The organism is Aeromonas sp. S19(2024), from assembly GCF_041402625.1.
Classification (GTDB): domain Bacteria; phylum Pseudomonadota; class Gammaproteobacteria; order Enterobacterales; family Aeromonadaceae; genus Aeromonas; species Aeromonas caviae.
In genome coordinates this window covers 56,200-112,795 of the sequence record NZ_JBGLQU010000010.1, presented here as the reverse complement: position 1 = coordinate 112,795, position 56,596 = coordinate 56,200, and the positions used below count along the sequence as shown (strand labels likewise).

The window sequence follows — 56,596 nt, the reverse complement described above, 5'->3', positions numbered from 1 at the left end:
CAACCGCATCGGCGGCGCCCGCCTTGAGCGGGAAGGCCAGTGCTGGACGCTGGACGCCAACCAGGGGGCCAACTGCCTGCACGGCGGGCACGACGGGTTCCATCGCCGCACCTGGCAGATCAAGGAGCAGGAGGCGGACAGGGTCAAGCTGGCGCTCCTCTCCCGGGCGGGGGATCAGGGCTTTCCCGGCAATCTGAGGGTGAGCCTGGAGTATCGGCTGGAGCAGTGCGATCTGGTGGTCGACTTCTGCGCCAGCACGGACGCCCCCAGTCCGGTTAGCCTCACCAGCCACGCCTACTTCAACCTGGATGGCGGTGGCGACATCCGCCACCACACCATCAGCCTCGACGCCGACCGCTACCTGCCCACGGATGACCAGAGCCTGCCGCTGGCCATCGCCCCGGTGGAAGGCCCCTTCGATCTGCGCGTCCCCCGCCCCATCGGCCAGGCGTGGCTGGACCACCCCCAGCAGCAGTTGGCCAAGGGGTACGATCACGCATTTCTGCTCAACAACAGCGATTTTGAGCCTTCTGATGAGCCGTTTGATGGGTCCAACCAGCCATGGGCCGCCCGGGTGATCTCGGGGGATGGCAAGCTGGCCATGGCGGTCTACACCAACCAGCCCTCCCTGCAGTTCTACAGCGGCAACTGGCTGACCGGCACACCGGATCGTCAGGGCCGACCCTACCGGGATTACGACGGCTTCTGCCTGGAGGCCCAGCAATTGCCCGACAGCCCGAACCGGCCCGCCCTCGGCGATCCCTGGTTGCTGCCGGGGCAGCGTTATCGCCACCAGACCCGTTATCGCTTTATTCCTGCCCCCTGACAGCCCCGCTCGGGCAGACGAAGGGGCCCGGGCGCGCCGCCACGTCATGGCAGCCCCGGCCCCGATGGCACCACCGAATCAGCCGGGGTGATGCCCGCCGCAGGGCCCGTCGCTCCTCATTGCACACCAGCCCAAGGAACAGCACCGTGATGGATGACAACTACCTCGCCGCCCCCGACCGCTACCAGCGCCAGCCCTACCGACCGGCGGGCCGCCACGGCCTGCGCCTGCCCGGCATCGGCCTCGGGCTTTGGCACAACTTCGGCGCCGGGAGCGATCCCGCCACCGCGAAGGCCATGGTGCACCAGGCGTTCGATCTGGGGATCACCCACTTCGATCTCGCCAACAACTACGGGCCCCCACCGGGATCTGCCGAACTGACCTTCGGCACGCTGCTCAAGAGGAGCCTGGCTCCCTATCGGGACGAGCTCATCATCGCCAGCAAGGCGGGCTACGTGATGTGGGACGGCCCCTACGGCGATGGCGGCAGCGCCAAGTACCTCTTCGCCAGCCTGCACCAGAGTCTGCGCCGTCTGGGCCTCGACTACGTGGACATTTTCTATCACCACAGGCCGGATCCCCGCACCCCGCTCGAGGAGACCTGCCAGGCCCTGGCCCTGATGGTGCGCCAGGGCAAGGCGCTCTACATCGGCCTCTCCAACTACCCGGCCCCGCTCGCGGCCAAGGCTGCCGCCCGGCTGGCGGAGCTCGGCACCCCCTGCCTGGTCAACCAGCTCAAATACTCCCTGTTCCAGCGCGATGTTGAGCCCGACACCCTGCCGGCCTGCCGGGAGCACGGCATGGGGGTGGTCGCCTTCTCGCCCCTGGCGGGGGGGCTGCTGAGCGATCGCTACCTGGCGGGCATCCCCGCGGATTCCCGCGCCGCCAGTGCCAGCCCCTTCCTCACGGCGGACCAGATCACCGAAGAGAAGCTCGCCACCGTCCGCGCCCTGCATGCACTGGCCCTGCAACGGGGTCAGTCCCTGTCGCAACTCGCACTGCAATGGGTGCTGCGCGACCCCGTGGTGAGCTGCGCCCTGATCGGCGCCAGCCATCCCCAACAGATAACGAGCGCCGTCGAGGCCCTGGGGCAGCCCCCCCTGGACGATGATCTTCAACAGAAAATCCTGTCCATACTGGCCTGACAGCACAAAGAGATCATAAAACAGAGGTCAACTGGCGTGACTGACCTGTCAGAACGTGACGGGGCCGTCATGGCTTCTGACAGCATGTGGCAAGCCGCGCCCTGCATGGTCCGCCAGTGCCCTTTTCCGGCCGGAACAGGGCGCTGAAATCCCCAATATTCACTGGTTGCCCGCGTGATTTTCCGCCATCATTGGCCGCCCCGACCCGTTCGGGGTTGATTTTATCCAGACCCCATAACCAAGAGATCTGCACCATGACCGAATCCTACGCCCTGTTCGTCGCCTTTGTGCTGGGCATAGTGGAAGGCCTGACCGAGTTCCTCCCCGTCTCCTCCACCGGCCACATGATCATCGTCGGCCACCTCCTCGGGTTTGAAGGACCCAAGGCCGCCACCTTCGAGGTGGTGATCCAGCTCGGCTCCATCCTGGCAGTGGTCGTCATGTTCTGGCGCCGCCTGTTCGGACTCATCGGCATTCACTTCGGTCAGAAACCCACCCCGGGCCACGCGACCCTCTCCCTGGTGCACGTCATCCTCGGCATGCTGCCTGCCGTGGTCGTCGGGCTGGCTATCCACAGCTGGATCAAGGCCAATCTGTTCGGGCCGGAAACCGTGATGTATGCCCTGGTGGCTGGTGGCATCCTGCTCATCATCGCCGAAAAGTTCCGCCCCGCCGTGACCGCGGAGACCCTGGACGACATCAGCTACAAGCAGGCCTTCGGCATCGGCCTGTTCCAGTGCCTGGCACTCTGGCCCGGTTTCTCCCGCTCCGGTGCCACCATCAGCGGCGGCATGCTGATGGGCATCAGCCGCCACGCGGCAGCAGAATTCTCCTTCATCATGGCGGTGCCCATGATGATCGCGGCCAGCGGCCTGGATCTCTACAAGAGCCGCGATTTCCTCTCCATGGCGGACTTCCCCATGTTTGCGGTGGGCTTCGTCACCGCCTTCGTGGTGGCCATGGTCGCCATCAAGACCTTCCTGGCGCTGATCCGTCGTCTCGACTTCATCCCGTTCGCCATCTACCGCTTCCTGCTGGCCTTCGTCGTCTACCTGGTCTTCGTGGCCTGATGGGCTTCGCCGCCAAGCAACACAAAAGGGACCCGAGGGTCCCTTTTTTCATGCCGTGATACCGCCTCAGTCGCGCGGCAGCCCGCGATCACCGGGCAGCCGTGAGCCCAACTCAATAGAGGTGCTGACTGATGCCGTTGAGCAGCCGTGACAGCCCCTTGGTGAACTGCACGGGGGCATCCTGCACCGTGTAGCAGAGGCAGCCGTCCGGGGTACGGGGGCTGTGGGCGTGGCTGGCGTCGCGCCAGATGAAATCCCCCGCCTGATAGCGGGTGTCGCCATCCTCGATGGTGCCCGCCAGCAGCAGGGTCAGCTCATATCCCTTGTGGGTGTGCTCCGGGATCCGGCCCCCCGCCTCGATGTGGAGCAGGTTGGCCCGCGCCCCCATCTCGTCCAGGGGCAGGCTGACCTGACGGATGGCCCCGAGATGACGCCACCTGGGGGCATGATGCCGTGCCAATGCCCGCGGCAGCCGGTAACTGTGACCCGCCACCCTGAGCTCTGGCCTCGGGCTCTCGGGAAGGGCGAGCGCCGCCTCCGTCGCCACCGGCTGTTGCAGTATGCCCGCCAGCATGGCATCGAATCCGGCGGGCAGCGCCTCGTCCGGCGCATCAGGGGCGAGATGCTGGCACGCCAGCGCCTCTTCAAATTCCTTCACCCGGGCGGCGCACTCGGGGCAGAACTCGCAATGGGCGGAGACACCGACGGCCAGCGGCAGAGGCAGCTCGTCGGCGGCGAAGGCGCGCAGCATGGGTTCAGTCGGATGGGTCTTAATCATGGCCTTGCTCCACTTGTTCCTTCAGTTTCTGTAGTGCCAGCCGCAGCCGGGACTTGATGGTGCCAAGGGGCACGCCGAGCCGGTCGGCCAGCTCCTGCTGGGAGAGCTCCTGCAGGTAGATGCCGCGCACCACCTGCTGCTGCGGCTCCGGCAGCGTGGCGACATAGTGGGCCATCTGGCGGGTCAGCACCGCGTCTTCACCGCCGCTCAGGTGCTCCTCTTCGGCCCGGAATTCCAGCAACGGCCAGATCTCCTCGGCGCAGAGCTCCTCCTTGCTGGCGCGGCGGCGGCGCAGCATGTCAAAGCTCTGGTTGCGCATCACTGTGTAGATCCAGGTGGTGGCGGCGCCCTTGTCGGGGTGATAGAGCCGTGCCTTCTGCCAGACCAGCAGCATGGTCTCCTGCACCAGTTCCATGGCGTTGGCTTCGCTGCCGAGGTGGCGCAGCCCGTAGCTGCGGATGCGCGGCGCGAAGTGGTGGAACAGGGTGGCGAAGGCAGCCTTGTCGGCACGCTCGGCCACCCGGACCAGCAAAGATGTGAGGTCGCCGTCTGGGTTATCCATGGGGGGCGATGTCCTGCGTGGAGCCGATTGTGGTTGGCCAGTATATGCCATTGCGCCATCCCTCGCGTGTGGTGTTCACCCCCAATACGGTGAGCGAGGAAAAAGGATCACCGGGAAGAGGAATTCAATGGCTCGCGACCAGCAGACCGCTCAGCAGGGAGAGGGTGGGCTGGTTGTCCTTGGCCGCCACCAGCCACTGTTTTTGCTCCACCGGGATGGGCAGCACCTCCAGCCAGCGCTGGGCGACCCAGCTCGCATCCTCCCAGTCCGGCTCCGGATAGAGGGCCGCGTACTCCGGATAGTCGTTGAACACATCCTGCAACGCCTTGGCCAGGGAGTGCTGATCCGCCTGGAGCCTGCCGCTCTGCCAGGGGGGCAGGGGCTCCACCTCGCCGACCCGCAGACCGTCCTCTTCCTGCCAGAGATCCGTGATACGCACCCGCTCCACCCCGAGCACCGTGATGCCGAGCAAACCATCGGGCAGCAGATCGAAATCGATGATGCGCACCCGAGTGGCGATGGGGTACATGTTGCGCAGCGCGTCGGGCTGGCGGGGGTCCAGCATGCAGAGCGCGAACTCCCGCTCCCGGGACTCGGCGATCATGCGCTGGTATCTGGGCTCGAAGATGCGCAGCGGCATGATGCCGCCCGGCAGCAGGTGAGCGGAGAGTGGAAACAGTACCAGTGTCATGGGAATCATCCTCCAACGGCGTCCTCAAAGGATACGACCGCCACGGGAAGCGGGATCATTCAGATCGAATCGGTATAAATAACCCTGTCATATTCAGGGGGAAATAGCCTGGACAAGCCGTTTCGTTATGCAGTAGAAATGGATAACCACCACTTACCCAAATCAATATCCTGCAATGTGGTGGAAAACGCAGTGAAATATCCGCCACGCCCACGGGTGCGGGCCGTTCCTATAGTTTTCTCGGCCCGATGCGGGTAAAATTCACGCCCTTATCCAGTCAGTCACTTTTCGACGCGCAACCTCGGTGGTCAGTTATGAAAGAGCATATTCATCATCTACTTGAACAAACGGTAGCCAATCTCAAGTCCGCAGGCGTCCTGCCCGCCGACCTGGAAGCCCGCGTGCAAGTAGACCGATGCAAGGAGAAGGCTCACGGCGACCTGGCCACCAACCTGGCCATGCTGCTGGCCAAACCGGCCCGCAAGAACCCCCGCGAGCTGGCCGCTGCCATCATCGAGCACCTGCCCGCCTCCGATCTGATCGCCAAGGTCGAGATCGCCGGCCCCGGCTTCATCAACTTCTTCTTCGACCCGAGCTGGCTGGCCGGTCAGGTGGAAGCCATGGTGACCTCCGACAACGCCAACGTGAAACTGCCAGCGCCGCAGACCGTGGTGGTGGACTACTCCGCCCCCAACGTGGCCAAGGAGATGGCGGTGCACCACATCCGCTCCACCGTGCTCGGTGACGTGGCCGCCCGCGCCCTCGAATTCCTGGGCCACAAGGTGGTGCGTGCCAACCACATCGGCGACTGGGGCACCCAGTTCGGCATGCTGATCGCCTATCTGGAGAAGATGGCCAACGAGCACGCCTCCGACATGGAACTCAAGGACCTGGAAGCCTTCTACACCCAGGCCAAGCGTCACTACGACGAAGACGAAGCCTTCGCCGAGCGCGCCCGCAACTACGTGGTGAAACTGCAAGGTGGCGATGAGTACTGCCGCACCATGTGGAAGAAGCTGGTCGACATGACCATGGAGCAGAACCAGCGCAACTACGACCGCCTGAACATCTCCCTGTCCAACAAGGACATCATGGGCGAGTCCATGTACAACGACATGCTGCCGCAGATCGTTGCCGACCTGAAAGCCAAGGGGCTGGCAGTCGAGAGCGAAGGGGCCACCGTGGTCTTCCTGGACGAGTTCAAGAACAAGGATGGCGAGCCCATGGGCGTCATCATCCAGAAGAGCGACGGCGGTTTCCTCTACACCACCACCGACATCGCCTGCGCCAAATACCGTTACGAGAACCTGGGCGCCGACCGGGTCATGTACTTCATCGACTCCCGTCAGCACCAGCACCTGATGCAGGCCTGGACCATCACCCGCAAGGCGGGCTATGTGCCGGAATCCGTGCCCCTCGAGCACCACGCCTTCGGCATGATGCTGGGCAAGGACGGCCGTCCCTACAAGACCCGCTCCGGCGGCACCGTCAAGCTGGTCGACCTGCTGAACGAAGCGGAAGAGCGCGCCAGCGCCCTGCTGGAGAGCCGCAACAGCGACCTCTCTGCCGAAGAGAAGGCCCAGGTGGTGCACGCCATCGCCATGGGCGCGGTCAAGTATGCGGATCTCTCCAAGAACCGCACCACCGACTACATCTTCGACTGGGATCTGATGCTGTCGTTTGAAGGCAACACCGCCCCCTACCTGCAATACGCCTACACCCGTATCCAGTCCATCTTCCGCAAGGCCGGCGTCGATGCCGACACCCTGAGCGGCAAGGTGGTCCTGAGCGAAGACGCCGAAGAGACCCTGGCCCAGAAGCTGATCCAGTTCTCCGACGCGGTCAACGGCGTGGCGGACAAGGGGATGCCGCACCTGCTCTGTACCTATCTGTATGAGCTCTCCGGCAACTTCATGACCTTCTACGAAGCCTGCCCGATCAACAAGGACGGCGTGGACGAAGCGACCCGCCAGAGCCGTCTGCTGCTGTGCGCCGCCACCGCCAAGGTGCTCAAGCTGGGCCTGGGCGTGCTGGGCATCCACACCCTGGAGCGCATGTAATAGATGGCGACCCGGGATTACGTCGGCAACAGCCCGAGACGACGGGCGGGTGGCCGTAACATCAAGAAAGCGGCCCCTCGCCGCTTTCCTGTTATCCCGGCACTGCTGGCCGGGGCCCTGGTCGTCGGTTTCGGCGCCTTCCTCTACCTCATCAACGGCAAGGGCGCCGATGCCCCCACCATCGAAGAGCAGGTGAAGGCCAACAAACCCAAGGCACAGGGCAATACCCTGCCCCAAGAGAAGTGGAGCTACATCGAGCGGCTGGAGAACAAGCAGGTGGACATCATAGAGCCGCCGCCCCAGCCGGGCGTGCTGCCGCCCCCGCCCGCCGAGACCATGACCCTGCAACCGGAGGCACTGCCCAAGCCGGTCGCGACCGACATTCCCCAGCCGGGAACCCCCATCGGTCAGGTGAAGCCCTATCAGCCGCAACCGGTGCAACCGGCCAAGCCGGCCACCGGTGCCCCGGTCGCCAGCGCCCGGGAGCAGGTGATCGACCAGAAGGCCGAGCGTGAGCGGATGGAGCGGGAGATCCGCGCCGAACTGGAGCGGGAGCGTGCCGAGGCCGCCAGGGCCAAGGCGGCGACCCAGACTGCACAGACCGCAGCCGCCGACGGCGGTCGCTACATGATGCAGTGTGCCGCCCTGCGCTCCCAGGATTCCGCGGAATCCCTCAAGGCGCGCATCGCCTTCACCGCCGGGCTCTCCTCCAGTCTACAGGTGGTGAACGGGGCCGGTGGCGCCGTCTACAAGGTGATGGTGGGCCCCTTCAACGGCAAGGCGGCGGCCGATGCGGCCAACCGCAAGCTGCAGGGCTCGGGCATCAGCGGCTGCATCCCCAAGAAGGGGTGATCGCCGCGTCCATGCACAGGGCCGGGTGGCAACACCCGGCCCTGTTTCTTTTGGCGCCATCCCGCGCCCACCCGATCCCTCCCCCGCGATCCGTGCTCGACACAGGCTTGAAAAGCCGTTTTGCCATCCCCATCTTTTCCTCCATGCACAGTCAGGCCGTCATTCGGCTCAAGCGAGGTAAGTAAAGTGACTACCATAGTTTCAGTTCGCCGCAACGGTCAGGTCGTCATCGGTGGCGATGGCCAGGTTTCTCTTGGCAACACCGTCATGAAGGGCAACGCCCGCAAGGTTCATCGCCTCTACAACGGCAAGGTACTGGCTGGTTTCGCCGGCGGCACCGCCGACGCCTTCACCCTGCTCGAGCGCTTCGAAGCCAAACTGCAGGCCCATCAGGGCAACCTGGAGCGCGCCGCCGTGGCGCTGGCCAAGGACTGGCGCACCGATCGCGCCCTGCGCCGCCTCGAGGCGCTGCTGGCCGTCGCCGACGAGCACAAATCCTTCATCATCACCGGCAACGGTGACGTGGTGCAGCCGGAGCACGATCTCATCGCCATCGGCAGCGGCGGCAACTTTGCCCAGTCCGCCGCCATCGCCCTGCTGGAGAACACCGAGCTCGACGCCAAGAGCATTGTCGAGAAGTCCCTCAAGATTGCGGGCGACATCTGTGTGTTCACCAACGGCAACCACACCATCGAAGTGCTGGATTATTCAGCTAAATAAGTCGGCGAAATAGGGCCGCCAAATAAGGCCGCCAGCCAAACCCCATTTTCCAAGGGGTGGGCCCTGCCCGCCCCGGATACAGGAACGCCATCATGTCCGAGATGACCCCGAGAGAAATCGTCCACGAGCTGGACAGACACATCATTGGTCAGGCCGACGCCAAGCGCGCGGTCGCCGTCGCCCTGCGCAACCGCTGGCGCCGGATGCAGCTCTCCGAGGAGATGCGCCATGAGGTGACCCCGAAGAACATCCTGATGATCGGCCCGACCGGCGTCGGCAAGACCGAGATCGCCCGTCGCCTGGCCAAGCTGGCCAACGCCCCCTTCATCAAGGTGGAAGCGACCAAGTTCACCGAAGTGGGCTATGTGGGCAAGGAAGTGGACAGCATCATCCGCGATCTGACCGATGTCGCCATCAAGCTGGTGCGCGAGACCGAGATGGAGAAGATGAAATACCGCGCCGAGGAAGCCGCCGAAGAGCGCATCCTCGACGCCCTGCTGCCCAACCCGCGCAACAGCTGGGGTGAGGAAGAGAAAGCCGACAACTCCAACACCCGCCAGATCTTCCGCAAAAAACTGCGGGAAGGTCAGCTGGATGACAAGGAGATCGAGCTGGATCTGGCCGCCTCCCCCATGGGTGTCGAAATCATGACCCCGCCGGGCATGGAAGAGATGGCCAACCAGTTGCAGGGGCTGTTCCAGAACCTGGGCCAGAACCAGAAGAAGAAGCGCAAGATCAAGGTCAAAGAGGCCATGAAGGCGCTGATCGAAGAGGAAGCAGCCCGCCTGGTCAACCCGGAAGAGCTGAAGCAGAAGGCCATCGCCTCCGTCGAGAACAACGGCATCGTCTTCCTCGACGAGATCGACAAGATCTGCAAGCGCGGCGAGAGCTCGGGCCCGGACGTTTCCCGTGAAGGGGTTCAGCGCGACCTGCTGCCGCTGGTCGAGGGCTGCACCGTCAACACCAAGCACGGCATGGTCAAGACCGATCACATCCTGTTTGTCGCCTCCGGTGCCTTCCAGATCGCCAAGCCATCCGACCTCATCCCCGAGCTGCAGGGCCGTCTGCCGATCCGGGTCGAGCTGACCGCCCTGACCACCGAAGACTTCGAGCGCATCCTGACCGAGCCGAACGCCTCCCTGACCGATCAGTACAAGGCGCTGATGGCCACCGAAGGGGTCAACATCGAGTTCACCCAGGATGGTATCCGCCGTCTGGCCGAAGCGGCCTGGCAGGTCAACGAGCGCACCGAGAACATCGGCGCCCGTCGTCTGCACACCGTGATGGAGCGGCTGATGGAAGACATCTCCTATGACGCCTCCGAGAAGTCAGGCGAGACCTTCGTCATCAACACCGACTACGTCAACGCCCACCTCGGTAAGCTGATTGAAGACGAGGATCTGAGCCGCTTCATTCTGTAACAGGTTGATCGATAACGAGGAGCTGAGCGGTTTACTATCCTGCTCAACCCCATAGCAAGACGCCTCCCCTGTGGAGGCGTCTTCGTTTTCAGCGTTCTCCCGACTCGCAGCCGTCCCGGGCCACATCACCCTGCACGGCACGCTCCCCCCTTCCCGCCAGCCAGAGCGCACTCATCAGCAGCAAGGCCGTCAGGGCGAAGGTGACCCGGGTGGCAAACGCCAGCTCGTCCGCCGTCGCGAGGGCGAGATCGGGCCGCCCCGCCAGGGCGGCGAACAGGCCCCCCAGCCCCGCCGCCCCCGTCAGCTGGCCCAGGTTGCGCGACAGGGTCAGCAGCCCGGCCACGGCGCCACGGCTCGCCCCCTCCGCCTCCCCCACCACGGCGCTGTTGTTGGCGGTCTGGAACAGGGCATAACCGGCGGTGAGCAGCAGGATGGGCAGCAGGTAGCCGAGGGGCCCGAGCGCCCTGTCCAGCAGGGCCAGCAAGACGGCGGCCACCACCATGAGTCCCAGGCCGAGGCGCACCACAGGGGTCGCCCCCACCCTGTCCACCAGCCAGCCGGCGGGCATGCCGGACAGCGCCGCCAGCAGCGGGCCCATGGAGATCATCAGCCCCACCGTCCCCATGTCGAGGGCAAAGGCGCCGTGCAGGTAGAAAGGACCGATCAGCAGAGTCGCCACCATGACGCTGGCCACCAGCGCACTGGCGATGATCCCGCCTCTTCGCCTGGACGCCCCCAGCAACGCCAGGGGCAGCAGGGGGCGACGGGCGCCCGAGTCGGCACGTACGAAGAGCGCCATGGCGACGAGCGCCCCTATCCCCGGCCAGGCTCCGAGCGGGCTGCCCCGGGTCAGTGCCAGCCCGTAGCAGAGCAGCGCCGTCACCAGCAGCAACAGACTGGTGAGCGGGAGGCTTCCCTCGGCAGAGCCCGCCTCATCCCGGGGCAGATCATGCCAGGCACACCCCAGCGCCAGCAACGCCAGGGGGAGCAGCAGCAGGAAGGGAGCCTGCCAGCCAAATCCGCCGATCAACAGGCCGCCAAAGGAGGGGCCGAGCGCCGTGCCGCAGGCCGATAGGGTGCCGAGCAATCCCATGCTCCAGCCCCGTCGGGCTGGCGGCACCAGCTCTCCTGCCATGGCCAGCGAGAGCACCAGCATGCAGGCCGCACCCGCTCCTTGCAGGGTGCGAGCGGCAATGAGCCAGCCAATTGAAGGGGCCAGGGCGCACAGCAGGGAAGCCAGCGCAAAGACCCCGGTCCCCCAGAGCAGCAGGCGACGCCGCCCCAGACGATCCCCGAGCCGACCCGCCACCACCGTCAGACTGGTGATCCCAAGCAGGTAGGCCACCAGCACCCATTGCAGGCTGGCGAAGGGCACGCCGAAGTCCTGCCCCAGGGCAGGCAGCACCAGGTTGGCCATGCTGCCCGCCAGCATGGGTAGCAGGGTGGCGAGCCCGAGCCCCGCGAGACCAAGACGGCGCGTCACGGGAGGGGAAACAAGAAGTGGTGTGGACATGGCAGTCTCTCCGGCAAGTGATGATGCACCCAGGCTAGCGGGGGGGATGACAAGGCGGAAGACGCACGGATTGCAGCTTATAGTTGCACCAGACGCCATATGATGAGACGGCAACTCGCGTATCATGAAGGGGTCGGCCCGTCAGGCGCCGCCTGCGAGGAGACGACCATGACCCCGGATTTCAACCTGCTGATCACCCTGGATGCCCTGCTGGAAGAGGGCAGTGTGGCGGGCGCCGCCAGACGGCTAGGCCTGAGTGCTTCCGCCATGAGCCGGGCCCTGGCAAGGCTGCGGGAGACCACGGGGGATCCGCTGCTGGTGCGGGCGGGACGCGGCCTGATCCCCACCCCCCGGGCGCAGATCCTGCGGGATGAGGTCGCCCGCCTGGTTCAGGAGACCCGGGCCGTGCTGCGCCCCCATCAGGAAGTAGACCCGGCGAGCCTGGAGCGCACCTTCCGCCTGCGATCCAGCGACGGCTTCGTGGAGGCGGTAGGCCCCGCCCTGCTGGCGCGCCTCGCCGTCGAGGCCCCCGGGGTGCGGCTGCACTTTCTGGCCAAACCCGACAAGGAGAGCGGCCCCCTGCGCCGTGGCGAGCTGGACTTCGAGACCGGGGTCATCGGCACCACCACGGCCCCTGAGCTGCGCACCCAGGCCCTGTTCCAGGACCACTTCGTCGCCGTGGTGCACCCGGACCACCCCCTCTGCGACGGCACCCTGACCGTGGCGCGCTATGCCGCCGCGCGCCACGTGCTGGTCTCCCGCCGGGGCCAGCCTCACAGCCCCATCGACGAAATTCTCGCAGGCCAGGGGAGGCGGCGCACCATCACCACCCTGGTTCCCGGGTTTGCGACGGCGCTGGCCCTGGTCAGGGAGAGCAATCTGGTGGCGACGGTGCCGCACCTGCACTGCGCCAGCCTGCTCGGCGATCTGGTCACCCTGCCCCTGCCCTTCGCTCTGCCAGGGATCCGGGTCGCCCTGCTCTGGCACCCCAGTCAGGATGCCGATCCGGGCCACCGCTGGCTGCGCGCCCTGATACGGGACACCTGCGCCCGGCCCCCCTATCACACCGGGGCCACCGACACCCCCTGATCCGGGTCAGGCTTCTCCCGACTCCATCACAGGTCCCTTGTGGCCCGGGCGCCCGTACCCGGGGCCTGAAGCGCCTGTCACCACCCCATCACACCGACATGCCTGTGGCTTGGGCACAAGCGGTGGATCCTTCCCCCTGCCGGACGGGGATCACGGCCCCTCAGAGCGGGGCGGATCACATTGCGGGCAAAAAGATCCTGTCGCCCGCTTCCGCATTTTTTATACGGTCGTATAATTGCGTACAAAATGCATACACCAGGAGCACCAGCCAGATGCACCCCACCCGTCAGAAACTGCTCGATACCGGCCTCGCCATCGCCACCGACAAGGGGCTGCGCGGCCTGACGGTGCGCGAGCTGGCGGCAGCGGCCGAGGTGAACCTCGGCTCCTTCGTCTACCACTTCGGCAACCGCGACGCCTTTATCGACGAGCTGGTGGAGCTCTGGTACGCCCCCCTCTATGACGAGCTCAAGGCGGTGGCAGCCAAAGGCTCCTACCCCTCCGCCATCGCCATGTTCGAGGCGACCATGGAGGCGCTGATCGGGCTGGTGGCGCGCCAGCGCGGCTTTATCAACCACCTGTTTGGCGATGCCCTGGCGGGGGAAGGGGCGGCCCAGCGCTTTCTGCTCAGCCTGCCGCGCCGTCACCCCCTGCTGCTGATCGAACAGGTACGGATGGCACAGGCGGAAGGGTCGCTGGTCGCGGGTCACCCGCTCCAGCTGATGATCTTCATCATGGGGTCGGTCGGCCTGCCGCTGGTCATCGCAGGCAGCGGTCGTCAGCTCGGCTGGCTGCCCGAAGAGGCCGCCCCCTTTCTCAGCCAGATAGACAACCCAGAGGCCGCCAGACAACGGCTGGTATGGGCCCTGCGCGGCCTGCGCCCCACCGATATGAAAGAAGGAGAAGCGGCATGAAACAACGCATTGCAATCCTGGCCCTGCTGCTAACCGTTATCGGTGGCTACCTCTGGTGGCAGGGGCGCCCCGCCGACGGATCCATCCTCTACGGCAACGTCGATATTCGCGACGTCAATCTGGCCTTTCGGGTCGGTGGCCGCGTCGATCAGGTACTGGTAGACGAGGGGGATAGGGTAAAAGCCGGTCAACTGCTGGCCCGCCTCGATCCGGCTCCCCTCACCCACAGCCGCGACAGCGCCCGCGCCAATCTGGCGGCGCTCACTGCTGCCAACGCCCTGATCCACAAAGGCTATCGCAGCGAAGAGACCGACCGCGCCCGGGCCGCACTGGCCGCCGCCGAAGCCGCTGCGCTGGAAGCCGACCAGCAGTGGCGCCGCCAGAGCGCATTGGCCGCCACCGGCGCCATCTCCCGCGGTCAGCTCGATACCGCCCGCTCCCAGCGGGATCAGACCCAGGCGCAGGTACGCTCCGCCCGCGAACAGCTCGCCCAGCTCGAAACCGGCTACCGCCCGGAGGAAATCGCCCAGTCCGATGCCCAGCTGGAAGGGGCCAAAGCGGCGCTCGCCAGTGCCGAGCTGGCGCTGGCGGATGCCAGCCTGACCGCCCCCAGCGACGGCATCATCATCAGCCGCGCCATCGAAAATGGCAGCATGGTTCAGAGCGGAGCGACCGCCTTCAACCTCTCCCTGACCGCGCCGGTCTGGGTGCGCGCCTATGTGGAGGAGCCCTGGCTCGGCCACTTCCCGAGCGGCGCCAAGGTGACCCTCACCACCGACTCGCGGCCGGACAAGCCCTATCACGGAGTAGTGGGATTTGTCTCGCCCACCGCCGAGTTCACTCCGAAATCGGTGGAAACGCCGGATCTTCGCACCCACCTCGTCTACCGGCTGCGCATCGTGGTGCAGGATCCCGACCCGGCCCTGCGACAGGGGATGCCGGTCACTGTCAGGCTGGCTCCATGAACAGCGCTATCTCCCTTGAAGGGCTCACCAAACGCTTTGGCGAGCGGGTCGCCCTCAACGCCATCTCGGCCACCATTCCGGCTGGCGGCATCACCGGGCTGGTCGGACCCGACGGCGCGGGCAAGAGCACCCTGCTGCGCCTGCTGGCCGGTCTGCTGATCCCCGACGCGGGCACCATCCGGGTGCTGGGGCTGGATCCGGTGAACGAGGGGGATCTGCTGCGCCAGCGCCTCGGTTACATGCCCCAGCAGTTCGGCCTCTACGAGGATCTCAGCGTGCTGGAGAACCTCACCCTCTACGCTGACTTGCGCGGCGTACTGGAGCCCGAACGCACGCCCACCTTCGCGCGGCTGCTCGCCTTCACCGATCTCGCCCGCTTCACCGCAAGGCCGGCAGGCAAGCTCTCTGGCGGGATGAAGCAGAAACTCGGGCTGGCCTGCGCCCTGCTCGGCACCCCGGATGTGCTGCTGCTCGACGAACCCGGGGTCGGGGTCGATCCCATCTCTCGCCGCGCCCTCTGGCAGATGGTGCGCGAGCTGGCCAAGGGGGGGATGACGGTGCTCTGGAGCACCGCCTATCTCGACGAGGCGGAGCTGTGCGACCACGTGCTGCTGATGGCGGATGGCGAGGTGCGCACCAGTGGCACGCCAGCCGCTCTGATGGGGGCCATGGCCAGCCGCTGCTGGCTGCTGGAGGCGGGGCAACTGGATGGCCGCGAGCGGCGCGCCCTGCTGCGCCGGGCACTGGCTCATCCGGCGGTGATGGATGGCGCGGTGGCGGGGGAGCGGGTTCGTCTGCTGCTGCACCCGGGCATGACGCCTCCGCCGCTGGCGGAGCTGCAGCTGGCCAACGGCGCCTTTCAACCGGCCCAGCCCCGGCTGGAGGATGCCTTTATCGACCTGCTCGGCGGCGGCCCCGGCGGGGAGTCGAGTCTGGCGGCGGGGATGCGCGAAGCCGAACTGCCGCAGGGGGTCTCCCCCGAGGCGGTAATCGAGGCGCGCCACCTCACCAAGCGCTTCGGCGATTTCGCCGCCACCGATGATGTCAGCTTTGCGGTGCGCCGCGGCGAGATCTTCGGCCTGCTCGGCCCCAACGGGGCGGGCAAGTCCACCACCTTCAAGATGGAGTGCGGCCTGCTGCGCCCGAGCGAGGGACAGGCGCTGGTGACCGGCATCGATCTGGCTCACAGCCCCTCGGCGGCACGCCAGCGCCTCGGTTACATGGCGCAGAAGTTCTCCCTCTACAAGCAGCTCACCGTGGCCCAGAACCTCTCCTTCTTCGCCGGTATCTACGGCCTGTTCGGCCGCCACCAGCAGACGCGGATCGATGCCATGGTGACCGCTTTTGCCCTCGCCCCCTGGCTCGATCAGAAGGCGGAATCCCTGCCGCTCGGTCTGCGCCAGCGCTTGTCGCTGGCCTGCGCCCTGCTGCACGAGCCGCCGCTGCTGTTCCTCGACGAGCCCACCTCCGGGGTCGATCCGGTGACCCGGCGCGAGTTCTGGTCGCACATCAACGCGCTGGCCGACCACGGCGTTACCGTGCTGGTCACCACCCACTTTATGGATGAGGCGGAGTATTGCGACCGCATCGCCCTCATCTATCGCGGCAAGCTGCTGGCGCTCGGCACCCCGGACGATCTCAAGGGGCTGGCCGCCAAAGAGGCGGCGACTTCTCTGCCAACCGGCTCCTTGCCGACCATGGAAGAGGCCTTTATCACCCTGGTCGAGCGGGCCAGCGAGGAGGAAGCATGAGCATCAACCGTCGGCGACTGCTGGCCCTCTGCCGCAAGGAGACGCTGCAAATCGTCCGCGATCCGAGCAGCATCCTCATCGCCTTCATCATGCCGGTGGTGCTGCTGGTGGTGATGGGTTACGCCATCAATCTGGATGTGGACCATCTGCGTCTCGGCATCTGGCGAGCCGACAGCGGCGCCCCGGCGGTGCGGCTGGAGCAGGCCCTGCGCGGCTCTACCGCACTGGAGATCCACAGCGGCCCGAGCAAGGAGTCCCTGCTCGCCAGTCTGGCCCGTGGCGAGATCCGCGGCCTGCTGGTGATCGACGACGGCTTCTCCCGCGCGCTGGCCGGTCAGGGCAATGGCACGCCGCAGGCGCTGCTGCTGACCGACGGCTCCGAGCCCAACACCGCCAACTTCGTCACCAACTATGTGCAGGGGATCTGGCAGGGGTGGCTCGCTGGCGAGGGGGTCGCCATGCCGGTGTCGATAGAGAGCCGCGCCTGGTTCAACCCGGCACTGGTGAGCCGCAACTTTCTGGTGCCGGGCTCCATTGCGGTGGTGATGACCATCATAGGGGCCCTGCTCACCTCGCTGGTGGTGGCGCGGGAGTGGGAGCGCGGCACCATGGAGGCGCTGCTCGCCACCCCGGTCACCAAGGGGGAGCTGCTGCTCTCCAAGCTGCTGCCCTACTACGGCCTTGGCATCATCGCCATGCTGCTCTGCCTGCTCTTCTCGGTGGCGGTGATGGGCGTGCCGTGGCGCGGCTCCCTGCTGCTGCTCTTTCTGGTCACCAGCGTCTTTCTCGGCAGCGCCCTCGGGCTCGGGCTGTTCCTCTCCACCGTGATGCGCAGCCAGTTCAACGCCGCGCAGGCAGCGCTGATCGCCGCCTTTCTGCCCGCGGTGATGCTGTCGGGCTTCGTGTTCGAGATCGCCAGCATGCCGCCGCTGCTGCGAGCCATCACCCACCTCATTCCGGCCCGCTACTTCGCCAGCTCCCTGCAGACCCTCTATCAGGCGGGCAGCGTCTTCTCGATCCTGCTGGTCAACGGTTTCTGTCTGCTGCTGCTGGCCGGTTTCTGGCTGGCCCTGACCGCCCGCAAGACGCGGCGCACTCTGGAGTAACCCATGCTGATCCGACTCTGGTGGCTGATCCGAAAAGAGCTGCAGGCCCTGATGGGCAATACTCAGGGGCGCTTTCTGCTCATCATGCCGGTGCTGCTGCAAACCGCCCTCTTCCCGTTCGCCGCCACTCTGGAGGTGACCGGCAACACGCTGGCCATCTACAACCAGGATGGCGGCGCCCAGAGCCGCGAGCTGCTGGAGCGCCTCACCCATATGCCCGCCTTCACCACCATCATTCCGGTGCAGGGCGAGGCGGGCATGACCGAGGCCATCACCGGGCAGCAGGCGCTGCTCGGGCTGATTATTCCGGGGGATTTCTCGCGTCGGCTGGCGCGGGGCGAACCGGCCAAGGTGCAGCTGATCATCGACGGCCGTCGCTCCAACGGTGGTCAGGTGGCGGCGGGCTACATCAGTCAGGTGATCGCCCGCTGGCAAAGTGAGGGCAAGGGGCAACCCGAGCTGGCGGTACGCAACCTCTACAACCCCAACGTCGAGTTCCACTGGCATATCCTGCCGGCCCTGGTGGCCATCATCACCACCACGGGGTGTCTTATCGTCACCGCCCTCTCGGTCGCGCGGGAGCGGGAAGAGGGCACCTTCGATCAGCTGCTGGTCTCCCCCCTCACCGCAGGCTGGATCATGGCGGGCAAGGCGGTGCCCGGCATCATGGTGGCGGTGGGACAAGGGTGCATAGTCGCGCTGGCCGCCCGTTTTGTCTTTCACCTCCCCTTTGCCGGCAGCCTCAGCCTGCTGATGGCGGGCATGGTCTGCTACGGGCTGGCACTGGCCGGGATCGGGCTCTTCATCTCGTCGTTCTGCTCGACCCAGCAGCAGGCCTTTCTCGGGGTCTTCTCCTTCACCGTCCCGGCGGTGATCCTCTCGGGCTATATCTCGCCGGTGGAGAACATGCCCCAGGTGTTCCAGTGGCTGGCGGCCATCGACCCCCTCACCCACTTCATCGTGCTGCTCAAGGGGGTCTTCCTCAAGGGGTTCGACTGGTCGGCCGCCTGGCCCCTGCTCTGGCCGCTGCTCGCCATCGCCGGCGTCACCCTGTCGCTGGCGCTCGCCATGTTCCGCCGCCATATTGCCTGACGCGCCACCTTGTTCAGCTGATGCCGGTCTCGCCCAGTGCGAGACCGGCCTTTTTCCGACATAAGTTTTCACTCCCCGGCAGTTGGTAAACCGGGCTTACCCTCCACCATCCCTCACCCCGAGCTAACGCAGAAATCATCAACTGGTATACCTATTTTTGTATAGTACTGAATTTTCTCGAATTACCCCTGAGGAGATATATAAATAGACACTTGATTTGCATCAATCGCCCACCCCTGCCGACTGGGTAGCCTAGCCCCAGAATGATGTTTTATTACTCCAAACTTGAGGCAACTATGAGCAAAGTCAGACTGGTCGTTGTGGGCAACGGCATGGTGGGGCACCGCTTCATCGAAGAGCTGATCGAGCGGGCCGATCCGGGCCGCTACGAGATCACCGTCTTCGGTGCAGAACCCCGTCCCGCCTACGATCGCGTCCATCTCTCCTCCTACTTCTCCCATCACACCAGCGAAGATCTCTCCCTCGTCAAACCCGGTTTCTACGACAAGCACGGCATCCGCCTGCTGCTCGGCGAAGCGGTGAAAAAAATCGACAGGGCCAACCGCGAAGTGCATTCCAACAAGGGCACAGTGGTCGAGTACGACAAGCTGGTGCTGGCCACCGGCTCCTACCCCTGGGTGCCGCCCATTGCGGGCAGTCAGCACCACGAGTGCTTCGTCTATCGCACCATCGAGGATCTGAAAGCCATCCGCAGCGCCGCCAGGAGCGGCAAGAGCGGGGTGGTGATCGGGGGCGGTCTGCTTGGCCTCGAAGCCGCCGGCGCCCTCAAGGCGCTGGGTCTCGAAACCCACGTGGTGGAGTTTGCTCCTGTGCTGATGGCCGAGCAGCTCGACGGTCAGGGCGGCCAGCTGCTGCGCCGCAAGATTGAATCCATGGGCGTGCAGGTACACACCAGCAAGAGCACCAGCGAGATCCTGATGCATGGCGGCGAGCAGGCGAAACACCGCCTCGCCTTTGCCGACGGCAGCCAGCTGGAAGTGGATGTGGTGGTCTTCTCCACCGGCATTCGCCCGCAAGATACCCTGGGCCGTTACGGTGATCTCGCCATCGCCGACCGTGGCGGCATCGTCATCGACGATCACTGCCTCACCTCCGACCCCGACATCTATGCCATCGGCGAGTGCGCCGCCTGGCAGGGCCGCTTCTTCGGGCTGGTGGCACCGGGCTACAAGATGGCCCAGATCACCGTCGACCATCTGCTCGGCGGCGACAGCCGTTTTGAGGGGGCAGACATGAGCGCCAAGCTCAAGCTGCTCGGCGTCTCCGTCGGCTCCATCGGTGATGCCCACGGCCGCACCCCGGGCAGCCACAGCTATGTGTTTCAGGACGATCAGGCTGGCATCTACAAGAAGATCGTGGTGAGCGAGGACAACAGCCGCCTGCTCGGCGCCGTGCTGGTGGGTGACGTGGAAGATTACGGCAACCTGCTGCAGATGATGCTCAACACCCTGCCGCTACCGAGCCACCCGGACACCCTGATCCTGCCCGCCTACGCCGGTGCCAAACCGACCCTGGGGGTGGATGCCCTGCCGGAGAGCGCCCAGATCTGCTCCTGCTTCGACGTCTCCAAGGGCGACATCGCCAAGGCGGTGGCCGAGGGCCACACCACCCTGGCAGCCATCAAGCAGCAGACCAAGGCCGGTACCGGCTGCGGCGGCTGCGTGCCGCTCATCAGTCAGGTGCTCAACGCCGAACTGGTGAAGCAGGGCATCGAGGTCAACAACCACCTCTGCGCCCACTTCCCCCACTCCCGTCAGGAGCTGTTCCATCTGGTCAAGGTGGAGGGGATCAAGAGCTTCGACGAGCTGCTGGCCAAACATGGCCAGGGCCATGGCTGCGAGGTGTGCAAACCGACCGTCGGTTCCATCCTCGCCTCCTGCTGGAACGAGCATGTGCTGAGCCCGCGCAATATCCCGCTGCAGGACACCAACGATATCTTCCTCGGCAACATGCAGAAGGACGGCAGCTACTCCGTCATCCCGCGCATGGCCGGCGGCGAAGTGACCCCGGAAGGCTTGCTGGCGGTGGCCGAAGTGGCCCGCGACTACAAGCTCTACACCAAGATCACCGGCGCCCAGCGCATCGGCCTGTTCGGGGCCCAGAAGGACGATCTGCCCGCCATCTGGCGCAAGCTGCTGGCGGCGGGTTTCGAGACCGGTCAGGCCTACGCCAAGGCACTGCGCATGGCCAAAACCTGCGTCGGCAGCACCTGGTGCCGCTTCGGCGTGCAGGACAGCGTCGGCCTCGGGGTCTTCCTCGAGAACCGCTACAAGGGCATTCGCACCCCGCACAAGATGAAGTTCGGCGTCTCCGGCTGTACCCGCGAATGTGCGGAAGCCCAGGGCAAGGACGTCGGCATCATCGCCACCGACGCGGGCTGGAACCTCTATGTGGGCGGCAACGGCGGCATGAAACCGCGCCACGCCGACCTGCTGGCTTCTGACCTCGACCGCGAGACCCTCATCCAGCTGATTGACCGCTTTATGATGTTCTACGTCACCAGCGCCGACAAACTGCAGCGCACCTCGGTCTGGCTCGGCAACCTGGAAGGGGGCGTCGACTACCTGCGCGAGGTGATCGTCGATGACAAGCTGGGGCTGGCCGAGACGCTGGAGCGCGATATCCAGACCCTCATCGACAGCTACGAGTGCGAATGGTCGCGCACCCTCAACGAAGAGGAAGCGTTGCAGCGCTTCAGCCACTTCATCAACAGCGACAAGCGCGATCCGGACGTCCAGTTCGTCGCCGAGCGCGACCAGCACAGACCCGCCACTCCGGCCGAGCGCATCCCCGTCTACCAGATCGAGGTGGAAACCAAATGATGAAACTTGCCTGCCAACTCAACGGCATCCTGATGGGCTGCATGGACGTTTGCGCCCTGCTCGATAGCCAGTCCATCCAACTCGAGGTGGAGATTAAGCGATGAAACTTGCCTGCCAACTCAACGACATCCTGCCGGGAACCGGTGTCTGCGCACTCATTGAAGGTCGCCAGATCGCCCTGTTCCGCCCGAGCGCGGCCGCCGAGGTGTTCGCCATCGACAACCGGGACCCCTTCTTCGCCGCCAACGTGCTGTCGCGGGGCCTGATCTGCGAACACGACGGCGAGCTCTGGGTCGCCAGCCCCCTCAAAAAGCAGCGCTTTCGCCTGAGCGACGGCCACTGTTTCGACAACCCTGCGATGTCGGTGCAGAGCTACCCCGTTGAAGTGCGCGACCAGCAGGTCTGGGTCGCCGTCTAACACCAGACCCCACCCCGGCCCTCCCCTTCACAGGGGAGGGAGCAAAAAGCCCCTCCCCCTTGACAAGGGGGAGGCAGGGAGGGGGTTAAAAAACAGTCAGGGCTGCCCGCGGGCGGCCCTCTTGAAGGAAACAAAGATGTATACCGAAACCATCAACAAGTGCGCCGCCAACGCGGCCCGCATCAATCGCTTCGAGCGCAGCGACAAGCTCGGCTTCTGGCTCAGCTCCGCCATGGCGGGGGCCTATGTGGGCCTCGGCATCATCCTCATCTTCACCCTCGGCAATCTGGTGGACCCCGCCATCCGGCCGCTGGTGATGGGGGCCACCTTTGGCATCGCCCTGACGCTGGTGATCATCGCCGGCTCCGAGCTGTTTACCGGCCACACCATGTTCCTCACCTTCGGGGTGAAAACGGGCAAGATCACCATAGCCGACCTGCTGCGCATCCTGCCGCAGACCTGGGCGGGCAACCTGATTGGCTCCATTGTGGTGGCGCTCATCTACTCCTACGGCGGCAGCCTGCTGCCGGACGCAGGCAGTCTGGCCCACAAGGTGGCGCTGGCCAAGACCCAGGCACCGGCGCTGACCCTGTTTATGAAGGGGATCCTCTGCAACTGGCTGGTCTGCCTCGCCATCTGGATGGCGCTGCGCACCGAGGGTGCCGCCCGCTTCATCGCCATCTGGTGGTGCCTGCTCGCCTTCATCGCCTCCGGCTACGAGCACTCGGTCGCCAACATGACCCTGTTCGCCCTCTCCTGGTTTGGCGCCCACTCGGAGGCCTACACCCTGAGCGGCATCGGCCACAACCTGCTGTGGGTGACCCTGGGCAACACCGTCTCCGGTGCCCTCTTCATGGGCCTCGGCTACTGGTATTCCACTCCCAAGGCTGAGCGCCCGGTCGCGGTGAGCGAGACCACCAGCACCGCCAGCCAGACCCGAACCGCCTGATCAGGAGGCCCCATGGACTACTTGCCCATCTTTTGCCGACTCGACAACAAACCCGTCCTGCTGGTCGGCGGCGGCGAGGTGGCGGAGCGCAAGGCGCGCCTGCTGCTGGATGCCGGTGCCCAGCTCACCGTGGTCGCGCCCGATCTCGACCCAGAGCTGGCGGAGCTGGCTGCCAACGGGAGCATCGAGTGGCTGGCCGGTGAATTCGCGCCGCAGCAACTGGCGGGCAAGTGGCTGGTGGTGGCCGCCACCGATCGGCGCGAGGTGAATGCCCTAGTCTACCAGAGCGCCAATCAGGCGCGGATCTTTGCCAACGTGGTGGACGATCCGAAACGCTCCAGCTTCATCATGCCGTCGATCATCGACCGCTCGCCGCTGATGGTGGCCATCTCCTCTGGCGGCAAGGCCCCGGTGCTGGCCCGCTTGCTGCGGGAAAAACTGGAAGCCCTGCTGCCTCAGCATCTGGGTGCCGTCGCGGCCTTCGCCGGCAGCCTGCGGGAGCGGGTCAAGGCCCGCTTCGCCAACATGGGGGAGCGGCGCCGCTTCTGGGAACGGCTGCTCGGGGCGGATCGGCTCGGTCAGGCGCTGGCACGGGGCGATAGCGCCTCTGCCAATCAGCTGGCCGACAACCTGTTTGCCGACGAGAGCCAGACCGGTGGCGAGGTGATGCTGGTGGGAGCCGGCCCTGGCGATCCGGGTCTGCTCACCCTGCACGCCCTGCGCCAGATGCAGCAGGCGGACGTGGTGGTCTATGACCGGCTGGTCTCGGACGAGGTGATGGCGCTGGTGCGCCGCGACGCCAAACGCATCTTCGTCGGCAAGCAGGCGGGCAACCACTGCGTGCCGCAGGAGGGGATCAACCAGCTCTTGCTGGAAGAGGCGAAGAAGGGCCAGCGGGTGGTGCGGCTGAAGGGGGGCGACCCCTTCATCTTCGGCCGTGGCGGCGAGGAGCTGGAGACGCTGGTGGGCAGCGGCATCGGCTTTCAGGTGGTGCCGGGGATCACTGCGGCCAGCGGCTGTGCGGCCTACGCCGGCATTCCGCTGACCCACCGGGATCACGCCCAGAGCGTGCGCTTCGTCACCGCCCATGGCAAGGGGGGCGCCCAGGATCTCGACTGGCCGCTGCTGGCCAAGGACAAGCAGACCCTGGTGTTCTACATGGGGCTCTCCTCCTGCGCCACCATCCGCGAGCAGCTACTGACCCACGGCAAGGCGGGCGACACCCCGGTGGCGCTGATTGAGCGCGGCACCCAGCCAAGCCAGCGGGTCATTCGCGGCACCCTCGATCAGTTGCCCGAACTGGCGCTGGGGGTCGAGAGCCCGGCCCTCATCATGGTGGGTTCGGTGGTGACCCTGGCGGACCAGCTTGCCTGGTTCGGGCAAGGATGCGCCGCAGACGCGGCCCTGGCCTCGGCCTGATCGCTGCATCCATTCCAACGCCACCCTCGGGTGGCGTTTCTTTTTCTGCATCTACTGTCATAACCTCTTGTTTTGAGTCTGGTATCCTATGGGCTGTGTCAGCCGGACCACCGAATTCAGGAATTCTGCTTCATGTCCCTCCCCCCCAAGAACCGCGCCAAACAGCGTGAACACGACAGAGCCCGCATCCTCACGCTGCTGCTGGCCGATGACGCCCTCACCGAGAGCCTGCTCGACCCGCAAGGGGAGCAGGACGCAGCGCTTCGGGATCAGACCAGCGAGCTGACCCGGCTGGTCAACAGCCTGCCCGCCGCCGATATCGCCGATGCGCTGGAGTCCCTGCCGCCGGACGAGCGCCACGTGCTGTGGCAGCAGGTGGATGCAGACAAGCACGGCCAGATCCTGGTGGAAGCGTCGGAGACGGTGTGGGACAGCCTCATCAGCGGCATGAGCGACAAGGAGCTGCTGCACGCCCTGAGCACCCTCGACATCGACGACCAGATCTACCTGGGTCAGCACCTGCCCCGCAACCTGATGGGGCGGCTGCTCACCTCCATGGCGCCGGTGGACAGGGACAAGGTGCGGGAGGTGATCCGCTACGGCAAGCACACGGTCGGCGCCATGATGGACTTCGAGCTCATCACGGTGCGGCCCGACGTGACCCTGGCCACCGTCCAGCGCTATCTGCGCCTGCGCGGCCAGATCCCCGAGAACACCGACAAGCTGTTTGTCACCGATCGGCGCAACCGGCTGCAGGGGGAGCTGCCCCTCACCGCCGTGCTGCTGCACAAGCCCGAAACCCTGGTGAGCGACGCGATGGAGAAGGATCCGGTCACCTTCGATCCGGAAGACAACGACGAGGCCGCCGCCCGCACCTTCGAGCGGGACGACCTGGTCTCCGCCGCCGTGGTGGATGCCAGGGGCAAGCTGATGGGCCGGCTCACCGTCGCCGAGGTGGTGGACCTGGTCTATGAGGAGAGCGACACCGACCTGCGCCGGATGGGGGGGATCAGCGAGGAAGAAGACGTGTTCGCCCCCGTCTCCAAGGCGGTCAAGACCCGCTGGGCCTGGCTCGCCATCAACCTCTGCACCGCCTTCGTGGCATCGCGGGTGATCGGCCTGTTCGAGCACACCATCTCCCAGCTGGTGGCGCTGGCGGCCCTGATGCCCATCGTCGCCGGCATCGGCGGCAACACCGGCAACCAGACCATCACCATGATAGTGCGGGCGCTGGCGCTGCAGCATATCCAGACCGGCAACGTCTCCTTCCTGCTGTGGCGCGAGCTGGGGGTGGCCCTGATCAACGGCCTGGTGTGGGGCGGCATCATGGGCATCGCCACCTTCCTGCTCTATCAGGATGCGGCGCTGGGGGGCGTGATGACGCTCGCCATGATCCTCAACCTGCTGGTGGCGGCCCTGATGGGGGTCATCATCCCCATGACCATGAGTCGGCTGGGGCGCGACCCGGCGGTGGGTGCCAGCGTGATGATCACCGCCATCACCGACACCGGCGGCTTCTTCATCTTCCTGGGGCTGGCGACCCTGTTCCTGCTCTAGGGCCCGAGGCTGACCGTCTGCGGCTCCTGCCATGACGCGGGGCCGCTTTCGCGCAAAAACGGCATTTCCCGCCACAGGGCAAGGAATAGTCGTTGAAATGCCAACCCCACTCCTTATACTGGATCCACCTGTTTCCAGCGGTGGATCTGACACAATGGAATACAACACTTCAGAACTGTGCGACATCTATCAGGACATGGTGGATGTACTCGAACCCATGCTCTGCTCCTTCGGCGGCCGCGCCTCTTTCGGCGGCGTCATCACCACGGTCAAGTGCTTCGAATCGAACGGTCTTATCCGTGAACTGGTCAAGGAGAACGGCGTTGGTCGCGTGCTGTTGATCGACGGTGGCGGCTCCATGCGTCGTGCCCTGATCGACAGCGAGATCGCCACCACGGCGGCGGAAAATGAATGGGAAGGGATCGTCTGCTACGGTTGCGTCCGTGAGGTCGATATCCTGGAAGATCTCGACATCGGCATTCAGGCTCTGGCGGCCATTCCGGTGGGCGCCGACAGCAAGGATATCGGGGAAACCGATCTGCCTGTCAACTTCGGCGGCGTCACCTTCCTGCCGGATGACCACCTCTATGCCGATACCACAGGGGTGATCCTCTCCCCCGATGCCCTCGACATCGAGTAAACAGCGCTGAGTGAAAATGGGAGCCCTGGCTCCCATTTTTTATGCCCGCTGATGGCGGAAAAGACGCAAAAAAGAGGGCCAGTAAACTACTGGCCCCTTAACTGGAAGCAATGTGAGCAATGTCGTGCCTTCACAAGAAGTCCATCACGTTGGAACAAATGAAGTCTTTCCCGGAAAACAAGGTAACAATAATCATTCTCATTTAACTGTGCAAGCCTTATTTGCGAAGATCGCAAAAAAATTGACCACCCATGGGGGTGGTCAATCTCGTCAGGCTTGTCGCGTAGCAGCTTGCAGGCCAGCCAATCCGGCCTCCCCCACCAGCTTGCGGCTGAGATAGCGCAGCAGCACACCGTAAAGCGGCACAAACAACCCCAGACTTATCAGCAACTTGAATACGTAATCTACGGTCGCGATCTCGACCCAGTGCTCGGCCATGAAGGGATCCGTGCTGCGCCAGAAGGCGATGCTGAAGAAGGCGATGGTATCCACCAGATTGCCGAACAGGGTGGAGGCCGCCGGAGCCACCCACCAGGCTTTCAGCAGGCGCAGGCGGTTGAACACCACCACATCCATGAACTGGCCCACCAGATAGGCCATAAAGCTGGCTAACGCGATCCGGGCAACAAAGAGATTGAACTCTGCCAGATTGCCCACCCCCTGGAAGCTCCCTTCGAAGAAGAGCACCGAGAGCACGTAGGACACGGTCAATGCCGGCAGCATCACGGTCTGGATGATCTTGCGTGCCAGGCCGGCGCCGAAGATCCGCACCGTCAGATCGGTGGCCAGGAAAATGAACGGGAAGCTGAAGGCACCCCAGGTGGTGTGGAAGCCAAAGATGGTGATCGGCAGCTGCACCAGGTAGTTGCTGCTGGCAATGATCAGGATGTGGAACAACGAGAGACGCATCAGTGCCGTCTGGTACTGAGCCGGAGTCAGGTTCATATTGTGACCTTTTTGGTTAATGGGGTTAGGGAACCCATATCGCCACCATGGCGATAATCAAGGGGCAAGATTATACGCCCCAAAATTGATAGTTCAATCTTTATGCGGTTATCTCAAGGGATTGACTCGCATCGCACGCAAAGCTCACTCCCGGGACTGCCGAGCCAGCCAGAGCAGCGCCTCCGCGTCGTCCGGCTGCACCGCCGCCAGCCAGCAGCCGCTGTAATGTTCGTACTCGAGCCGAAAGCGGCTGCCTTCAAACTCCAGCAGCCAGCTGTGGCGATCCGCCCCCCACTCCCGCTCGAGGGCCGCCAGCTCCCACTCCTGCAACAGGGCCTCGGCCAGGGTCGGGAAGCTGTCCCAGTCAAGGCCTGGGCAGGTCAGCATCACCACCCCGGCTTCCCTGTCTGTCTGCGTGATACGCCAGTTCATCCGTTGCTCCTCAACTGCTGCACGAGAGCTCGCCCCCGCAATACCAGCCCGGATGCGGGGTGGCGAGATCCTCGTATTCCGGTTGCTCATCATAGGGGTGCAGCAGGGCAACAAACAGCCGCTCGAACGGCGCCATGTCGCCCTGCTCTGCCGCCTCTATCACCTGTTGGGCCAGGGCGTTGCGCAGCACATACTTGGGATTGACCGCATCCATCTGCCCCTTGCGCACGCCATCCACGCTCCCTTCCCGGGCGAGGCGCGCCCGATAGGCCTCAAGCCACCCCTGCCAGACGGCAGGATCGGGCAGCAGGGCCAGCAGGCGGGCGGGCCACGCTCCCTCTCGCGTCACCTCACCGAGACGTCGCAGGAAGAGGTGGTAATCCACCTTGTGCGCCGCCAGCAGCCGGAACAACTCGCGGAACAGCGCCGGATCCTCCTCTTCCCACACCGCCAGCCCCAGCTTGGCGCGCATCAGCTCGGAGTAGTGCAACATCAGCTGGTGCTCGTACTGGGCCAGGGCCGACGCGAGCGCGTCGCCATCCACATGGCCGGCCAGCGCCTGTGCCAGCTTCTGCAGGTTCCAGTATCCGACCGCAGGCTGCTGATCCAGCGCATAGCGACCGTCCGGATCCGAGTGGTTGCAGACGAAGTCCGGCACATAGGCGTCGATGAAGCCGTAGGGGCCGTAATCCAGGGTCAACCCGAGCAGGGACATGTTGTCGGTGTTCATCACCCCGTGACAGAACCCCGCCGCCTGCCACTTGGCGATGAGCCGCGCGGTGCGGCGCACTACTTCGGCAAACAGCTCGGCGCCATCGGCCAGCTCGGGGAAGTGGTAACGCCGCGCATAGTCGATGAGGGCGGGGATCTTCTCCCCCTGCCCGCTCCAGGCGAAATACTCGAAATGACCGAAGCGCAGATGGCTCGGCGCGGTGCGCAGCACGGTCGCCCCGCTCTCCACCTGCTCCCGGTAGACAGGCTCGTCACTGCCCAGCAGCACCAGAGCCCGGGTGGTGGGAATGCCGAGGGCATGCAGCGCCTCGGAAGCCAGGTACTCGCGAATGCTGGATCGCAGCACGGCACGGCCGTCGCCGAAGCGGGAGAATGGCGTCTTGCCCGCCCCTTTGAGGTGCAGGTCCCAGCGGCTGGCATCAGGCGCCAGCTGCTCCCCCAGCAGCAGAGCGCGGCCATCCCCGAGGCGCGGGCTGTAACCACCGAACTGGTGGCCCGCATAGACCTGGGCCACCGGCTGCATGCCCGGCAGGGGCTGCCCCTGGCCGCAACAAGCGAGCCACTGCGCCTCACTCACCTCCCCGAGCCCCAGCTCACCAAGCAACACACGGTTCAGATGCAGCAATCTGGGGCCATGCAGCGGCTGCGGGGCAACGGGCTCGCAAGCCCAGGGGAGTTCGGTGGCAAAAGTGTTGATCAACTTCATGGTGATGGAGGTTGTCCCTGCGTATGCTCGTGTCACTCTTTATACCGCCGTCGGCTCGTCGAGGCTAACAGGCGATCACGATTATTCATTTCAAGGAGAAGACAATGCCAAAGTGGGTCTATACCCTGCCCCTGCTGGCGCTTGCCTGGGGCCATCAGGCCAAGGCGGCCGACATAGACGCAGGCAAGGCCAAATCCGTGGTCTGTGCCGCCTGTCATGGCGCGGATGGCAAGGCGAGCGTCCCGACCTACCCCCACCTCGCGGGCCAGAACCAGGCCTATTTGCTCAAGCAGATGAAAGCGTTCAAGGAGGGTTCCCGTACCGAGCCGCTGATGGTTCCCTTCATGGCGATGCTGACCGAGGCGGACATGGAGAATCTGGCAGCCTATTACGCCAGCCTGAAATAACGCATGGCGCCGACCAACGGGCGCCTTTTCACTGTTTGTTGTGCCAGCCTACCGGCCTGGGCCTGCAGCGGTCGATGACAAGGTCTACCTGGGCCGACCCTACCGGCGGCAGTAGTCGATGATCAGGTCCATAAAGGCCTCACCGAAGCGCTCCAGCTTGCGGTGACCGACACCGTTGACCGCCAGCATTTCCTCCTCGGTCATCGGCATGAGCTGTGCCATTTCAACCAGGGTGGCGTCGTTGAACACCACATAGGGCGGCACCTCTTCATCCTCGGCGACCTGCTTGCGCAGGGCGCGCAGCTCCTTGAACAGCCGCTTGTCATAGTTGGCGTTGTCGAGCAGGCCGTTGCGCTTCTCCTTGCGGCTGGAGATGGGCTGCAGGCGGGGGACTGCCAGTTCAAGCTTCATCTCGCCACGCAGCACGGGTCGAGCCGCTTCGGTCAGCTGCAACACCAGATTGCGGGTGATGTTCTGGGTCAGCAACCCCTTGTGGATCAGCTGGCGGATGACGCTCATCCAGTATTCGTGGCTCTGATCCTTGCCGATGCCGTAGGTCGACAGCTTGTCGTGACCGTGATCCTTGATGCGCTGGTTCAGCGATCCGCGCAGCACCTCCACCACATAACCCACCCCGAAATTCTGTCCCACCCGCCAGACGCAGGAGAGCGCCTTCTGGGCATCTTCGGTGCCGTCATAACTCTGGGGCGGATCGAGGCAGATGTCGCAGTTGCCGCAAGGCTTGTCGTTGTACTCGCCGAAGTAGTTGAGCAGCACCTGACGGCGGCAGGTCTGCGCCTCGGCGAAGGCCGCCATCACGTTGAGCTTGTACTGCTCCACCTGCAACTGCTGGGGGTTTTCGATGTTGTCGAGCAGCCGGCGCACCCGGCCAATGTCGGCGGGATCGTAGAGCAGCAGTGCCTCGGCCGGAGTGCCGTCACGCCCGGCGCGGCCGGTTTCCTGATAGTAGGATTCGATGTTCTTCGGGATGTCGTAGTGCACCACGAAGCGCACGTTGGGCTTGTCGATGCCCATGCCGAACGCCACCGTCGCCACCACGATTTCGATGTCATCCTTGAGGAAGGCCTCCTGGGTCTGCTGACGCAGCTCGAGCGGCAGGCCGGCATGATAGGGTGCCGCCTTGCAGCCGTGACGGGATAGCCGCTCGGCCACCTCCTCCACCCGGTTGCGGCTGGAGCAGTAGACGATGCCGCAGTTGCCCTTCTGGCTCTGCACGTAGCGCAGCAACTGCTCCGCTGCCTTGAACTTCTCCACCAGGCTGTAGCGGATATTGGGCCGATCGAAGCTGGCGGTGTGGATGAAGGGATCGTTCAGTTCCAGCCGGTGCAGCATGTCGCTGCGGGTCGCCTCGTCGGCGGTGGCGGTGAGCGCTACCACCGGCACCTGGGGAAACCACTGCTTGAGCCGTCCCAGCGCCGCGTATTCCGGCCGAAAATCGTGCCCCCACTGGGAGACGCAGTGGGCCTCGTCGATGGCGAACAGGCCGAGGGGCAACTCCGCCAACCGGTCCATGAACTCGTGCTGCAGCAAACGCTCGGGGGAAACATAAACCAGCTTGATCTCGCCCCGGCGCATGGCGGCAAAGTTCTGGATCATCTCTTCCCGGCTCAGTGCCGAGTTGATGTAGACCGCCGCCACGCCGTTGGCGCGCAGGGTGTCGACCTGATCCTTCATCAGCGAGATGAGGGGGGAGACCACCACACCGAGCCCGGGTCGCAGCAGCGCCGGGATCTGGTAGCAAAGCGACTTGCCGCCGCCGGTGGGTTTGAGCACCAGGGCATCGCGCCCCGCCACTATCTGCTCGATGACCTCGAGCTGGCCCGGCCGAAACTGCTGATAGCCAAACACCGCCTGCAACAGGGCAAGGGGATTCTCTGGCTGAGGGTCAGGCAGGGTTTCGGCAATGACGGTCATGGGCTCTCCTTTGGGGTCGCCATTCTAAAGCAGCCGCCGCCCACAATAAACCTGCCATTGCGAGTGTTAAGGAAGTGTTGCAGACTGGCTGGAGTTTTTACTCGGCTTTGATGACAGGGCGGACTCAAGGAATGAAACAGATGCTCAAGAAGATGGCGCTCAGTGGCATAGCCAACCTGTTCGCCGAAAAGATGCCCTTCAACAAGCTGATCGGCATGCAAGTCACCCACTACGACTTCGATAAAGTGGAGCTGCGCATCAAGATGGAACAGAAGCTCATCGGCAACCCTTTCCACAACATACTGCACGGCGGCGTCACCGCCAGCCTGCTCGACGTGGCGGGCGGCATGATAGTCGCAGCCTCCTGCATCGACGAGCTGGAGGACTTCTCCCCCAGCTATCTCAAGGAGCGCTTCTCGCGGCTTGGCACCATCGATCTGCGGGTGGACTATCTTCGTCCCGGTCGCGGCAACGAGTTCATCGCCACCGCCCACATCATCCGGGCAGGCAGCAAGGTCGCGGTCGCCCGCATGGAGCTGCACAACGAAGAGGGCACTCACATCGCCTTCGGCACGGGGACCTACCTCGTCGGCTAATGGTTTTTATTGCATAAAAAGTGCGCTTCTAAGCTGATTTTAATCATTAGAATTCTTACCCCCTCCTCCGCTCAGGGTCCATACTGAAAGTCGGGATTCTGTGCAGAGGGAGGATTGCAGACGATGAGCGCGATACTGGCTACCCAACCATCCAGAGCCTTGCTGACACGACTTGAGGCCATGCGCGAAGAAGTGCAGACCCCAGAGTGCCGTCACTGGTTGGAACAGGAGCTGGAGGGGTATTCTCTCTGTTCACCCCTGCCCTGGTATCGCATCATTGCCTGTCGGCAACGCGGTCACTTCCTGAATCTGAAGACGGGAAAATATCTGACTTGCCATATCGGCAGCCAAACGCTAAGCCAACGCGACCTGGCCCAAGTTCAGTTCATCTATGCCCGTGAACCCGCCGCCCACTATTTACTGCGTCACGATTCCCATATCGAGCCCTGGCCGGAATCGCTGCTGGAAGCGTATCGAGAGCAGCTGATCCCTGGTCATCTCTGCCTGCAAGCCTGGCATGAGCCCGTGTCTTCGCTGCGTTCACAACTGATGGAGGGAATAGCACATTTCATTAGTGAGTACCCCAAGCATGCGGCCCTGCAAACCCAACACGGTTTCAAGGCATTGCGGCATCAACACTGGCATATCTGAATGAGCGCCTGGGGCGCAAGGAGGGCACCATCGACAAGACCCACAACGAGATTGTCACAATCTAGAGTGCCGGAGTCAGGATCAGACTCCACCAGTGGGGCCACCGAGCGGTGGCCCTTTTAGTTGGGCAGATGAGGAAGATCGGAGCAGCAGCTGCAGCAATCGACAATGGAAATGTCAGCTTTGCTTCAACAGACCAAATGCGAAAAGGCCGCTCATTGAGCGGCCTTTTCAAATGTGGTCGGTGTGAGAGGATTCGAACCTCCGACCCCTTCGTCCCGAACGAAGTGCGCTACCAAGCTGCGCTACACACCGATGTCTGCGGGGCGAGAATTTACCGAAAGCCCCGACCCGACACAAGCCTTTTTTTGCATTCACTCTAAAAAAATGGCTTTACGCTCAATAATTCAGCGAGTCGCAGGAAAAATCGCCCACAAGGTATCTTTCCGCCTGCCTTCAGTCCTGTCGAGGCAACCTGAACTCGGTCGGCCCCAGCAAACGCCGGCTCCAATCCGCCACCACTCCATGTTCCAGCCAATGAGCCGCATGCTGGCGCCAGTTGGGAGAGAGCGCCGGGTTCTCCAGCAGCAGTTGCAGCTCTTCCTCGTTGCGGGCCTGGTTGAACAGGATGTCGGCGGTGCGCTTCACCGTCAGCTCAGGGTAGGGTCTGTCCACCAGTGTCAGCTCCCCCTGCGGATCCACCCTTCCCTCTTCCAGCACCCGCAGCAGCCAGCCACAGCGACCACTCAGCTGCATCACCTGGGAGAGCTGGCCATAGCCAAAGCGCTGGTTGAGCTTGAAACAGGGGGATCTGGGCTGGCTTATCTGGATCAGCGCCTCTCCAAGTCGATAGACATCGCCGATGCAAGCCTGCACCTCCGTCAGCCCCGAACCAGAGAGATTCTCGCCAAAGGCGGCAGGCTGCCAGGGTGTGCGCGGTACAGGCAGTCCCAGCGCGGTTTGCCAGGTTTTCCACCAGGCGTAGTGCTCCGCAGGGTAATGGTGCAGGGCCCGATCCGGGCCGCCATGATGGCGTCTGTCGCTCTGCTCATCCCCGCGAAGGCCGAGGAAATCGCACCACAGAGGGGCGTCGGCAGGCTGCTTGTGGATGGCACTGATGAGGCCGGGGGCCTGCTCTGGGTTCAGTTCGGCGCTCTGGCCGATGAAGAGGGAGATCCGCATTCCATTCTCCTGACGGATGGGGGAATGCGGATCTTATCACGGGGCAAGTCAGGCAACTGCCTGCATCTGGGTGGTCATGGCGATTTCGGCACGGCGGCGTTTCTCCGCCCGGGCCATCAGATACCAGCTACCGAAGGTGAACAGGGATACCGACAGCAGGATCAGACTCGCGATGGCGTTGATCTCGGGCTTCACGCCGAGACGCACCGCCGAGAACACCTCCATCGGCAAGGTGGTCGAACCCGGGCCGGAGACGAAGCTCGCCAGCACCAGATCATCCAGCGACAGGGCGAACGACATCATGCCACCCGCCGCCAGCGACGGGGCGATCATCGGGATGGTGATCAGGAAGAACACCTTCCAGGGCTTGGCTCCCAGGTCCATGGCCGCCTCCTCGATGGAGAGATCCAGCTCCCGCAGCCGCGCCGACACCACGATCGCCACATAGGCGGTACAGAAGGTGGTATGTGCTATCCAGATGGTCAGCATGCCCCGCTCCGCGGGCCAACCCACCAGCTGGGCCATGGCCACGAACAGCAGCAGCAGGGAGAGACCGGTGATCACCTCGGGCATCACCAGCGGCGCCGTCACCATGCCGCCGAACAGGGTCCGGCCACGGAAGTGAGGGATCCGGGTCAGCACGAAGGCCGCCACTGTCCCCAGCGCCACCGCCGCGATGGCGGTGTAGAAGGCGATCTCCAAGGAGCGGAACACGGACCCGATCAACTGTTTGTTGTCGAGCAGGCCGAAGTACCACTTGAGCGACCAGCCCCCCCACACCGTCACCAGCTTGGAGGCGTTGAAGGAGTAGATGACCATGATGATCATGGGCAGGTAGATGAACAGCAGCCCCAGCCACAGCATCAGCTTGGCAAAACCGAAACGTCTCATGCCTTGCCCTCCAGCTCTTTGGCCTGGTTGCGGTTGAACAGGATGATGGGAATGATCAGAACCGCCAGCATCACCACCGCCAGGGCGGAGGCCACCGGCCAGTCACGGTTGTTGAAGAACTCCTGCCACAACACCTTGCCGATCATCAGGGTCTCCGGGCCACCCAGCATCTCGGGGATGACGAACTCGCCCACCACCGGGATGAAGACCAGCATGCAACCGGCGATGATGCCGTTCTTGGAGAGTGGCACCGTGATCTGCCAGAACCGGGTCAGGTTGCGGGCACCCAGATCGGAGGCCGCCTCCAGCAGGCTCTGGTCGTGCTTGACCAGGTTGGCATAAAGCGGCAGCACCATGAACGGCAGGTAGGAGTAAACGATGCCGATATAGACCGCCAGGTTGGTATTGAGGATCTGCAGCGGTTCGTCGATCACCCCGATGCCCAGCAGGACGCTGTTGAGCAGGCCGTTGTTGCTGAGGATCCCCATCCAGGCGTAGACCCGGATCAGGATCGCCGTCCAGGTCGGCATCATGATGAGCAGCAGCAGAACGGTCTGGGTCTCCTTGTTGGCCCGCGAAATGGCGTAAGCCATGGGATAACCGATCAACAGGCAGAGCAGGGTGCTGACCAGGGCTATCTTGAGGGACCCCAGATAAGCCGCGATGTAGAGCTCATCCTCCTGCAGCAGCAGGTAGTTGCCCAGATTGAGCAGTATGGTGAGCTGATTGTCTGCCCAGCTCACCACGTCCGTGTAGGGCGGGATGGCCACGTCCGCTTCGGCGAAGCTGATCTTCACGACGATGATGAAGGGCAGCAGGAAGAAGAGGAACAGCCAGAAGAAGGGGATGCCGATGACCAGCTGCCGCCCTCCCACCTGTTTGAGTCGTCTCAATGCCTTCATGATTGCAGCACCACGCCGCTGTCATCTTCCCAGTAGAGGAACACCTGGTCATCCCAGGTCGGCCGTTTGCCGTGGCGTTCGGCATTGGCGATGAAAGCCTGAACGATTTTGCCCGAGGGCAACTGGATGTGATACACGGAATGGCCGCCCAGATAGGCGATGTCATAAACCTCGCCCTTGGTCCAGTTGAAGTCCGGATGCTCGATCTCTTCCGGCTTTTGCAGGCTCATCAGCAGTTTTTCCGGACGCAGGGCATAGGTGACCTTCTTGTTCTCCGCCCGGGAGCTGATGCCGTGACCCACATAGATGGGCTGCTCCAGATCCGCACAGGCGATGATGGCGTGGTCCTGCTCATCCTCCACCAGCAGGCCGTCAAACAGGTTGACGTTGCCGATGAACTCGCACACCAGCCGACTGGCCGGGGTCTCGTAGATGTCCATCGGGCTGCCGATCTGCTCGATGCAACCGAGGTGCATGATGGCGATCCGCTCGGCCATGGTCATGGCTTCTTCCTGATCGTGGGTCACCATGACGCAGGTCACGCCCACCCGCTCGATGATCTCGACCAGCTCGAGCTGCATGGTGGAGCGCAGCTTCTTGTCCAGCGCTCCCATGGGCTCATCCAGCAGCAGCAGCTTGGGACGCTTGGCCAGGGAACGAGCCAGGGCCACCCGCTGACGCTGACCACCGGAGAGCTGGTGCGGCTTGCGGCGGGCGTACTGGGTCATCTGCACCAGCTTGAGCATCTCTTCCACCCGGGCATCGATCTCCGCCTTGGGCAGGCCATCCTGCTTGAGGCCGAAGGCGATGTTCTGGGCCACTGTCATGTGGGGAAACAGGGCATAGGACTGGAACATCATGTTGATGGGGCGTTCATAGGGCGGCATGTCGGTAATGTCGACGCCGTCGAGGAACAGCCGTCCTTCCGTGGGTCGCTCGAACCCGGCCAGCATCCGCAGCAAGGTGGACTTGCCGGAGCCGGACCCACCCAGCAGGGCGAAGATCTCGCCCTTGTGGATGTTGAGAGACACGTTGTCGACCGCCAGCGTTTCGTCGAACTGCTTGCTTACCCTGTCTATTTTGACCAGCACTTCTTTACGCTGCTGGCTGCCCTCGAGGGCTTTCTTGTAGGCACTGGAGGCTATCGCCATTACCAAACTCCCAAAGGTGATTCCGGCCTGGGCCGATCCATCAATACAATCTGGCGCCCCGGGATGGGCGCCAAGGTTAGGTTCCGGATTTGATCTTGGTCCAACTCCGGGTGATCAGGCGCTGCACCGAACGGGGATGTGCTTCCTGCACATACAGACGCTCAAGCACCGCCTGGGGGGGATAGACTGACTCGTCCTCGCGAACGGCCTTGTCCATGAACTCTCCCGCCTTGATGTTCGGGTTCGCGTAACCCACATAGTCGCTCACCTTGGCGATGACCTGCGGTTCGAGAATGTAGTTGATCAGGGCGTGAGCCTCTTTCACGTTGGTGGCATCGGCCGGGATCGCCATCATGTCGAACCAGAGATTGCCACCCTCCTTGGGGATGCTGTAGGCAATATTGATCCCCTTGCCCGCCTCCTCGGCCCGGGACGCAGCCTGCAGGATGTCGCCGGAGAAACCCGCCGCCACGCAGATGTTGCCGTTGGCGAGGTCACCGATGTACTTGGAGGAGTGGAAGTAGGCCACGTAGGGGCGCACCTTGAGCAGCTGCTCTTCGGCCCGCTTGATATCCGCCGACTCATGGCTGTTGGGGTTGAGCCCCAGGTAGTTGAGGGCAGCCGGGATCATCTCGTCCGCCGAATCGAGGAAGGCCACGCCGCACTGGGAGAGCTTCTTCATGTTTTCCGGCTCGAAGATGGTCGCCCAGGAGTCAATCTTGTCGACACCCAGCACTTCCTTGATCTTGTCGACGTTGTAGCCGATGCCGTTGGTGCCCCAGAGGTAGGGCACGGCGTACTGATGGCCCGGATCCACCTTCTCGAGCTGCTTGAGCAGCATGGGGTCCAGGTTGCTCAGGTTTGGCAGCAGGGTGAGGTCCAGCTTCTGGAAGGCCCCCGCCTTGATCTGCTTGGCCAGGAAATTGTTGGAGGGCACGACCAGATCGTAGCCGGTGCGTCCGGTCAGCAGCTTGCCTTCCAGCGTCTCGTTGGAGTCAAACACGTCGTAGACGGTCTTGATCCCGGTCTTCTGCTGAAAGTCACTGAGGGTGGTCTCGCCGATATAATCGGACCAGTTGTAAAAATGAACCACAGGGGCTGCCTGGGTCAGATTTGCAAACCCCAGGGTCAGGGCCAGCGTTGCCATCTTGGTCATGTGCACTTATCAGTCCTCATTTGTGTGATTTTGCCAGTCGCGCATCCATACGCGCCGTCCAACCTGTCGGGTGGTCACCACCCTCCCGGCCGAACTGCGGACCGGGAGGGGTACTCGTCACTCTTACTTGCCTGACTTGATCTTGGTCCAGCTGCGGGTCATCAGACGCTGCACCTTGGCCGGCAGATCCGGGAAGGTGTAGATCTTCTTGAGGGTATCCGGCGTCGGGTAGATACCCGGGTCGGTACGGATCGCCTCGTCCACCAGCGGCGTGGCCGCCTTGTTGCCGTTCGGGAACTGCACCACGTTGGTGATGTTCGCGATCACGTCCGGCTTCATCAGGTAATTGATGAAGGTGTGGGCCGCCTCGACGTTCTTGGCATCCGCCGGGATGGCGATCATGTCGAAGAAGCTGCCTGCCCCCTCTTTCGGAATGGTGTAAGTCAGGCTGACACCGTTCTTGGCCTCGGCGGCACGCGCCTTGGACTGCTGCAGGTCACCGGAGTAACCCACTGCCACGCACAGGTTGCCGTTGGCCAGATCCGAAATGTACTTGGAGGAGTGGAAATAGGCGGTATAGGGACGGATGGAGAGGAACAGCTCCTCTGCCTTCTTCAGCTCATCCGGCTTCTGGCTGTCCGGCTTGAAGCCCAGGTATTGCAGGGCGGCCGGCAGCATTTCGGTCGGCGAGTCGAGGAAGGAGACACCGCACTCCTTCAGCTTGGCCATGTTCTCCGGCTTGAACACCAGATCCCAGGAGTCCACCGGGGCATCGGCCCCCAGCACGGCCTTCACCTTCTCGGCGTTGTAGGCATAGCCGATGGTGCCCCACAGGTAAGGGATGGAGTATTGGTTGCCCGGATCGCTCGGTTCGAGCGCCTTGAGCAGGTCGACGTCCAGGTTCTGCCAGTTGGAGAGTTTGGACTTGTCCAGCTTCTGGAAGACACCTGCCTTGATCTGCTTGGCCAGGAAGGGGTTGGACGGTACGACGATGTCATAGCCCGACTTGCCTGCCAGCAACTTGGCTTCCAGCACTTCGTTGCTGTCGAACACGTCGTAGACCACCTTGATGCCCGTCTCCTTCTGGAAGTTTTCCAGCGTATCCGGCGCGATGTAGTCGCTCCAGTTGTAGACGTGCAGCACCTTCTCGTCGGCCATCGCCCCGGTACTCATCATGACCAGCGCCACGGAAGCAGCCATCATTCCCTTTTTAAAAGACATAGTCCTTGTCTCCTAAGCAAATTGTATGCGTAAGCCAACCTGCCCGGTTCCCGCCTATTCCCGCAGCTTTGCAGCCGTCAGGTCCAGACTGAGCCTGGCCAGTTTGACCAATTCATCCACCTGTTCCTCGGTGATCACCAAGGGGGGCGATATGATCATGGTATCGCCGACAGCCCTCATCACCAAGCCATTGTTAAAACAGAACTCCCGACAGGTCATCCCGGCATGGAGCTCGGCCGGGAAGCGACGTTTCGTCTGCTTGTCCTGCACTATTTCCAGCGCGGCGACCAGGCCTTTTCCACGGGTTTCCCCCACCAGCGGATGGTCCGCCAGCTCAGCCCAGCGGCGCTGCAAATAGGGGCCGATACTATCATGAACTCGCTTAACTATGCTCTCCCTTTGCATAAGCTGGATGTTGGCAATGGCCACGGCGCAGGCGACCGGATGGCCGGAATAGGTGAAGCCATGGTTGAACTCGCCCCCCTCTTCCACCAGCACCCTGGCAACCCTGTCCCCCACCATCACGGCGCCCATCGGCAGATAGCCGGAGGTAATGCCCTTGGCCAGGCACATGAGGTCGGGTTTGATGCCAAAACCTTCACTGGCAAACCAGTGACCGGTGCGGCCAAAGCCGCAGATCACCTCGTCGGCGATGAGCAGGATGCCGTACTGGTCGCAGATGCGCTGGATCTCGGGCCAGTAGCTCTCGGGGGGAATGATGACCCCCCCCGCACCCTGGATAGGCTCGCCGATGAAGGCGGCCACCTTGTCCACCCCCAGTGCCAGGATCTTCTCTTCCAGCTGGCGGGCACGGGCCAGACCGAACTCGTGGGCGCTCATGCCCTCTCCCTCACCGAAGTGATAGGGCTGGTCGATGTGTACTATACCCGGAATGGGCAAGCCGCCCTGGGCGTGCATCCCCTTCATGCCGCCCAGACTGGCCCCCGCCACGGTGGAGCCGTGATAGGCATTGTGGCGGCTGATGATCACCTGCTTGTCAGGTTGTCCCTTGCTGGCCCAGTAGTGGCGCACCATGCGCAGCACGGTGTCGTTGCACTCGGAACCCGAACCGGTGAAGAAGACGTGGTTGAGGTGGGAAGGCGTGATCTCGGCCAGCAGGGTGGCCAGCTCGGCAGCAGGGGGGTGGCTGGTCTGGAAGAAGAGGTTGTAGTAGGGCAGTTGCTGCATCTGGCGGGTGGCGGCATCCACCAGCTCCTGACGGCCGTAGCCCATGTTGACGCACCACAGACCCGCCATCCCGTCCAGAATGCGCTTGCCTTCGGAGTCTTCCAGATAGACGCCTTCGGCCTTGGTGATGATGCGACTGCCCTTCTTGTTCAGGGCCTGAAAATCGGTAAACGGATGCAGATGATGGCTGGCTTCCAGTTGCTGCCACTCACGGGTGGTGTGCTGCATTGCTTGCTCCTCGGTTCCTTCGATTCGGCGAATCTTGTCGCCATTCATGAGGGCACGGGTGGCCTGCCCGGTCACTGCCATTCACGGGGCTGGCACTCTCTTGCCTGCTCGATGCCTTTCCATGGGGCGAACATCGTCGCCAGTTGATTGCAGGTGACGCCCCTCTCCATTGCGAGAGCGGGCCTCACCTATACTCGGTGCCTTCCGGGTCGCGGGCGCCGCCGCGAGACGGGCCTTCGGCACCTTGCTTGCGATATGACGGGGAGAGGCCTCGCCTCCCCCGGGGACAGATCAGACGTTCAGCAACAGGAATTCCCGTTCCCAGCGGCTGATCACGCCGAAGTAGGTCTCGTACTCCTTGCGCTTGACGGCCACGAAGGCGCGGATGAAGCGCTCCCCCAGCATGTCCTTGATGGGTTCACACTGCTCCAGGTGGCTCAGCGATTCCTCCAGCGAGCGGGGCAGGCTGTAGGGCAGGTCATAAGCACTCGCCTTCATCTCCTGCATGGGTTCGAGCTTCTCCAGCATGCCGAGGTAGCCGCAGGCCAGGGTGGCGGCCAGGGCCAGATACGGGTTGGCATCGGCCCCGGCGAAGCGGTTCTCGACCCGACGTGCGCTCGGTTCGGAGAAGGGGACCCGCAGGCCGCAGGTGCGGTTTTCCACACCCCACTGCACGTTGCGCGGCGCACTCTCGCCAAAGGTGAGGCGGCGGTAGGAGTTGACGTTCGGCGCCAGCAGGGCGGTCACTGCCGGGGTGTATTTCTGCAGGCCGGCGATGAAATGCATGAACAGATCGGAGTTGCCCCCTTCGCTGGTACCAAACAGGTTGTTGCCATCCATGTCTTCCAGGCTCTGGTGGATGTGCATGGCGGAACCCGGTTCGTTGCTCATGGGCTTGGCCATGAAGGTGGCATAGATGCCGTGGCGATGAGCGGCCTCGCGCATGGTGCGCTTGAACAGAAACACCTGGTCGGCGAGATCGATGGCATCCCCGTGCAGGAAGTTGATCTCCATCTGGGCGGCGCCGGATTCATGGATCAGGGTGTCCACCTCAAGCTCCTGGGCCTCGCAGTAGTCGTACATGTCCTCGAAGATGGGGTCGAATTCGTTCACCGCATCGATGCTGAACGACTGGCGGGCCGTTTCCGGGCGGCCGTTGCGGCCCACCGGCGGCACCAACGGATAGTCGGGATCTTCGTTGCGGGTCACCAGGTAGAACTCCAGCTCCGGCGCCACCACCGGCTTCCAGCCCTGCTTCTCGTAGAATGACAGAACCCGGCGCAGCACGGAGCGGGGAGCGATGTCGATGAGCTTGCCGTTGACGTCAAAGCAGTCGTGGATCACCTGGGCGGTGGGCTCCAGCGCCCAGGGTACGAAACGAATGGTGTTGGGATCGGGATAGAGCTGCATGTCCCGCTCCAGCGGGTCTATCATGCTGTCGTCATCCGGGTACTCGCCGGTCACCGTCTGGGTGAAGATGACCTCGGGCAGCCGCATGCCCCCTTCGCGCAGAAACTTGTTGGCTGGAATGATCTTGCCTCGGGCATTGCCGGTGAAATCCGGAAACAGGCACTCCACTTCCGTGATGCGATTGCTCTCCATCCAGCCCTTGATACTGTCCATGTTAAACCCCGACTTTACGGTTGCCATTGTCAAGGGTGTCTAATATAAGGAACACCCTTGTTAAGAAAATGTAATCGACCACACCATAAAAGCCCGTGATAAAGGCCTTTGTCAAGCAGCGGTGTTTAAAAAACTATAAACAACGGCCTGTATAATGACCAGCTCGGCACCAAATACTAAACACTTTGTGTCACGATCAGCCCACTGCAAGCTCGATGCCAACGGCGGCGGGATCTCGTTCGATACTCAGTCAGACCCTGTCGGAGAAGGCCCATTTCTTTGCAAGGGCGCACACTCCTTATCCAATTTCCTTTGCATGTCTGCATTTTTTTGGTACAAGGCCCGCCCTGATTTGCACTCTCCTGCATGGATTTGGTGCAAAACGGGATACAAGGGCTTGGTCTGACGACAGACAGCCCCCATCAATGGGTAACATTGGGAAACTGACTGGTAGCAAACCGTATGTGTGATTTCATGACAGAAGACCAACTGACCTTCTACAAAGGCCAGATCGAGCGACAAATCCTTGAGCTCGAAGAACGTCTCAACTCCCAGGCCAGCCAGGCTATCGCCACCGATACCAACGAGATGGCGGATGAAATTGACCGTGCCAGTGTCGAGGAGGCCCGTCGCCTGGAGCTGAACCGCATCGAGCACGACAAGTTGCACCTGCGCAAGCTGAAAGGGGCGTTGAAGCGGATCAATGAAGGGGATTTCGGCTATTGCGAATCCTGTGGCGACGAGATCTCTCTCAAGCGGCTGCAGGCCCGTCCCGAGTCCCGCTTCTGTGTTGAATGCCAGAGCACCAAGGAATTCAACGACACTCACGTGTTCCGTCGCGTCGCCTGATGCGGCGAACAAGCCCGGCCTCGGTACGAGCCGGGCACAGGGCAGGCCATGCCCGAAGATGACGCGGCCGGGTGATCCCCGGCCCCTTTCACAGCAAGAGCGTGACAACTTCTGTTAGACTCCGGGCAAGTCCCGGATCCTACAGGAGATCAAAGCGTGAAATGGCTCATCAGGCTGTGCTTGTGCCTGCCATTGCTGGCACAAGCACAGACGCTCACCGTCAAGGTCCCCAGCCGACCGATCAACGATCTCGACAACGAATACCAGCTCAAGCTGCTGGAACTGGCGCTCAACCACGCCGGGCAGCCCTACAAGCTGGAGCGGGTCGACCTCAATCTCAACCAGTACAGCCTCCAGCAGGCGCTTGCCAAGGGCAAGGTCATCAATGTGTTCTGGATGGGTACCTCCAGCGCGCTGGAATCCTCCCTCACCGCAGTGCCAATCCCGCTGTTTCGTGGCCTGGAAGGGCTGCGCCTCTCCTTCATTCACGCCGATGCCCAGGAGCGGTTCAACCAGATCAACACCCTGGCAGACCTCAAGAAACTGAAAGCCGCACAGGGGGTGGGCTGGGCCGACAACAAGATCCTGGAACTGGCAGGCATTCCCACCTATGCCGGGCGCTACAGCAACCTGTTTCGCCTGATGAATGACGGCGACAAGCTGGACTTCTTCCCCCGTGGTCTGGTGGAAATCTTCGCCGAACGCAGCGAGCTGGCGGCACAATATCCCAACCTGGTGATCGATCAGCACCTGCTGATCCGCTACCCCTTCGCCGAGTTCTTCTTCGTCAGCCCGGAGTCGCCGAAGCTGGCCAAGGCGATCCAGACCGGCCTCGAGCGTGCCTATGCCGACGGCAGCTTCATGGCGTTCTTTCGGGAGAACCCCAAGATCCGCGAGGCCCTGGCCAGCGCGAATCTGGAGCAGAGAGTCACCATCGCCCTGCCCAATCCCGACATGACCCCCTTGCTCAAAAGCATTCCGGCCCAATATTGGGAATATCCACCGTCGCAGGAGTAAACGGACACGATATCCGGCGTTGAGAATATCCACCGCTGCGAGCATAAACGGACACGGTATCCCGGCGTTGGGAATATCCGCCGCCGGGAGCGTGATCAGCCGCGGGTCATCCCATCCGGTGGGCGCAGCCCGCCGCAGACGCACAGGAACGCGAGGTCGCCCGGCCTCAATACGCGCACCAGGGAGGTGCCATGAAACGACTGGATGACTGGTTTCGCGACTACGGCCAGAGCCATCAACACCCCGTCAATGTGGCCATCCACAAGGTGGCGGTGCCAGGCATCTACCTCTGCATCCTGGCACTGCTCTGGTGCCTGCCCGCTGGTCCCCTGCCAGCGTCCCTCAACTGGGCGGAGCTGGCGGCCATCCCGGTGCTGGTCTTCTACCTGCGGCTGTCGTTGACGATCTTTACGGGGATGACGGCCCTGACCGCCCTGGGGCTGGCCTTCTGCCACGTCTGGCAGGGGCCGCTGCTGTGGCCTGCCCTTATCGGGTTCGTGCTGTTCTGGATAGCCCAGTTCGTCGGTCACCATATCGAGGGGAAACGCCCCTCCTTTCTCACCGACCTGCAATTTCTGCTGGTAGGCCCCGCCTGGGTGCTGGCCAGCCTCTATCGTCGTTTGGGCATCCCTTTCTGAGGGAGGCCAACAGGAGAGACCATGAGACATCTTCAGACCCTTGCTCGCACCCTGCCCCTGCTGCTGGGGGCACTGATGGCCGGCCCGGTGCTGGCCGACAAGGCCGATCCCGTCGGCGAGGTGAGCACCGCTTTCAAGCTGCTCGGCCCCAACCACAAGATCCTGGTGGAGGCGTTCGACGACCCGAAAATCGCCGGTGTCGCCTGCTATCTGGCCCGCCCCAAGACCGGCGGCGTCAAGGGCGGACTCGGGCTGGCGGAAGATCCCTCCCACGCCTCCCTCTCCTGCCACCAGATCGGCCCCATCACCCTGCCCGCCAGGCTGAAGGCGGGGGAAGAGGTGTTTGATGTCAGCACCTCGCTGGTGTTCAAGGAGCAGAAGGTGGTGCGTTTTTACGACGAGAAGCGCAATGCCCTTGTCTATCTGACTTACAGCACCAAGTTGGTGGATGGTTCGTACAAGAGTGCAGTGAGTGCCGTCCCCATCATGCCCTGGGATTGAAACAGCACCACTTATCCCGTGATGACGGTCACTATTTGTTGTAATTTAACCACATCATTATCTACGGAGAGCGCACCATGAGAGTCGCCGTTTTCAGTACCAAGAGCTACGACAAGGAACATTTCCACCAGGCCAACGCCCAGTACGGTTTCGATCTGGAGTTCTTCGACGTGCGGCTGGAGGCCAAGACGGCCCGTCTCGCCCACGGCTTCCCCGTGGTCTGCCTGTTCGTCAACGATGATGCCGACCGCGAAGTGCTGACCGAGCTGGCGCAGTACGGCACCAGGGTCATCGCCCTGCGCTGCGCCGGTTACAACAACGTGGATCTGGCCGCCGCCAAGGAGCTGGGACTCAAGGTGGTGCGGGTGCCTGCCTACTCCCCCGAGGCCGTTGCCGAACATGCGGTGGGCCTGATGATGACCCTCAACCGCCGCATCCATAAGGCGTATCAGCGCACCCGGGACGCCAACTTCTCCCTGGAGGGGCTGGTCGGCTTCAACATGCATGGCCGCACCGCCGGCATCATAGGCACCGGCAAGATCGGCATCGCCACCTTGCGCATCCTCAAGGGGTTCGGCATGCGCCTGCTGGTGAGCGATCCCTATCCGAACCAGGCGGCCATCGATCTGGGCGCCGAGTACGTGGATCTCGATACTCTATTCCGTCAGTCCGATGTCATCAGCCTGCACTGCCCCCTGTTCAAGGAGAACTATCACCTGCTGAACAAGGAGGCCTTCGCCAAGATGAAGGACGGGGTGATGATCATCAACACCAGCCGGGGCGGCCTGCTCGACTCCAACGCCGCCATCGAGGCCCTCAAGACTGCCCGCATCGGCGCCCTGGGGCTAGACGTCTACGAGGAGGAGGAAGACCTCTTCTTCGAGGACAAGTCCAACGAGGTGATCACCGACGACGTCTTCCGCCGCCTGTCTGCCTGCCACAACGTGCTGTTCACCGGTCACCAGGCCTTCCTGACCCGGGAGGCACTACACGCCATCGCCGACACCACCCTCAGCAACATCCAGGCCATCGAGAGCCAGGGCCGCTCTGACAACGAAGTGGAGTGATCCCTGAGGCGTTGTCGCCACGCCATTGATCCCGCCGCCGGGTTGTGAGACCCGGCGGCATCGGGTAGGCTACCAGCCCTTTTTTGTACAGGAGTCTGGCCAGCATGTTCATCGGATTTGATTACGGTACCTCCAACTGTGCCGTCGCCGTGATGGAACAGGGCAGCCCCAGGCTGCTGACCCTCTCCGGTTCCCATTACCTTCCCTCCACCCTGCACGCCCCCCACCGGGACGCCATCGCCGGCCTCCTGGCCGAAGGCCTGGCCCCCGTCCAGCAGAGCGAATACCTCAAGCTGCGCGGTCCCGTGGTGACCCGTGCCCAGGCGGTGCGCCGCCAGATGCGCGAAGAGGGACTCATCGACGAGCTGAGCTTCGGCGGTGCGGCGCTGGCGCGCTATCTGGAAGAGCCGGACGAGGGCTACTACATCAAGTCCCCCAAATCCTTTCTCGGGGCCTATGGCCTCAAGGCTACCCAGATCGCCCTGTTCGAGGACATTGTCTGCGCCATGATGCTGCACGTGCGCCGGGAGGCGGAGCAGCAGACGGGCAGCACCATCCGCCAGGCGGTGATCGGCCGACCGGTCAACTTCCAGGGACTGGCGGGGGAAGAGAGCAACCGCCAGGCCATCGCCATCCTGAGGGAGGCGGCACGCCTCGCCGGGTTCGAGCGGGTGGAGTTCCTCTATGAGCCGGTGGCCGCCGGCTTCGAGTTCGAAGCGCGCCTCACCGAGGATGCGGTTGTGCTGGTGGTGGACATCGGGGGCGGGACCACCGACTGCTCCGTGCTGCGCATGGGCCCGAGCCACCGTGACCAGCTGGATCGCAGCGGCGACCTGCTCGGTCACAGCGGCCAGCGCATCGGGGGCAACGACTTCGACATCCGCCTGACCGTTGAGGGCATGATGCCGCTGCTCGGCATGCACGAGACCCTCAAGACCGGCAAGCCACTGCCCCATCCCCTGTTCTGGGACGCCGCCGCCATCAATGACGTCAGTGCCCAGAGCCGTTTCTACAGCCTGGATACAGCACGTCAGTTGCAGGATCTCCAGCTCGACAGCCAACCCGGCAGCAAGCTCCCGCGCCTCGCCAGCCTGCGGGCCCACAAGCTGAGCCATCAACTGGTGTGGCGCGCCGAGCAGGGCAAGATCGCCCTCTCCGACCACGAGCACAATCACCAGACCCTGAACGAGCTGGAAAAAGGGCTGGAGGCGGCACTCACCCGCCCCCAGCTGGCCAGTGCTTCCGCCCCCTTGCTGGAGAAGATTGGCGAGCTGATGGACGAGGCTATCCTGGCGGCAGGCGTGCAGCCTGACCGGGTCTTCGTCACCGGCGGCAGTGCCCGCTCCCCCCTCATCAAGGCCTTCATCCAGCAGAAACTGCCCAAGGTACCGCTGGAGGGGGGTGATGACTTCGGTTCGGTGGCCTCGGGCCTCGCCCGCTATGCCGAGCGCCTGTTTGCGGACTGAGACGGCCAGGGGAGCCATGGGGGACCTGTAGACAGGTTCGCTCGGGGCGGGTGTTGCCATTTGCCGACACCCCCTCTTCCCCCGGGGCGACAGAAGCGGTCGGGCTCCTCCCCCCTCGCCCTGCCGCCTGGGCCCGGGGACAGGTATGCTTGTCATACCCACCACCGGAGCCCCTTCAATGCCCAGATACCTGCTACTGCTGCTCGCCCTGCTTCTGCTCAGCGCCTGCAGCAGTGCTCCCCGCTTTGCCTCGCAAGACCTGCAACACCATCACTGGGTGCTCGATCGGCTGGATGGCCAGGCCATCGCCAGCCGCCGCAGCAATCCCCCCGACATCGAGATCGGTGAGCACTTCACCGTCAACGGCATCGCCGGTTGCAACCGCTACTTCGGCCAGGGTCACCTCAAGGGGAACAAGCTCTGGGTCACCAGCCTCGGCAGCACCGCCATGGCCTGTCCCCCCGAACTCGATCTGATAGAGCAGGCCGTGCTCGCCACCCTGACGGAGGGGGCCACACTGAGCGGTTCCACCCAGACCCTGATCCTCCAGGGAAAACGGCACCGTTTGGAATACAGACTGCAAGACTGGGTGTACTAGGGCTCACAAAACCGCTCGCCAGCAGGAACAACTGGCCAGGCTGTGGCACAATATGAGGCATTGTTAGCAATGGAGGCTGCCTCAGCCATGTCGATGGATCGCCTGTTTGGCAAGATCAAGCAACTGCCCACAATTCCGAAACTGCTGCACGAGCTGATGCAGAGTTTCAACGACGAGAATGCCCGCATCGACGAGATCGCGGCCAAGATCGCCATGGACCAGGTGATCAGCGTCAAGGTACTGCGGATGGCCAACTCCGCCGCCCTGCGCCGTGGCAATGAAATCACCTCCATCGAACAGGCGGTGATCCGCCTCGGTTTCAACCGCCTGCGCTCCGTGGTGGTCGCCTCCGGCATCATCAGCAGCTTCAAGGCCCCCCCCGGCTTTGACAAGCTCCACTTCTGGACCCAGACCTTCCAGGTCGCCACCATTGCCCGCACCCTGGCACAGCAGACCACCTCGGTGGATCCCGAGACCGCCTTCACCTGCGCCCTCATTCACAACATCGGCGAGCTGCTGATCCAGAGCACCCTGCCGGAAGAGGCGGGGCTCATCAATCTGGCCATCGAGAAAGGCAGCAGCCGGGTCGATGCCCAGCGGGAGATGCTGGGTTACGACTATGCCCAGCTCGGCGCAGAGCTGGCGCGGCGCTGGAACCTGTCGCCCGCCTTCGTGGATGCCATCGCCCAGCAGCTCGACCCCCTCTCCCACGATCCGGTCAGCAAGGAGGCCGTGCTCATCCGGCTCGCCGTCTTCGTCTCCTTCGCCTGGCAGGCCGGCGTACCGGCACAGGCCATCATCGCCCGTTTCCCCAGAACCCTGGCTGACCAGCTGGGGCTGGATCCCGCCAGCCTGGCGGATCAGCTGGAGCAGCTCCACGAGCAGGGCAACGCCCTGGCCGATTTGCTGACCCAGTAGATGTACAACGGCCGATCAGCAGGAGCCGGATCCCCGTCTCATTCTGGCGGATCAGCTCGAACAGCTGCACGAACAAAGCAATGCCCTGGCCGATTTGCTGACCCAATAGCGTCACGGCAGACCGCCCAGCCAAGCCGGAAGCACCGTCTCATTCTGGCCGGTCGTCACATACACACGCCCATGGACGGGATAAGATGGCCTGCGCCCATCCCCCACTCCTGAGCCTCTCTGACACAGTAGATACCATGACCCATCCCTTCCTGTTTCACCCCCAGGCGGCACCCTGGTTCAAAGAGAGTGCCGACACCCTGCAGCTCACCCTGTTCAGCGAGCTGGACGCCCCCATCCGCGAGGTGTGGCTGCGCCACGAGCCGGACAACGAGGAGTATCTGGTCGCCATGACGCCGGTCGCCACCCGGGACAGGCTTCAGGTCTGGCAGGTCGAACTGCCGCTGGCCAGGGGGCAGGAGATCCACCTCTACTGCTTCAAGTGCCTCACCGACGAGGAGCAGTGGTGGCTGCACGGGGCGGGCGTCAGCGCTGCCATGCCGCCGCGGGAGCAGCATTTCCGCTTCAACAGCCATCACCAGCCCCCAGCCTGGGTACAGGATCAGGTGTTCTACCAGATCTTCCCCGACCGCTTCTGCAACGGCGACCCGTCGCTGAGCGTCAAGCATCACGAGTACGAGTACAGGGGCAAGGCGGTCATCAGCAAGGCCTGGGGCGAGCCGGTCAGCCGCCACGAAGAGGGGCACGGCGCCTGTGAATTCTACGGCGGGGATCTGGCGGGCATCGACGCCAAACTGCACTACCTGCAATCCCTGGGGGTGACGGCGCTCTACCTCAACCCCATCTTCGATTCGCCGAGCAACCACAAGTACGACACCCAGGACTACTTCAAGGTGGATGCGCACCTCGGTACCAATGCCCAGTTTGCCGAGCTGACCCGCAACCTGCACCAGCGCGGCATGAGGATCATCCTGGATGCGGTGGTCAACCACACCTCCACCGAGCACCCCTGGTTCTGCCCACCGCTGGGCGCCCAGAGCAACCCGGACTCCCCCTGGCGCAGCTTCTACACCTTCGATCAGGAAGGGGATTATGTTAGCTGGAAAGGGATCCGCAGCCTGCCCAAGCTGGATTTCTCAAGTGAACAGGTGCAGGACGCCGTTTATCGGGCAGACAACGCCATTCTGCGCTACTGGATGCGCGCCCCCTACCAGATCGATGGCTGGCGCTTTGACGTCATCCACATGCTGGGGGAGCGGGGCACTGCCGAGGGCAATCGCGGCCATGTACGCGCCATTCGCGGCGCGGTGAAGCAGGAGAATCCGGACGCCTACGTGCTGGGCGAGCACTTCTTCGAGGCGAGCCAGTGGCTGCAGGGGGATCAGGAGGACGGCGCCATGAACTACTACGGCTTCGCCCACCCCATCCGCGCCTTCCTGGCGGGGCAGGACATCGCCTATCACCCCATCAAGATCAGCGCCACCGAGCTGGATCACTGGCTCAAGCTGGCGCGGGCCCATATTCCGTTCAAGAACCAGCTGGCCCAGTTCAACCTGCTGGACAGCCACGACACCGCCCGCTTCCTGCACCTGCTGGGAGAAGACAAGCAGCGGATGCGACTCGCCGCGACCCTGCTCATCACCTACATCGGCGTGCCCTCCATCTACTACGGCGACGAGGTGGGGCTCTCCGGCGGCAACGACCCGGACTGCCGCCGCTGCTTCCCCTGGGATACCACCGACTGGGATCACGTGCTGCACGACCACTATCGCCGCCTGATCCAGCTGCGCCGCCAGCGCCCGGCCCTGCGTCGGGGAGACATCCAGACCCTCTACGCCGGCCCTCACAGCTATGTGTTCGCCCGTACCCTGCAAAGCGATCAGGTGGTGGTCGCCTGCAACCGCCACCCCACGGAGCCGCGCACCATCAGCCTGCCCCTGTGGCAGACCGCCAGCCCCGCCAGCCGCTTCACCGACGCCTTCAACGGCGACAAGTTCGAAGTGGTGCAGGGGGAGGTGCAGCTCACCATCCCGGCCAACTCCGCCAGGGTACTGCTGTCGAGCTAGGGATAGCGGCAATAGAAAACCGGCGCTCGGGGCGCCGGTTTTTTTATGCCTGCATCCCCCGAAGTGGCGGATGCTGCCTCATCGCTATTTTTCGATTCAATAACCCTACGCCGCCATGTGTGATGCGACGAATACATCAAACATCATCTCTTCATCAGTAGTTGATGCTGACATAGGGGACTTCGGTCACATCCCACGCCTGCTTGAGGTAGACGGTGAGCACGAAGAAGAAGTTGGCCAGCAGATTGGCGAAGCGATAGAGGATGGGATCGAAGCGCACACCGCTCTCTTCCAGGCGCACCAGCAGACGCACCACCTTCTTGCTGCCACAGCGGCACAGGTGCAGGGTGGGAATGGGCTGGGGCCCCTGGGGCAGCACGAAGCCGGTCACCCGGCCGCGACTCGCCTCGTTGTAGTGATCGTACCGCCCCTTCAGCCAGTCCAGATCCTCCTCGAAGATGCCGAGCCGTCCCCGCACCGAGCCGTTGAGGTTGTAGATGAGCCGCTGCAGGGTCGCCAGATCCGCCATCACGGGCCGGGTATCCTCATCCGGCATCAGATGAGAGAGCACGGCCCCCACCTGGCAGCAGAGCTCGTCGGTGGCGATCTCGTAGTCGCACTGGAACTGGGTTTCGAAGATGAAGGGGTAGCAGAGCTCGCGCTTGTCTCTTGGCTTCTTGGGGTTCATGGCATCGCCGGGCTGGGGAAAAGGGCAGTGTGCCAGCCCGGGGACGGGCTGGCAAACACCCCGCCCCCGCCGGCATCACGGGGGCGTCGCCAGACTAGCCGGTCGCCATCTGCTGGCCAAGCAGCCTCATGGCTTCCAGCATCCGCTGGTTGAAGCCCATGAAGCCTGCCCCCTGGGTCGCCCCGTCCTGACCCCGCGCCGCCAGCACGGTGGGTGTCAGCGCCTCCTGCTGGGAAGGGGGCAGCAGGGCGTCGGCCTGCTGCTGCAACCGGCTGAGCCTCGGCAGGTAGTCCGCCAGGGGCTTGAGGCTCTCCTGCAGGGAACTGGCCCCCTGGTAGGTCTGACTCAACTTGGCCGATTGCTTGAGCTTGAGGGAGTAGGAGACCAGCTGGCTGTCATCCAGTTGCAGCCCGTTCAGCCCGTCCGCCAGGGTCTTGCCGTCGCCCCCCTTGAAGAACTGCCCGGCCAGCTCGTCCAGCCCCTTGATCAGGGTGCCGATGGCATCCATCTCGGCACTGTCGAGATCCCCCTCCAGGGAGAAGTCGAAGCTCTGGCTCGACTTGAGGCTGAACTGGCTGCCGCCCCCATCGCTCTGGGACTTGAACTGCCAGCTGTCGCTGAAGCGCAGCATCACCTTGTCCCCGTCCCGGGTCTCGATCTCGAGGAGGGCCTGCTGGCGGCTGGCCATCCTGGCATCCCCCAGATCCGTGGTCGACACCTTGCCGAAGAACTCCTTCTCGAACTCGTCGAGCCCCTTCTGGATCAGCTTGTAGCTCTGATCCATGCCGGTCTTGATGTCCTCGTTGTCCGCCCAGTCACCGAGCTGCTTCCTGGCGTCACCGAAGCCCTTGTCCACCCCCTTGCGGGCCTGCTCCATCATCTTGGTCAGGTCGTCGTCGGACTTGCCGTCCGCACGGGCCGCGCCTATCCGCCCGGTGACGAACTGCAACACGTTGTCCGCCACCGACTGGAAATCGAACAGGGTCTCCGGAGTCACCTCCTGGGGCTCCTGCACCTTGGGTGCCTTGTAGCCCTGGCCGTTGATCTCCAGCGCAAATTGCAGCGCCTGCTGGATCAGCACCTGGGCCCATTTCGGGGGCTTGTTCAGGGAGACCTCATCCCCCTTGTCCGCCGTCTTCGACTCCGTCTGTTGAGGCGATTTGGGAGCAATGCCCACTCCCTTGGGTTGGGCTGCGCCCATGCCATCAATTTGCATCATTACTCTCCCGCCTATAGTGGTGGATCGGTTATCGGCCCGACTGGCCACTTCTTGACCACAAAAAACTTGGACAATCCGCAACGGCCTTTTAAAATCCCCACCCTTTGGTTGGCTGCGGCCTTCCCCCGGTCTTTCCCCGGCTCAGCCCGGTGCATGCGAGGTATCCATGACTCAATCCCAGCCCTCTTCCGCCGACGCCCAGGGCAGACGGACTCCTGCCGACTACCAGGCCCAGCTCGACGAGAAGCGCGATCGCCTCACCCAGCTGTTCGCCCCCTTCAATCCGCCCGCGCTGGAGTTGCACGCCTCCCCCGCCGAGCACTACCGGATGCGCGCCGAGTTCCGCATCTGGCACGAGGGGGATGACCTCTTCCACTGCATGTATGCACCGGCCACCAAGGAGATCATCCGGGTCGACAGCTTCCCCACCGCCAGCCTGCTCATCAACCGGCTGATGCCGGTGCTGCTGGCCGGGCTTCGCCCGCACCCCGTGCTGCGCAAGAAGCTGTTCCAGATCGACTACCTCTCCACCCAGTCCGGCCAGATCTGCGTCAGCCTGCTCTACCACCGCAAGCTGGAAGCCGAGTGGCAGCAGGCCGCCGAGGCGCTGCAGGCCGACCTGCGGGCCAAGGGGTTCGAACTGCAACTGATTGGCCGCGCCCACAAGCAGAAGATCTGCCTGGGGGATGACTTCGTCATCGAACGCCTGACCGTGCAGGGGCGCGAGCTGGTCTACAAGCAGGTGGAAAACAGCTTCACCCAGCCCAACGCCGCCATCAACGAACAGATGCTGGGCTGGGCCCTGGACGTGACCAAGGGGAGCGAGGGGGACCTGCTGGAGCTCTACTGCGGCAACGGCAACTTCTCCATCGCCCTGGCGCAGAACTTTCGCAAAGTGCTGGCCACCGAGATCGCCAAGCCGAGCGTGGACTCCGCCCAGTTCAACATCGCCGCCAACGGTGTCGACAACCTGATCATCCTGCGTATGTCGGCGGAGGAGTTCACCATGGCGATGCGCGGTGAGCGGGAGTTCAACCGCCTCAAGGGGGTCGATCTCGGCGCCTACCAGTGCAACACCATCTTCGTCGACCCGCCCCGGGCCGGTCTGGACGACGCCACCGTCAAGCTGGTGCAGGATTACGACAACATCCTCTACATCTCCTGCAACCCCGAGACCCTGCAGACCAACATGGCCGTGCTCGGTGAAACCCACGAGATCGCCCGCTTCGCCCTGTTCGACCAGTTCCCCTGGACCCACCACATGGAAGCCGGGGTGTACCTGAAGCGCAAGGCCGGCTGATCCGGGCGGTTCCCCGGCTGCCCCATGGCAGCCGGGGCCGCTTTGGCCACTGAAGGGCACGGAGCCTGCCTCATCGGACCGCCCCGACCCGCCACGGGACAAGTGGGGCGGCCCGATGCCAACCGGTTCATCCTGTCCCCCCTTCTCCCCCGGGAGAAGGGGCAAAAACCCCCGCATTGATTAGTTATCCCGGTGCAGAGCGCGGACACAGCCGTTATGCTGGCGACACGCCCACTCACGCCATGACCGGGGAACTACGCCACCATGCCACGCGTTCTGTTTGTTGAAGACGATCCCGAGATAGGCCAGCTCATCAGCAGCTGGCTCGGTCGCCACGACATCGAGGTGCTGCTGGAGACCCGGGGTGACCGGGCACTCGACAGGGCCCTTGCCGAGCAGCCGGATCTGGTGCTGCTCGACATCATGCTGCCGGGGCAGGATGGCCTCTCCCTGTGCCGGGATCTGCGCCCGCGCTTTGCCGGCCCCATCGTCATGCTCACTTCGCTCGACAGCGACATGAACCAGATCCTGAGCCTGGAGCTGGGGGCCAACGACTACATCCTCAAGACCACGCCCCCCCCGGTGCTGCTGGCCCGGCTACGAGTCCAGTTTCGCCAGCAGGGGCAGAGCCAGCAGGCCGTGGTCCCCGCAGTCCCGCCCCAGCGCCTGCAGTTCGGCCGCCTCCAGATAGACGGCCCGGGTCGGGACGTGCGCCTCGATGGGGAGAGCATCCCCCTCTCCACCGCCGATTTCGACCTCCTGTGGGAGCTGGCCTGCCACGCGGGCCAGATCCTGGGGCGGGAGGCGCTGTTTCGCAGCCTGCGGGGGCGCGACTACGACGGCCAGGATCGCAGCATGGACGTGGCCATCTCCCGTCTGCGCCGCCGGCTCGGGGATGACAGCAACAACCCGACCCGTATCAAGACGGTGCGCCAGAAGGGTTATCTACTCGTACCCCAGGCTTGGGAATGAGCTGGTGTCTCACACGCCTGCACACCAGAAGCCAGGGAATGACAGCAACAACTCGATCTGGATCAAGACGGTGCGCCAAAAAGGTTACCTGCTGGTGCCCCAGGCCTGGGAATAAGCCCCGCCGAATGACCTTGATGCACTCAGCCTTCTCCCCTTGCGGGAGAAGGGTTGGGGATGAGGGGCAACAAGGCAATGTCCAGACGCAATCCAGGCAAGAGGAGAGCCCCGATGCGACGCCTGTTTATCCAGTTCTATCTGTTGCTGATAGGCTGCTTCGCCCTCGCCATTCTGCTCATCGGGCTGGTCTATCAGGTCAGTGCAGAGCGGGCGGGGGACCGTTATCTGGAGCGGATGATGCAAGGCTCCCTCGGCCTGCTCACTGGCGAGCTGGCCCGGCTGCCGCCGGAACACTGGGCCGCCCGCACCGGCGAACAGAGCCGCCAGCTCAATCTGCCGCTGCAGATCGGCGTCCTCGCCAACCAGCCCCTGGCCAGCGAGGATCAGGCCTTCCTCGAGGCGGGCAACATCGTCATCGTCGAGGAGGATGACACCTTCCTGCAGCGCATCCCGAACACCGACAAGGTGCTGATCGTCGGCCCCGTCCCCTACCTCTCCTACCTGCACGAGCTGCACTGGGTGGACGTGGGGCTGTTGCTGCTCATCGGCCTTTCCCTCGGCCTGCCCATCCTGCTCTGGCTGCGCCCCCACTGGCGCGGCCTGCAACAGCTCGAACAGACCGCCCGCCGGGTCGGCGACGGGGATCTCTCCTGTCGCACCGGTTTGCCGCCCGGCAGCAGCCTGGGCCGGGTCGGCCGCACCTTCGACCAGATGGCGGAGCAGTTGCAGGCCATGCTGGCCAGTCGCAAGCAGTTGACCGACGCCATCGCCCACGAGCTGCGCTCCCCCCTGGTGCGGCTGCGCTATCGCCTCGCCATGCTGGCCGAGCCTCCCTCACCCGAGG

The 56,596-nt window shown here is 63.7% G+C and carries 52 protein-coding genes and 1 tRNA gene (2 of these 53 running past the window's edge); 34 read left to right on the top strand and 19 right to left on the bottom strand.

Annotated elements, in window-relative coordinates; genetic code table 11:
• The 3 genes from ACB037_RS17415 to bacA all read left to right on the top strand — a co-directional run.
• On the top strand, positions 1–826 hold the 3' portion of the coding sequence (locus tag ACB037_RS17415; protein WP_371175666.1) for a galactose-1-epimerase. 242 nt of this gene lie to the left of the window's left edge; the window shows 826 of its 1,068 coding nt (coding positions 243–1,068); the start codon falls outside the window, past its left edge; its stop codon occupies positions 824–826.
• 149 nt (positions 827–975) lie between these two features.
• Positions 976–1,971, top strand: coding sequence for an aldo/keto reductase (locus tag ACB037_RS17410; protein ID WP_202044753.1), 996 nt, complete (start codon positions 976–978; stop codon positions 1,969–1,971).
• 254 nt (positions 1,972–2,225) lie between these two features.
• Complete coding sequence (bacA, locus tag ACB037_RS17405; protein WP_010676024.1) at positions 2,226–3,041, top strand: undecaprenyl-diphosphate phosphatase; 816 nt, start codon at positions 2,226–2,228, stop codon at positions 3,039–3,041.
• A 112-nt stretch (positions 3,042–3,153) separates the two neighbouring features.
• On the opposite strand, the gene ACB037_RS17400 is transcribed toward bacA, so the two are convergent.
• From ACB037_RS17400 to ACB037_RS17390, 3 genes are all read right to left on the bottom strand, one after another.
• Positions 3,154–3,819, bottom strand: a complete 666-nt coding sequence (locus tag ACB037_RS17400) for a ChrR family anti-sigma-E factor (protein ID WP_010676025.1) — start codon at positions 3,817–3,819, stop codon at positions 3,154–3,156.
• Positions 3,812–4,381, bottom strand: coding sequence for a sigma-70 family RNA polymerase sigma factor (locus tag ACB037_RS17395; protein ID WP_010676026.1), 570 nt, complete (start codon positions 4,379–4,381; stop codon positions 3,812–3,814). Before ACB037_RS17395 ends, ACB037_RS17400 begins: the two co-directional genes overlap by 8 nt.
• 124 nt (positions 4,382–4,505) lie before the next feature.
• Positions 4,506–5,072: an LON peptidase substrate-binding domain-containing protein gene (locus ACB037_RS17390; RefSeq protein WP_010676027.1), complete on the bottom strand. Its 567-nt coding sequence runs from the start codon at positions 5,070–5,072 to the stop codon at positions 4,506–4,508.
• 314 nt (positions 5,073–5,386) lie between these two features.
• Between ACB037_RS17390 and argS the strand changes: the two genes are divergently transcribed.
• The 4 genes from argS to hslU all read left to right on the top strand — a co-directional run bounded on the left by argS (position 5,387) and on the right by hslU (position 10,125).
• The gene (gene argS, locus ACB037_RS17385) at positions 5,387–7,132 is read left to right on the top strand and encodes an arginine--tRNA ligase (RefSeq protein ID WP_010676028.1); all 1,746 of its coding nucleotides are present in this window, start codon (positions 5,387–5,389) and stop codon (positions 7,130–7,132) included.
• 3 nt (positions 7,133–7,135) lie between these two features.
• On the top strand, positions 7,136–7,984 hold the full coding sequence (locus tag ACB037_RS17380) for an SPOR domain-containing protein (RefSeq protein ID WP_052815344.1): 849 nt from the start codon (positions 7,136–7,138) through the stop codon (positions 7,982–7,984).
• Positions 7,985–8,170: 186 nt separating this feature from the next.
• Positions 8,171–8,704 carry an ATP-dependent protease subunit HslV gene (gene hslV, locus ACB037_RS17375; protein WP_005306539.1) on the top strand — a complete coding sequence of 178 codons (534 nt, stop codon included), beginning with the start codon at positions 8,171–8,173 and terminating at the stop codon, positions 8,702–8,704.
• A gap of 92 nt (positions 8,705–8,796) precedes the next feature.
• Complete coding sequence (hslU, locus tag ACB037_RS17370) at positions 8,797–10,125, top strand: HslU--HslV peptidase ATPase subunit (RefSeq protein WP_010676031.1); 1,329 nt, start codon at positions 8,797–8,799, stop codon at positions 10,123–10,125.
• Between the two features lie 88 nt (positions 10,126–10,213).
• Here hslU and ACB037_RS17365 read toward each other — a convergent pair whose 3' ends face one another.
• The gene (locus ACB037_RS17365; RefSeq protein WP_368224064.1) at positions 10,214–11,638 is read right to left on the bottom strand and encodes an MFS transporter; all 1,425 of its coding nucleotides are present in this window, start codon (positions 11,636–11,638) and stop codon (positions 10,214–10,216) included.
• Between the two features lie 168 nt (positions 11,639–11,806).
• On the opposite strand from ACB037_RS17365, the gene ACB037_RS17360 reads away from it, so the two are divergent.
• From ACB037_RS17360 to rraA, 12 genes are all read left to right on the top strand, one after another.
• On the top strand, positions 11,807–12,727 hold the full coding sequence (locus tag ACB037_RS17360; RefSeq protein ID WP_368224062.1) for a LysR family transcriptional regulator: 921 nt from the start codon (positions 11,807–11,809) through the stop codon (positions 12,725–12,727).
• Between the two features lie 272 nt (positions 12,728–12,999).
• Positions 13,000–13,641, top strand: coding sequence for a TetR/AcrR family transcriptional regulator (locus ACB037_RS17355; RefSeq protein ID WP_134997213.1), 642 nt, complete (start codon positions 13,000–13,002; stop codon positions 13,639–13,641).
• On the top strand, positions 13,638–14,606 hold the full coding sequence (hlyD, locus tag ACB037_RS17350) for a secretion protein HlyD (protein ID WP_371175660.1): 969 nt from the start codon (positions 13,638–13,640) through the stop codon (positions 14,604–14,606). Before ACB037_RS17355 ends, hlyD begins: the two co-directional genes overlap by 4 nt.
• Positions 14,603–16,357 (top strand): ATP-binding cassette domain-containing protein, encoded by a 1,755-nt coding sequence (locus tag ACB037_RS17345; protein WP_371175659.1) that lies wholly within the window; start codon positions 14,603–14,605, stop codon positions 16,355–16,357. Before hlyD ends, ACB037_RS17345 begins: the two co-directional genes overlap by 4 nt.
• Positions 16,354–17,463: an ABC transporter permease gene (locus ACB037_RS17340; RefSeq protein ID WP_262000042.1), complete on the top strand. Its 1,110-nt coding sequence runs from the start codon at positions 16,354–16,356 to the stop codon at positions 17,461–17,463. The genes ACB037_RS17345 and ACB037_RS17340 overlap by 4 nt, the downstream gene beginning before the upstream one ends.
• A gap of 3 nt (positions 17,464–17,466) precedes the next feature.
• The gene (locus ACB037_RS17335; protein ID WP_005355575.1) at positions 17,467–18,555 is read left to right on the top strand and encodes an ABC transporter permease; all 1,089 of its coding nucleotides are present in this window, start codon (positions 17,467–17,469) and stop codon (positions 18,553–18,555) included.
• Positions 18,556–18,851: 296 nt separating this feature from the next.
• Positions 18,852–21,398: a nitrite reductase large subunit NirB gene (gene nirB / locus ACB037_RS17330; protein WP_371175658.1), complete on the top strand. Its 2,547-nt coding sequence runs from the start codon at positions 18,852–18,854 to the stop codon at positions 21,396–21,398.
• Between the two features lie 100 nt (positions 21,399–21,498).
• Complete coding sequence (nirD, locus tag ACB037_RS17325; protein WP_041202829.1) at positions 21,499–21,816, top strand: nitrite reductase small subunit NirD; 318 nt, start codon at positions 21,499–21,501, stop codon at positions 21,814–21,816.
• Positions 21,817–21,952: 136 nt separating this feature from the next.
• Positions 21,953–22,765: a nitrite transporter NirC gene (gene nirC / locus ACB037_RS17320; protein WP_045522858.1), complete on the top strand. Its 813-nt coding sequence runs from the start codon at positions 21,953–21,955 to the stop codon at positions 22,763–22,765.
• A gap of 12 nt (positions 22,766–22,777) precedes the next feature.
• Positions 22,778–24,184 (top strand): siroheme synthase CysG, encoded by a 1,407-nt coding sequence (gene cysG / locus ACB037_RS17315; RefSeq protein WP_371175657.1) that lies wholly within the window; start codon positions 22,778–22,780, stop codon positions 24,182–24,184.
• Positions 24,185–24,316: 132 nt separating this feature from the next.
• Positions 24,317–25,741 carry a magnesium transporter gene (gene mgtE / locus ACB037_RS17310; protein WP_371175656.1) on the top strand — a complete coding sequence of 475 codons (1,425 nt, stop codon included), beginning with the start codon at positions 24,317–24,319 and terminating at the stop codon, positions 25,739–25,741.
• A gap of 154 nt (positions 25,742–25,895) precedes the next feature.
• Entirely contained in the window at positions 25,896–26,381 is a 486-nt protein-coding gene (gene rraA / locus ACB037_RS17305) for a ribonuclease E activity regulator RraA (RefSeq protein WP_010676045.1), read from the top strand.
• Positions 26,382–26,651: 270 nt separating this feature from the next.
• On the opposite strand, the gene ACB037_RS17300 is transcribed toward rraA, so the two are convergent.
• From ACB037_RS17300 to ACB037_RS17290, 3 genes are all read right to left on the bottom strand, one after another.
• Entirely contained in the window at positions 26,652–27,326 is a 675-nt protein-coding gene (locus ACB037_RS17300; protein ID WP_010676046.1) for a 7-cyano-7-deazaguanine/7-aminomethyl-7-deazaguanine transporter, read from the bottom strand.
• 144 nt (positions 27,327–27,470) lie between these two features.
• Complete coding sequence (locus ACB037_RS17295) at positions 27,471–27,758, bottom strand: DUF3630 family protein (RefSeq protein WP_041211964.1); 288 nt, start codon at positions 27,756–27,758, stop codon at positions 27,471–27,473.
• Positions 27,759–27,768: 10 nt separating this feature from the next.
• A complete protein-coding gene (locus tag ACB037_RS17290; protein WP_371175655.1) occupies positions 27,769–29,196 on the bottom strand; it encodes a YdiU family protein in 1,428 nt (475 codons plus the stop codon).
• A 104-nt stretch (positions 29,197–29,300) separates the two neighbouring features.
• Between ACB037_RS17290 and ACB037_RS17285 the strand changes: the two genes are divergently transcribed.
• Positions 29,301–29,603, top strand: a complete 303-nt coding sequence (locus ACB037_RS17285; RefSeq protein WP_043153448.1) for a cytochrome c — start codon at positions 29,301–29,303, stop codon at positions 29,601–29,603.
• Positions 29,604–29,702: 99 nt separating this feature from the next.
• Here the strand turns inward: ACB037_RS17285 and recQ are convergent, their stop codons facing one another.
• A complete protein-coding gene (gene recQ / locus ACB037_RS17280; protein WP_371175654.1) occupies positions 29,703–31,538 on the bottom strand; it encodes an ATP-dependent DNA helicase RecQ in 1,836 nt (611 codons plus the stop codon).
• 131 nt (positions 31,539–31,669) lie between these two features.
• On the opposite strand from recQ, the gene ACB037_RS17275 reads away from it, so the two are divergent.
• Positions 31,670–32,134: a thioesterase family protein gene (locus tag ACB037_RS17275; RefSeq protein ID WP_039039661.1), complete on the top strand. Its 465-nt coding sequence runs from the start codon at positions 31,670–31,672 to the stop codon at positions 32,132–32,134.
• Between the two features lie 123 nt (positions 32,135–32,257).
• The gene (locus ACB037_RS17270; RefSeq protein ID WP_010676052.1) at positions 32,258–32,785 is read left to right on the top strand and encodes a hypothetical protein; all 528 of its coding nucleotides are present in this window, start codon (positions 32,258–32,260) and stop codon (positions 32,783–32,785) included.
• A 238-nt stretch (positions 32,786–33,023) separates the two neighbouring features.
• On the opposite strand, the gene ACB037_RS17265 is transcribed toward ACB037_RS17270, so the two are convergent.
• The 9 genes from ACB037_RS17265 to ACB037_RS17225 all read right to left on the bottom strand — a co-directional run bounded on the left by ACB037_RS17265 (position 33,024) and on the right by ACB037_RS17225 (position 42,327).
• Positions 33,024–33,100 (bottom strand) — tRNA-Pro (locus tag ACB037_RS17265).
• A 141-nt stretch (positions 33,101–33,241) separates the two neighbouring features.
• On the bottom strand, positions 33,242–33,967 hold the full coding sequence (locus tag ACB037_RS17260) for an MOSC domain-containing protein (protein WP_371175653.1): 726 nt from the start codon (positions 33,965–33,967) through the stop codon (positions 33,242–33,244).
• Between the two features lie 48 nt (positions 33,968–34,015).
• Positions 34,016–34,858 (bottom strand): ABC transporter permease subunit, encoded by an 843-nt coding sequence (locus ACB037_RS17255; RefSeq protein WP_010676054.1) that lies wholly within the window; start codon positions 34,856–34,858, stop codon positions 34,016–34,018.
• Positions 34,855–35,760, bottom strand: coding sequence for an ABC transporter permease subunit (locus ACB037_RS17250; protein WP_010676055.1), 906 nt, complete (start codon positions 35,758–35,760; stop codon positions 34,855–34,857). The genes ACB037_RS17255 and ACB037_RS17250 overlap by 4 nt, the downstream gene beginning before the upstream one ends.
• Positions 35,757–36,911: a polyamine ABC transporter ATP-binding protein gene (potA, locus tag ACB037_RS17245; RefSeq protein WP_010676056.1), complete on the bottom strand. Its 1,155-nt coding sequence runs from the start codon at positions 36,909–36,911 to the stop codon at positions 35,757–35,759. Before potA ends, ACB037_RS17250 begins: the two co-directional genes overlap by 4 nt.
• Positions 36,912–36,987: 76 nt before the next feature.
• The gene (locus tag ACB037_RS17240; protein ID WP_371175652.1) at positions 36,988–38,067 is read right to left on the bottom strand and encodes a polyamine ABC transporter substrate-binding protein; all 1,080 of its coding nucleotides are present in this window, start codon (positions 38,065–38,067) and stop codon (positions 36,988–36,990) included.
• Between the two features lie 123 nt (positions 38,068–38,190).
• A complete protein-coding gene (locus ACB037_RS17235; RefSeq protein ID WP_039039663.1) occupies positions 38,191–39,288 on the bottom strand; it encodes a polyamine ABC transporter substrate-binding protein in 1,098 nt (365 codons plus the stop codon).
• Between the two features lie 54 nt (positions 39,289–39,342).
• A complete protein-coding gene (locus ACB037_RS17230) occupies positions 39,343–40,704 on the bottom strand; it encodes an aspartate aminotransferase family protein (protein WP_010676059.1) in 1,362 nt (453 codons plus the stop codon).
• Positions 40,705–40,995: 291 nt separating this feature from the next.
• Positions 40,996–42,327: a glutamine synthetase family protein gene (locus tag ACB037_RS17225; RefSeq protein WP_010676060.1), complete on the bottom strand. Its 1,332-nt coding sequence runs from the start codon at positions 42,325–42,327 to the stop codon at positions 40,996–40,998.
• Between the two features lie 462 nt (positions 42,328–42,789).
• Between ACB037_RS17225 and ACB037_RS17220 the strand changes: the two genes are divergently transcribed.
• The 9 genes from ACB037_RS17220 to malZ all read left to right on the top strand — a co-directional run bounded on the left by ACB037_RS17220 (position 42,790) and on the right by malZ (position 51,456).
• A complete protein-coding gene (locus tag ACB037_RS17220) occupies positions 42,790–43,176 on the top strand; it encodes a TraR/DksA C4-type zinc finger protein (RefSeq protein ID WP_010676061.1) in 387 nt (128 codons plus the stop codon).
• Positions 43,177–43,332: 156 nt separating this feature from the next.
• Positions 43,333–44,193, top strand: a complete 861-nt coding sequence (locus ACB037_RS17215; protein ID WP_010676062.1) for a hypothetical protein — start codon at positions 43,333–43,335, stop codon at positions 44,191–44,193.
• A 191-nt stretch (positions 44,194–44,384) separates the two neighbouring features.
• Positions 44,385–44,831, top strand: coding sequence for a DUF962 domain-containing protein (locus ACB037_RS17210; RefSeq protein WP_043153437.1), 447 nt, complete (start codon positions 44,385–44,387; stop codon positions 44,829–44,831).
• Between the two features lie 21 nt (positions 44,832–44,852).
• Positions 44,853–45,332 (top strand): CreA family protein, encoded by a 480-nt coding sequence (locus ACB037_RS17205; RefSeq protein WP_371175651.1) that lies wholly within the window; start codon positions 44,853–44,855, stop codon positions 45,330–45,332.
• 77 nt (positions 45,333–45,409) lie between these two features.
• Entirely contained in the window at positions 45,410–46,399 is a 990-nt protein-coding gene (locus tag ACB037_RS17200; RefSeq protein WP_042864752.1) for a 2-hydroxyacid dehydrogenase, read from the top strand.
• Between the two features lie 104 nt (positions 46,400–46,503).
• Positions 46,504–47,865 carry a molecular chaperone gene (yegD, locus tag ACB037_RS17195; RefSeq protein WP_371175650.1) on the top strand — a complete coding sequence of 454 codons (1,362 nt, stop codon included), beginning with the start codon at positions 46,504–46,506 and terminating at the stop codon, positions 47,863–47,865.
• A 178-nt stretch (positions 47,866–48,043) separates the two neighbouring features.
• On the top strand, positions 48,044–48,463 hold the full coding sequence (locus ACB037_RS17190) for an META domain-containing protein (RefSeq protein WP_010676067.1): 420 nt from the start codon (positions 48,044–48,046) through the stop codon (positions 48,461–48,463).
• A gap of 69 nt (positions 48,464–48,532) precedes the next feature.
• Entirely contained in the window at positions 48,533–49,381 is an 849-nt protein-coding gene (locus ACB037_RS17185; RefSeq protein WP_039039670.1) for an HDOD domain-containing protein, read from the top strand.
• A gap of 245 nt (positions 49,382–49,626) precedes the next feature.
• Entirely contained in the window at positions 49,627–51,456 is a 1,830-nt protein-coding gene (gene malZ, locus ACB037_RS17180; protein WP_029314873.1) for a maltodextrin glucosidase, read from the top strand.
• Positions 51,457–51,610: 154 nt separating this feature from the next.
• Here malZ and ACB037_RS17175 read toward each other — a convergent pair whose 3' ends face one another.
• Positions 51,611–52,144 (bottom strand): ATP--cob(I)alamin adenosyltransferase, encoded by a 534-nt coding sequence (locus ACB037_RS17175; RefSeq protein WP_042016441.1) that lies wholly within the window; start codon positions 52,142–52,144, stop codon positions 51,611–51,613.
• 94 nt (positions 52,145–52,238) lie between these two features.
• Entirely contained in the window at positions 52,239–53,360 is a 1,122-nt protein-coding gene (locus ACB037_RS17170; protein WP_371175665.1) for a DUF5610 domain-containing protein, read from the bottom strand.
• A 169-nt stretch (positions 53,361–53,529) separates the two neighbouring features.
• Between ACB037_RS17170 and trmA the strand changes: the two genes are divergently transcribed.
• From trmA to rstB, 3 genes are all read left to right on the top strand, one after another.
• Entirely contained in the window at positions 53,530–54,663 is a 1,134-nt protein-coding gene (gene trmA / locus ACB037_RS17165; protein ID WP_223955951.1) for a tRNA (uridine(54)-C5)-methyltransferase TrmA, read from the top strand.
• Positions 54,664–54,927: 264 nt separating this feature from the next.
• Positions 54,928–55,635, top strand: coding sequence for a two-component system response regulator RstA (gene rstA, locus ACB037_RS17160; RefSeq protein WP_200163863.1), 708 nt, complete (start codon positions 54,928–54,930; stop codon positions 55,633–55,635).
• 228 nt (positions 55,636–55,863) lie between these two features.
• Positions 55,864–56,596, top strand: partial view of a two-component system sensor histidine kinase RstB gene (gene rstB, locus ACB037_RS17155; RefSeq protein ID WP_069784934.1) — the 5' portion only. 593 nt of this gene lie beyond the right edge of the window; only the first 733 of its 1,326 coding nucleotides appear in the window; it begins with the start codon at positions 55,864–55,866; the stop codon falls past the right edge of the window.

What these genes read in the sequence shown, in the direction of transcription:
- ACB037_RS17410 (WP_202044753.1), top strand. Translation starts at nt 976, where the DNA reads ATGGATGACAACTACCTCGCCGCCCCCGACCGCTACCAGCGCCAGCCC.
- bacA (WP_010676024.1), top strand. Translation starts at nt 2,226, where the DNA reads ATGACCGAATCCTACGCCCTGTTCGTCGCCTTTGTGCTGGGCATAGTG.
- ACB037_RS17400 (WP_010676025.1), bottom strand. Translation starts at nt 3,819, where the DNA reads ATGATTAAGACCCATCCGACTGAACCCATGCTGCGCGCCTTCGCCGCC.
- ACB037_RS17395 (WP_010676026.1), bottom strand. Translation starts at nt 4,381, where the DNA reads ATGGATAACCCAGACGGCGACCTCACATCTTTGCTGGTCCGGGTGGCC.
- ACB037_RS17390 (WP_010676027.1), bottom strand. Translation starts at nt 5,072, where the DNA reads ATGACACTGGTACTGTTTCCACTCTCCGCTCACCTGCTGCCGGGCGGC.
- argS (WP_010676028.1), top strand. Translation starts at nt 5,387, where the DNA reads ATGAAAGAGCATATTCATCATCTACTTGAACAAACGGTAGCCAATCTC.
- ACB037_RS17380 (WP_052815344.1), top strand. Translation starts at nt 7,136, where the DNA reads ATGGCGACCCGGGATTACGTCGGCAACAGCCCGAGACGACGGGCGGGT.
- hslU (WP_010676031.1), top strand. Translation starts at nt 8,797, where the DNA reads ATGTCCGAGATGACCCCGAGAGAAATCGTCCACGAGCTGGACAGACAC.
- ACB037_RS17365 (WP_368224064.1), bottom strand. Translation starts at nt 11,638, where the DNA reads ATGTCCACACCACTTCTTGTTTCCCCTCCCGTGACGCGCCGTCTTGGT.
- ACB037_RS17360 (WP_368224062.1), top strand. Translation starts at nt 11,807, where the DNA reads ATGACCCCGGATTTCAACCTGCTGATCACCCTGGATGCCCTGCTGGAA.
- ACB037_RS17355 (WP_134997213.1), top strand. Translation starts at nt 13,000, where the DNA reads ATGCACCCCACCCGTCAGAAACTGCTCGATACCGGCCTCGCCATCGCC.
- hlyD (WP_371175660.1), top strand. Translation starts at nt 13,638, where the DNA reads ATGAAACAACGCATTGCAATCCTGGCCCTGCTGCTAACCGTTATCGGT.
- ACB037_RS17345 (WP_371175659.1), top strand. Translation starts at nt 14,603, where the DNA reads ATGAACAGCGCTATCTCCCTTGAAGGGCTCACCAAACGCTTTGGCGAG.
- ACB037_RS17340 (WP_262000042.1), top strand. Translation starts at nt 16,354, where the DNA reads ATGAGCATCAACCGTCGGCGACTGCTGGCCCTCTGCCGCAAGGAGACG.
- ACB037_RS17335 (WP_005355575.1), top strand. Translation starts at nt 17,467, where the DNA reads ATGCTGATCCGACTCTGGTGGCTGATCCGAAAAGAGCTGCAGGCCCTG.
- nirB (WP_371175658.1), top strand. Translation starts at nt 18,852, where the DNA reads ATGAGCAAAGTCAGACTGGTCGTTGTGGGCAACGGCATGGTGGGGCAC.
- nirD (WP_041202829.1), top strand. Translation starts at nt 21,499, where the DNA reads ATGAAACTTGCCTGCCAACTCAACGACATCCTGCCGGGAACCGGTGTC.
- nirC (WP_045522858.1), top strand. Translation starts at nt 21,953, where the DNA reads ATGTATACCGAAACCATCAACAAGTGCGCCGCCAACGCGGCCCGCATC.
- cysG (WP_371175657.1), top strand. Translation starts at nt 22,778, where the DNA reads ATGGACTACTTGCCCATCTTTTGCCGACTCGACAACAAACCCGTCCTG.
- mgtE (WP_371175656.1), top strand. Translation starts at nt 24,317, where the DNA reads ATGTCCCTCCCCCCCAAGAACCGCGCCAAACAGCGTGAACACGACAGA.
- rraA (WP_010676045.1), top strand. Translation starts at nt 25,896, where the DNA reads ATGGAATACAACACTTCAGAACTGTGCGACATCTATCAGGACATGGTG.
- ACB037_RS17300 (WP_010676046.1), bottom strand. Translation starts at nt 27,326, where the DNA reads ATGAACCTGACTCCGGCTCAGTACCAGACGGCACTGATGCGTCTCTCG.
- ACB037_RS17295 (WP_041211964.1), bottom strand. Translation starts at nt 27,758, where the DNA reads ATGAACTGGCGTATCACGCAGACAGACAGGGAAGCCGGGGTGGTGATG.
- ACB037_RS17290 (WP_371175655.1), bottom strand. Translation starts at nt 29,196, where the DNA reads ATGAAGTTGATCAACACTTTTGCCACCGAACTCCCCTGGGCTTGCGAG.
- ACB037_RS17285 (WP_043153448.1), top strand. Translation starts at nt 29,301, where the DNA reads ATGCCAAAGTGGGTCTATACCCTGCCCCTGCTGGCGCTTGCCTGGGGC.
- recQ (WP_371175654.1), bottom strand. Translation starts at nt 31,538, where the DNA reads ATGACCGTCATTGCCGAAACCCTGCCTGACCCTCAGCCAGAGAATCCC.
- ACB037_RS17275 (WP_039039661.1), top strand. Translation starts at nt 31,670, where the DNA reads ATGAAACAGATGCTCAAGAAGATGGCGCTCAGTGGCATAGCCAACCTG.
- ACB037_RS17270 (WP_010676052.1), top strand. Translation starts at nt 32,258, where the DNA reads ATGAGCGCGATACTGGCTACCCAACCATCCAGAGCCTTGCTGACACGA.
- ACB037_RS17260 (WP_371175653.1), bottom strand. Translation starts at nt 33,967, where the DNA reads ATGCGGATCTCCCTCTTCATCGGCCAGAGCGCCGAACTGAACCCAGAG.
- ACB037_RS17255 (WP_010676054.1), bottom strand. Translation starts at nt 34,858, where the DNA reads ATGAGACGTTTCGGTTTTGCCAAGCTGATGCTGTGGCTGGGGCTGCTG.
- ACB037_RS17250 (WP_010676055.1), bottom strand. Translation starts at nt 35,760, where the DNA reads ATGAAGGCATTGAGACGACTCAAACAGGTGGGAGGGCGGCAGCTGGTC.
- potA (WP_010676056.1), bottom strand. Translation starts at nt 36,911, where the DNA reads ATGGCGATAGCCTCCAGTGCCTACAAGAAAGCCCTCGAGGGCAGCCAG.
- ACB037_RS17240 (WP_371175652.1), bottom strand. Translation starts at nt 38,067, where the DNA reads ATGACCAAGATGGCAACGCTGGCCCTGACCCTGGGGTTTGCAAATCTG.
- ACB037_RS17235 (WP_039039663.1), bottom strand. Translation starts at nt 39,288, where the DNA reads ATGTCTTTTAAAAAGGGAATGATGGCTGCTTCCGTGGCGCTGGTCATG.
- ACB037_RS17230 (WP_010676059.1), bottom strand. Translation starts at nt 40,704, where the DNA reads ATGCAGCACACCACCCGTGAGTGGCAGCAACTGGAAGCCAGCCATCAT.
- ACB037_RS17225 (WP_010676060.1), bottom strand. Translation starts at nt 42,327, where the DNA reads ATGGACAGTATCAAGGGCTGGATGGAGAGCAATCGCATCACGGAAGTG.
- ACB037_RS17220 (WP_010676061.1), top strand. Translation starts at nt 42,790, where the DNA reads ATGTGTGATTTCATGACAGAAGACCAACTGACCTTCTACAAAGGCCAG.
- ACB037_RS17210 (WP_043153437.1), top strand. Translation starts at nt 44,385, where the DNA reads ATGAAACGACTGGATGACTGGTTTCGCGACTACGGCCAGAGCCATCAA.
- ACB037_RS17205 (WP_371175651.1), top strand. Translation starts at nt 44,853, where the DNA reads ATGAGACATCTTCAGACCCTTGCTCGCACCCTGCCCCTGCTGCTGGGG.
- ACB037_RS17200 (WP_042864752.1), top strand. Translation starts at nt 45,410, where the DNA reads ATGAGAGTCGCCGTTTTCAGTACCAAGAGCTACGACAAGGAACATTTC.
- yegD (WP_371175650.1), top strand. Translation starts at nt 46,504, where the DNA reads ATGTTCATCGGATTTGATTACGGTACCTCCAACTGTGCCGTCGCCGTG.
- ACB037_RS17190 (WP_010676067.1), top strand. Translation starts at nt 48,044, where the DNA reads ATGCCCAGATACCTGCTACTGCTGCTCGCCCTGCTTCTGCTCAGCGCC.
- ACB037_RS17185 (WP_039039670.1), top strand. Translation starts at nt 48,533, where the DNA reads ATGGAGGCTGCCTCAGCCATGTCGATGGATCGCCTGTTTGGCAAGATC.
- malZ (WP_029314873.1), top strand. Translation starts at nt 49,627, where the DNA reads ATGACCCATCCCTTCCTGTTTCACCCCCAGGCGGCACCCTGGTTCAAA.
- ACB037_RS17175 (WP_042016441.1), bottom strand. Translation starts at nt 52,144, where the DNA reads ATGAACCCCAAGAAGCCAAGAGACAAGCGCGAGCTCTGCTACCCCTTC.
- ACB037_RS17170 (WP_371175665.1), bottom strand. Translation starts at nt 53,360, where the DNA reads ATGCAAATTGATGGCATGGGCGCAGCCCAACCCAAGGGAGTGGGCATT.
- trmA (WP_223955951.1), top strand. Translation starts at nt 53,530, where the DNA reads ATGACTCAATCCCAGCCCTCTTCCGCCGACGCCCAGGGCAGACGGACT.
- rstA (WP_200163863.1), top strand. Translation starts at nt 54,928, where the DNA reads ATGCCACGCGTTCTGTTTGTTGAAGACGATCCCGAGATAGGCCAGCTC.